The organism is Dapis brunnea BLCC-M229 (assembly GCF_050015995.1).
Classification (GTDB): domain Bacteria; phylum Cyanobacteriota; class Cyanobacteriia; order Cyanobacteriales; family Microcoleaceae; genus Trichodesmium.
In genome coordinates, this window is sequence record NZ_JBNHEP010000209.1 from 1 (window position 1) to 40,620 (window position 40,620).

At 37.9% G+C, this 40,620-nt stretch carries 13 protein-coding genes; all 13 read right to left on the reverse strand.

What is annotated here, in order from left to right:
• Nucleotides 1-508 precede the first annotated feature (508 nt).
• The 13 genes from ACP6PM_RS23540 to ACP6PM_RS23600 all read right to left on the reverse strand — a co-directional run bounded on the left by ACP6PM_RS23540 (nt 509) and on the right by ACP6PM_RS23600 (nt 40,596).
• Nucleotides 509-3,916 (reverse strand): non-ribosomal peptide synthetase, encoded by a 3,408-nt coding sequence (locus tag ACP6PM_RS23540; RefSeq protein ID WP_426588943.1) that lies wholly within the window; start codon nt 3,914-3,916, stop codon nt 509-511.
• Nucleotides 3,917-3,969: 53 nt separating this feature from the next.
• Complete coding sequence (locus tag ACP6PM_RS23545; protein WP_426588945.1) at nt 3,970-8,271, reverse strand: polyketide synthase; 4,302 nt, start codon at nt 8,269-8,271, stop codon at nt 3,970-3,972.
• Nucleotides 8,253-9,041, reverse strand: coding sequence for an enoyl-CoA hydratase/isomerase (locus tag ACP6PM_RS23550; RefSeq protein WP_426588947.1), 789 nt, complete (start codon nt 9,039-9,041; stop codon nt 8,253-8,255). The genes ACP6PM_RS23545 and ACP6PM_RS23550 overlap by 19 nt, the downstream gene beginning before the upstream one ends.
• Nucleotides 9,032-10,291: a hydroxymethylglutaryl-CoA synthase family protein gene (locus ACP6PM_RS23555; protein ID WP_426588948.1), complete on the reverse strand. Its 1,260-nt coding sequence runs from the start codon at nt 10,289-10,291 to the stop codon at nt 9,032-9,034. The genes ACP6PM_RS23550 and ACP6PM_RS23555 overlap by 10 nt, the downstream gene beginning before the upstream one ends.
• Nucleotides 10,292-10,356: 65 nt before the next feature.
• Nucleotides 10,357-11,595 carry a beta-ketoacyl synthase N-terminal-like domain-containing protein gene (locus ACP6PM_RS23560; RefSeq protein ID WP_426588950.1) on the reverse strand — a complete coding sequence of 413 codons (1,239 nt, stop codon included), beginning with the start codon at nt 11,593-11,595 and terminating at the stop codon, nt 10,357-10,359.
• Complete coding sequence (locus tag ACP6PM_RS23565; protein ID WP_426588952.1) at nt 11,585-11,842, reverse strand: acyl carrier protein; 258 nt, start codon at nt 11,840-11,842, stop codon at nt 11,585-11,587. Before ACP6PM_RS23565 ends, ACP6PM_RS23560 begins: the two co-directional genes overlap by 11 nt.
• Nucleotides 11,843-12,273: 431 nt before the next feature.
• On the reverse strand, nt 12,274-16,170 hold the full coding sequence (locus tag ACP6PM_RS23570; RefSeq protein WP_426588954.1) for a beta-ketoacyl synthase N-terminal-like domain-containing protein: 3,897 nt from the start codon (nt 16,168-16,170) through the stop codon (nt 12,274-12,276).
• A gap of 295 nt (nt 16,171-16,465) precedes the next feature.
• Complete coding sequence (locus ACP6PM_RS23575; protein ID WP_426588955.1) at nt 16,466-24,277, reverse strand: SDR family NAD(P)-dependent oxidoreductase; 7,812 nt, start codon at nt 24,275-24,277, stop codon at nt 16,466-16,468.
• 92 nt (nt 24,278-24,369) lie between these two features.
• Nucleotides 24,370-25,629, reverse strand: a complete 1,260-nt coding sequence (locus ACP6PM_RS23580) for a hydroxymethylglutaryl-CoA synthase family protein (RefSeq protein ID WP_426588957.1) — start codon at nt 25,627-25,629, stop codon at nt 24,370-24,372.
• A gap of 4 nt (nt 25,630-25,633) precedes the next feature.
• Nucleotides 25,634-25,804: a hypothetical protein gene (locus ACP6PM_RS23585; RefSeq protein ID WP_426588959.1), complete on the reverse strand. Its 171-nt coding sequence runs from the start codon at nt 25,802-25,804 to the stop codon at nt 25,634-25,636.
• Nucleotides 25,805-25,880: 76 nt separating this feature from the next.
• Nucleotides 25,881-35,417, reverse strand: coding sequence for an SDR family NAD(P)-dependent oxidoreductase (locus tag ACP6PM_RS23590; protein ID WP_426588961.1), 9,537 nt, complete (start codon nt 35,415-35,417; stop codon nt 25,881-25,883).
• Between the two features lie 54 nt (nt 35,418-35,471).
• Entirely contained in the window at nt 35,472-38,939 is a 3,468-nt protein-coding gene (locus tag ACP6PM_RS23595) for an AprA-related methyltransferase (protein ID WP_426588962.1), read from the reverse strand.
• A gap of 625 nt (nt 38,940-39,564) precedes the next feature.
• Nucleotides 39,565-40,596, reverse strand: coding sequence for a 3-isopropylmalate dehydratase large subunit (locus ACP6PM_RS23600; protein WP_426588964.1), 1,032 nt, complete (start codon nt 40,594-40,596; stop codon nt 39,565-39,567).
• Between the last annotated feature and the right edge of the window lie 24 nt (nt 40,597-40,620).

The window sequence follows — 40,620 nt, forward strand, 5'->3', positions numbered from 1 at the left end:
TTTGTTGAAATATTCTTCAGTCCCCGAACGCAAATCCCTTTCTATATATAGCTTTCAACTAGCTTGTCACCCCGTGAGAATTTTTGATTAACAATCAATTAATAAAGGTGAGTTTTTTCATAATATTATTCTCTAGTGTTACTTGAATAATGATTCAACCTAGTTAGGAGGTGTAGTGCGAGCGCAGAGCGCTACTGCTGACGCAACGCTCCGCGAACGCACTACACCCCGTTCATTCTCAATAAGGGTTTTCTTTTAATTGAAGTATTATTCAGTTTCTGAACGCAAATCCCTTTCTATATATAGCTTTCAACTAGCTTGTCACCCCGTGAGCCTTATCCCACAATAGCTTTGAGTTGCTTGTCACCCCGTGAGGTATATAGCTTTCAGCTAGCTTGTCACCCCGTGACCCCGTGAGTCTTTAAACCCTTATCCCACAATAGTTTTGAGATGCTTGTCTCCCCGTGATCCTGAATAGTTTTGAGGTACTTGTCACCCCGTGAGGTTCTCATAGCTTAATTTCCTCTCGTTCATCTAGTTGTCCAGTAGGGACAATTTGTAGTTGTTTGGCTAAAGACAAACTCTTTTCGTTGCTGATAGTCTCTAAGCGATCGCTCAATTCTGCTACAGTTGGTAGTTCAAATATAGTAGTCAAGGGTAGCTCTACTCCCAATTCTTGGGGTATACGATAAATTACTTGATTCGCCAATAGAGAGTGTCCCCCCAACTCAAAAAAGTTGTCATATATACTTACTTCTGAATTTTTCAGAACAGAAGCAAAAATGTTAGCAACAATTTTCTCGGTAGGGGTGCGTGGTGACACAAAACCTATTTTTCGCATGAATTCGCCTTCTGGTGACGGTAGTGCTTTGCGATTAACCTTACCGTTAGGATTCAATGGTATAGTTTCTAAAATCACAAACGCAGATGGAATCATATACTCTGGCAGTTTTTGTTTCAGAAAGTTTCGCAAATCACTATTGCTTATAGACAGACCTTGGCTGCCTATATAAGCTACCAGTATTTTATTACTAGAAGCATCTTCCCGCGCCATCACCACTACTTTTTGGACTTGAGGATGGCTACCCAGAATAACTTCGATTTCACCCAATTCTATACGAAAACCCCGGATTTTAACCTGATGATCGATCCGACCAAGAAATCGGAGATTACCGTCTGGAAGGTAGCAGGCCAAATCCCCTGTTTTATAAAGTTTTGATTTTTGACTTGGGATTTTATTGTCAAAGGGATTAGGAATAAATTTCTCTGCTGTTAATTCAGGTCGATTCAAATACCCTCTAGCTAAACCTGCACCCCCAATGTATAATTCTCCTGGTATTCCAATTGGAAGTGGTTGTTGATAGTGGTCTAGGATATATATTTGAGTGTTAGCGATAGGACAACCAATAGTGGGTTCAGTAGTACTTCCCTTTTTTAACAAAGAAAAAGTAGAATAAGTAGTATCTTCAGATGGCCCATAGAGATTGTATACCGCCTGGATACTTTCTTGCTTGTATAGTTCTTGTACCAATCGATTTGAGAATGTTTCACCTGCCAAGTTAATTATCCTGACATTAGAAGGTAAACCTTTGATTCTTAAAAGTTCAGTAATTGCAGAAGGAACTGTATTAATTAGAGTTACTTCCTCTGATTTATTAACATTAGGTAAATCTAAAGCATTCTTAGCCAGAATTACTTTACCACCACAACTTAATGTCACAAATATTTCAAAAACAGATAAGTCAAAACATATGGAAGTGGAAGCTAACACACCATCCTCTTGTTTGATGGTGAAGACTTCTTTAGCCCAATGGCATAAAGCTAGGGGACTATGATGTTCAATAGCAACTCCCTTCGGCTTTCCTGTAGAACCTGAAGTATAGATTACATAAGCCAAATTATCTGGTTTGACTTCAATCACAGAATTTTCTTGAGTATGTGCAGATATCGCTTCCCAATCCGAATCTAAACAAACTACATGAGTTTGATGTTTTGGCAACCTCTCTACTAACGAATCTTGAGTTACCAACAGAGATACTGCTGCATCAGAGAGCATATAAGCTAATCGTTCTGATGGATAATTAGGGTCTAGTGGCACATAAGCACCACCTGCCTTGAGAATCCCCAAAAGTCCAACCATCATCTCTAACGATCGCTCCATACATATACCCACCAATACTTCTGGTTTGACACCTTTTGTTTGTAAGTAGTGGGCTAATTGATTAGCACGACAATTCAACTGTTGATAAGTTAATTGCTGATCCTCAAATACAACCGCTACTGCCTGTGGATTACATTTCACTTGCTCCTCAAACAACTCATGGATACATTTATCGGTCGGATACTCAGTGAAAGTATTATTCCAGTCTATCACTAACTGCTTTCGCTCAGTTGCTGTTATAATTGGGATTTGCTCTACTGATTGTTCTGGATTTGTCACTATTCCTTCTAACAATGTTTGGAAATGATCCCCTATCCGCACAATAGTTTCTCTCTCAAACAAGTCGGTATTATACTTAAAAAATACAACCAGATGCGAGCTTTTTTCAACAATTTCTAAACTCAGATCGAACACACCTTCTTGACTAGGCATTGCCAGAGTTTCTAATTTTAATCCTCTCCAATCCAATTTACTTTGGGTTGCACCTAGAGACAGGTTTAGTCCCTCTGCTTCAGCTTGTAATTTGATTAAAGTAAACATTACCTGGAAAATAGGAGAACGACTAGGATCGCGAATCGGCTGCAATTTTTCCACCAGTAACGCTAACGGATAATCCTGATGAGCTATTGCTTCTAAGACCGTTTGACGTACTTGGTCAAGAAACTCTTTAAAAGTTTGATTTCCAGACAGATTTGCCCTCAAAACAATAGGATTAACAAAATAGCCCACAATGGAAGCAAACTCAGGTTTACCTCTACCTAGAGTAGGAGAACCCACCAAAATATCTTCCTGACCCGTATAACGATACAGGAGAACTTGAAAGGTTGCCAAAAGAATCATATAAAGAGTTACTCCTTCTATAGAAGCAAGCTCCCTAAGTTCCTGGCTAAGTTGTTCGGGTAAACTGAAAGAGTAGGAAGCACCATTATAAGTTTGTATTGGTGGGCGTTGTCGATCAGTAGGCAAATCTAGTTCTGGTAATTCTCCTACTAATTTTTGTTGCCAATATTTCCATAGCTTTTCTCCTTTTGCACTATCAAGCATTTCTCTCTGCCAGTAGACATAATCTTTATATGAATACTTGAGAGTTGAAAGGGATAGTTTCTCACCAGATATTTTGGCTTGGTAGAGTTTTGATAATTCTGCAACACTCAGTTCCATTGACCAACCATCCCAAGCAATGTGGTGTATAGTTAGCAGTAGGATATGTTCCTCCTCTGAGCGAGTGAACCACCTTACCCGCATTACCGCTTCTTTGTCTAGAGTAAAAGGATGATAGTGAGACTCTAGCAATTTCTCCTGTAGTTCTTCTTCACTCCAACTAGAAGCATTAATTTCTAATAAGTCTAACTCCTGATTTTGATCCACTTGTTGGATAGGTTCTTGATTTAAGTTTGGAAAAGTACTACATAAAATCGGGTGGCGCTCTCTCAACTCTTGGAAAACTTGATGCCAAACTTTAAAATCTACCAAGGAGCGAATGCGAGCAGCAAATGAAATATTGTAACCACCACTATCTGGTGCTAATTGCCACAAAAACCATAGTGCCCTTTGCCCGTAGGATAGCGGATAGACTTGCAGAATATCAGGTTGAGAGTGTAATAACTCTAATATTTCCCTCTTATGTTGCTTTAGTTGGGATAATACCGACTCTGTTGATTCTTCTTGGGGGGCACGGTAGCGTAGTCGTTCTCCCTCACTCCATAACTGCCAACCTTGAATTGTTAGCTCTTGTAAAAACTTTATTAGTTCCATAGTTGTTAATTTTCCCCTCAATTAAATTATATTTAAACTCAATTCAAGAATGATTATAATTCTCCCTCAATCCAAACGCGACCAGCAATCTCTGTTGCACCAGATTGTTCATTATTTTCCAGTCCAAGTTCCTGATTACTTTCAATTTGCTGTAGTTCATCATTTACATAACTTACCAAATGAACAATGCTTACCCCTTCTATAAATTTAACAACAGGGATATCAATTCCCAACTCAGTATGAATCTGATTCCTTAATTGTTCGGCCATCAGGGAGTCAACAGCCATTGTATTTATAGGTTGTTCTACATCTACTTCATAATCTTTCATCCCTAGTAGACGAGCAATTTCACTTTGAAGATAAGCGATTAAAGTATTAGTTTTCTCGCTTGCCGACATCCCCTTTAGTTGTTGTTTCAAAGGTTCATATTGCTGCTGTTTAAGAAGTAGTTCTAGAATTTTGGGTAGTAAATTGACTTCTTCCTGGGAAAGATTTCCAACTGTTTCCAATTGTTGAACTAATTTTTGAGTTTCTCCTTGATGAAGTAACTCCAGAAGCGGAGTTGTTTGATTTTTGATAGTAACAGAATTTATTTTTTGATGTCCGTTTGTAGAAGTTTCTATGGAATATTGTTTTCGTTGGAATGGATAAGTAGGTAAAACAACCTTCTGACGAACATCATCTTGGTCAAACCCTGACCAATCAACCTTCACTCCCTCTACATACAACTTCCCTAAACTCTCCAGCATTTGCACCCTATCTTTTTTCCCTGGACGTAAACTTCCTAACCACTTCTTTTTCTTCCCTACTAAACATTCTCTTCCCATCACTACTAACACTGGTTTCGGTCCTATTTCTAGGAACACTTCATACCCAAGTTCCTCCAATGTCTCCATACTCATCTCAAATTGCACTGGTTCACGCACATGCTCTACCCAATATTTGGCTGTTCTTATCCTCTCGTCTGCCTGTTTCCCTGTCACATTTGATATCAGTTTCACTTGGGGTTGATGATACCTCACTTGATTGGCTACCTTCTCAAATTCTTCTAACATTGGTTCCATCAATGGTGAATGAAAACCATGGGATACTTCTAGTCCTTTGCTCTTGATTTCCTCTGATTCTAGTCTAGTAACTATTGATTCTATGGCTTCGGCTCCACCTGAAATCACTACGGATTCTGGCCCATTGATGGCTGCAATTGTCACTTTTTCTATATATGGCCTAATTAATTCCTCCACTTTTGATTGATTTGCCATTACTGACACCATCTGACCACCGCTCGTTAACTCCTGCATCAATTTCCCTCGTTTGGCTATTAGTTTCAACCCATCTTTGACACTGAAAATTCCCCCTACGGTTGCTGCTACATATTCTCCGATGCTGTGGCCCATGACTGCATCTGGTTTAATGCCCCAGGATTGCCATAATTTGCATAGAGCGTATTCGATGGCAAATAAGGCTGGTTGGGTATAGTTTGTTTGATTGATGATACTACTATCTGAGTTATCTGTTTGAGGATAGATAATTTCTCTTAGAGGATGTTCTAGTTCCTCACGCAAAATTGTGTCACATTCGTCTATGGCATGACGGAAGACTGATTGTGTTTGATATAGCTGTCTGCCCATATTGATATACTGGGAACCTTGGCCTGTGAAGAGGAAGGCGATTTTGGGGGGGTTGCTATGATTAGGTAGTTTACCGGAAAATACTCCTGTTATTTCTGGTTGAGGTTGTTGTAGTTGAAGTAGTTTTTCGGTTAATTGTTGTTGGTTTTGTGCGAGTATGGCGAGGCGATGTTGGAAGTGGGAACGTCCTGTGTTGGCGGTGTGACATACATCTGCTAGTTCTAATTCTGGATGAGTTTGTAGATGTTTTTGATAATGAGTGACTAATTCTGTTAGAGCTGTTTCTGTTTTCGCTGACAGTGTTAATAGCTGATGCGAGTGCTTACTAGAAACTTCTGTTGTTTCTTGTGTGAGTTTGATGGGTGCTTCTTCCAAAACAATATGAGCGTTAGTACCATTGAAACCAAATGAACTAACTGTTGCTCGTTTAGGTTTACCTTCAGGTGTCTTCCAATCTTTAAATTTTGTGTTGATATAAAAGGGGCTATTTTCCAACTCCATTTCGGGGTTAGGCTGGTTGCAGTGTAATGAAGGAACCAATTTTTGATTTTTTAGGCACAAAATTGTCTTAATCAGACCTGCAACTCCAGAAGCACATGATGTATGACCAATATTTGTTTTTACCGATCCAATTCCACAAAATTGCTTTTTATTTGTGTACTCCTCAAATACTTGTTTTAAAGCTTCTACTTCAATTTCATCTCCAAGCTTCGATCCAGCAGCAGCAGTTTCTACATAACTTATAGTTTCTGGATTAATTTCAAATTTCTCATAAACCTTCTTCTCCAACTGTCTTTGAGACTCACTACTAGGAGTAAAAATACCATTAGTATCCCCATCATAATTGATGCCTGAACCTTTTACTATTCCATAAATATAGTCATTATCTCGAACTGCTTGAGCATAATCTTTTAGTAAAATAACACCACAACCCTCACTAAAAATCATACCATCAGCCGAGATATCAAATGCTTTACAAACTCCCGAAGGAGATAACATTTTGAATTGACTGATGGAAATATGTGTCATTGGTGTTTGCATTAAATTAATACCTCCAGCAATTGCTAGTTCGCTTTCTCCTCTGCGAATACTTTCACAGGCTTGATGAATTGCTACTAAGGATGAGGAACAAGCAGTATCAATAGCGATTAAAGGTCCGCGAAGGTCTAGAAAATATCCTATTCTGGCAGCCAGGATCGAAAGCAAATTTCCCGTCAAAGCGTGTCGATTAGTATCTAATCCTGACATTGACAACAACTTTAAATAATCACCATTTGTTGCCCCTACAAACACTCCACAATCTTTACTTTTCAGGGAATTTGCTGCATATCCAGCATCTTCAATAGCATGGTAAGCTTCTTCTATAAAGATTCTGTGTTGAGGGTCTATAAATTGGGCTTCTGATGGCGGAATATTAAAGAATTGAGAATCAAATTTATCAACATCTTCTAAAAAACCACCCCATTTTGAATAGGAGGTATTTGGATGATTTGGATCGGGGTGATACCAATTTTTTTCGTTCCATCTTTCAGGAGGGACTTCTGTTACGCTGTCAACACCATTCTTTAAATTTTCCCAAAACTCCTTCCAGTTATTTGCCCCTGGATATCGACATGATATACCAATAATTGCTACATCTGTGTTCTGAATTAAGGCTGATTTATTAATTTCATCTTGTTCAGTTTCTCGCTCCTGTAACAATAATTTTTCAGCATCTTCTAAAGAAATTTCTCCTGATTCTAATAATGACAGTATCTCATCTTGCTCAGTTTCTTGCTCCTGTAACAATAATTTTTCAGCATCTTCTAAAGAAATTTCTCCTGATTCTAATAATGACAGTATCTCATCTTGCTCAGTTTCTTGCTCCTGTAACAATATTGTTTTTGTAGACGTTCTAGAACTATATAAACTATCTATATATTTATATTCACTTTGATTATTATTGTATTTTTCACTATCACCCTTAATTTCGTCAAAAACTGATTCTATTCTAGTTTTTACTTCTGGTTGCTTAAAAGTGATTTCGTGCATATTAAGCTCTTTTTCTACCAACAATGGTAATTCATTTTTTGTATTCCATGCTAAATGTTCTTTTAATTTGACCAGAGATAATACAGGTTTATCTGCTATTTTATTGGCAAGATTTACTGCATAATTTAGCACTTCTTGTCTTGGTAATACTGGAAAAGGAATACCTCGTTCTGCTAGTTGCTTTCCACTGTAGTTAGAAGCTGTGAACATCATTTCTCTTGCCAACTCATACCCTAACTTTTTAGGTAATATGAGTGTTGCACCCGCTCCTGGTGTAAAACCATATTTCATAAAGTTGCTGGCATAAAAACTCTCTCGACTGAAGACAAGAAAATCTGCATATAAACCTAATGCAAACCCACCACCCAGAGCATGGCCTTCCATAGCTGCAATTACTGGAATTCGACAATTTAATGCCGAAGTTAGAATCTCAAAACCATCAGTAAATTTTGATTCCCCCTTAAAAATCGACATTAACTGTTCTTGATTACCACCTGTGCAAAAATAATTAGGAGTTCCAGCTAAGATCGCTACTTTATAAGTATCATTTTCATCGATCTTTTTAAAACATTTCCACAAATCTTCCCCTAATCTCTGAGAAAGAGAGTTAGAATGTTCCTCATCTTCCATTTTAATTTGGACAACCCCATTGTTCAATTCTGTTAGCTGCACCAAACCTACCTTTTTGTTTGCCATGGAAATACTCCTTCTTCTACATATAATCTAACTTTTGCTTGAATATGAGGATCTGCTAATAGCTTAGAAATAGTATTCACTGCTAAATCTTGAGTTTCTTGTTGAATAATCCATAACTGATTAACGTAATCTTTTAGCTGTTTCACCCCAGATGATGGTAAACACTGTAAACGCCGAATATGTTGTCGTAATACTTTAGTAATATCAGTGCTATATTCATCAACTAATCCCCAATTATAAGCATCAGTTACTGATATAGATTGAGTAGTCAGCGCTAAACGATAGGCTTTTTGAAACCCCACTCGACGAATTAAAAAAGGCAAGACACAAGCTGGTAACAGACCAAATAATAGTTCTGACAAAACAAATGTTGCCGTTTCATCAGCAAGAACTAGATCGCTTGCTGCCACAAAACCAACTCCTCCAGCTTGAACTTTACCGCGCACAAGTGACACAATTACTTTGTTACTTTGGGACATTTGCTTGAGGATATTGTAGTAGTCATTAGCACCAACTTTTGGGTCTATCTCTTCCATGTTTCCAGCAGATACTCCTTGGAAATCTAGTCCTGTACAAAACACATCAGGCAACCCTTCTAATACCACTACTTTTATCTGCTCGTCTTGTTCAGCAGCTTGAAAAGCTGATAATAATTCTTGAGTTAGCTGATAGTTAATACTGTTGTTAGCTTCTGGTCGATAGAATTGAATCCTTTGTACTGCTGATTGATAATTTATTTTCAGTGTTTGATATTCCATAGCTATACCCATTCATACTCCCTGTGAAATTCTTTAATTTCCTTTAGCACTAATAAACCTTTACCTTCAATCTGCTGCCACACAGCAGGGAAAATTTGATAATCTAAAGTTTTATTTCTGGTTCCAAAAGGAACTGTAGTATTTTTGTTGAGTAACAGTTCGTATTCCTCAAAATTTAAGGAATAACGTTGTGCTAACTGTCCTGAAAGAGAGCGTTTAGCTTGAATTTGCTGGGCTTGTGGGGTAACAACACCACTATAAAATTCTGAGCAACAACCAGAACCGTAAGAAAATAGACCAATACGTCGAGGATTACTAAATTCACCGTTATCAATGGTGCTAGCTAGGGAGACAAATACCGTTGCAGCCATAATATTACCCACTTGCTGGCAATAAGTTAAACCTGGCATTACCCGTCTGCGAAAATCTTCTTCAATTTCAGCTAGTTTAGCTTTTTTAAACTTACGCATCATATTCTTGTGGACACTTTTGATCATTCCACCAAAAGGTGTGTGAAAACTCAAATAATCAAAAGTTTTCTGATAGTCTACTCCTTCTACCAGAAGTTCATATTGCATATAGGCATTTTCACAGCAATCTAAATAAGAAAGTAAGGATAAGTCTGGGTCTCCTGCTTCCGAATCTGCGATTGGTCTACAGGTATCCATTACTTCATAGCCGTAGAAACCATTACATCCTACATCCACTTGGAAAATGTAAGGAACATCACTTACCAAAATTGCTACAGCTCCAGAACCACTGGTGGGTTCAGCAAAAGACCAATCTTCAGCTATAGGTCCAGTTCCTTCTGTAACCAAAAACCGAGATATGTCAGTTACTAGAACTAAAACTTTAGCTCCTGGAGATGCTTGAGACAAAATGAAGCTCAATGCCATTTGAAAGCCTGCTGTACCACAGTAGCAAGCTTGCTTAAGTTCAAACATACGGCAATTTCGACTTAGCCCCAAATAATTATGGATATAGTTGCTAATGGATTTGCTAAAATCTATACCTGATTCAGTACAAGTAATTACCATTTTAATCTGTTCTCTGTCTGAATCACTTAAGCTATCCATAATTGGCTTTGCTGCATTAACTGCATGGGATACAGGATCTTCATAAGGCATGGCAATTGCTTTCTCTTTTACCAGTAAATTTTGAAAGCGCTCCATGTCTAATCCACGAGCTTCTGCTAAGATTCGCAAATCTAACTTTGCTGCACCTCCGTATACGTTTAAGGCTTCTATTCCAACTGTTTTCACAAATTACTCCTGTATTTTCAATATTTTTAACTGTTCACTTTCCCACAGTGATACTAGAGTAGTTTCTATTTTCTGATCGCTAAAGCGGTGTTAATTCCTCCAAAAGCAAAACTGTTACTAATGGCATATTGAATTTCGGCTGCAACTGCAGTTTCTTGTACCCAATGTAGTGAAGGATCGATAGGATTCACTAAATTGTGAGTGGGATGACAAACTCCAGCCTTCATTTGTAATAAAGTTGCAATAACCTCTATCACTCCAGCAGCAGTCAAACAGTGACCCGTTAGAGATTTTGTCGCATTGAGTAGACAATGGGATAGCCCTACGGATTTCAATGCTGCTATTTCTGTGTAGTCACCAAGAGGGGAACTGGTACCATGAGTATTCACATAATCAATTTGCTCAGGCTTTAGGTCTGCCATAGCCAGGGCAGAATTCATGGCTCGTTCTTCTCCTTCTTGGCTTGGTGATGGACTGCGGTTTCCATCTAAACCAAGTCCCCAACCCATGAGTTGTCCATAGGAATTTACCCCTCGTTGTTTAGCATGGTCAGCTTTCTCTAGGACTAAAACTCCACAACCCTCTCCGTAAATAAAGCCATCACGATCTTGATCGAATGGCCTACAAGCTAGATGAGGAGTATTGGCAAAACGCTCACTCCCCATAGCACCTAAATTTTTAAGTCCCTGACACTCCCATGCTGAGATATCAAACAAAGCTCCAACCACTATGCTGATATCGACAACTCCCATTAAAATTTGACGAGCTGCATGAATTATGGCTACTGCTCCACTAGCAGAAGCACCACTTACGCTATAACCCTCTCCGTGAATCTGAAAACATTGAGAAAGTAGACCAATTAAATCTGTATCCCAAACTGCCATGCCGTAAGTTGGCCGTAAAAATTCTGGGTTTGATCGATAACGATCCCAGATTTGTTGTTGATAACGTTGTTGGAAATTTGAGCCACCTACCACCAGCCCAATGCGTTTCTGGTTGATTTGACCATTGATTAATTTGGCATCTTTCCAAGCCTCAGAAACAGCTATGGTTGCTATTTGTGCAGTCCAAGTGGCTGTGTTTAATAATCCACCATATTCTGGGAATAGGGATTTGACTGTAATATCTGGGAGTTCTGAGCCAATAAAAGGTTGAGAAGCTTCACGTCCTGGCCGTCTGAGATAATCAAATTGAGTTTTCCCAGATAGTAGTGCTTCTTGAAAAGCTGTAATTCCCTGACCAATAGAAGTGATAATCCCCATACCAGTTATTGCTATTTTGGCTGAATCTGGACTATTTTCCATTATTCGCTTCCAACTTAGCTGCAAATAAATCTGCCAGTTCTTGAATATTCTTGGCCCCAGCTAGTTCAATTCTTGGGATATTCAAGGACAAATCCTCCATAACCATCATAATAATTTCAGCTCGATTTACTGAATCGATTCCTAAGTTTTTGAGGCTATCAGTTGGCTCTATTACTTTTCCTTCTAATTCTGGAGCTATTTCATATGTATATTTCTTGATGGTCTCAAATATCTTATTTTTAGTCATATTTTTCTACTCCATAAAGTTAAACTAAGCGAGTTCATTTCAGTTATCAGTACCTCCGGCTTTAGTCGGAGGCTTGAAATACTAAACTGAATATTTTTTCATCCCCTTAAAAGGGGAGGCTTTGGACCTCATTTTTTGGTAAGTTACCTCACCCGACTCATCTTCAGAACTGTGAGTGATAATTTAGAGCACTTTTTAGGATAATGAGGTACAGTTTTAAGGTTAATCTCTTTTTCCCTACTCCCTAGTCCCTACTCCCTAAAGTCCTAAAATTTTGTACCTCATCAACTCCAAAACTGCTGTAATTTTGTATGTAATGTCCCTACTGCTTCAATTGAGACTGTCGGCAGTTACTCTATTGAGAAGCATCAACTACGGGTATTTACTGATTGTGTTCCTTATTTCGATCTTAACTTATGTTTATTTGAGACCTAGAATTTTGCATTTTGTTTTAATTTTTTAATCATTTTATTAGCTTCTTTACGGGTCAAATTATGATTTGCTAATTGATTAAGTATTGAACGCAATTGTTTCCTGAAATTTTCTTCTGGAATAACTTTTAATTGAGGTATCTCACGAGATTTTTTTATAGAAGAATCATGTAGTTGTGGTAATAACTGTCTACTTGTTTGGGAAATTTCCTGAGCTACATATTCTGTTAAATTTATTAAGGTTGGATAATCATATATTTTTGTGGCCTTGATTTCCAATCCATAGAGGTTATTAATAGTAGTAATCCATTCCACCCCTACTATTGAATCTAAGCCCAAATCAATAAACTTCTGGTCTTCTTCAATTTCGCTAATATCTACATATAGCACATCAGCTAACTTTTGTTTCAGCACTTGCTTTAATTCTGAGAAGTTTACCTTAGCAGAAAATGAATTGGTTAATTTAGATGTTTCTAACTGCGAAGTTTGATTATTTATATTATTATATGTATATATTTGAGAGTCTTTTTGATTATATAATCTCTCATCATTTCCTATTGTTAACAATTCTTGGGCTACATATTCTGACAATTCTAATAAAGTGGGATAATTGTATATTTTCGTTGCCTTAATTCTCAACCCATAAAGGTTATTAATAGTAGTAATCCATTCCACCCCTACTATTGAATCTAAGCCCAAATCAATAAATTTCTTGTCTTCTTCAATTTCACTAATATCTACATATAGAACATCAGCCAATTTTTGTTTTAAAGTTTGTTTAATTTCACTCATATCCACTCTACCCAAGTTTGATTTTGTTGGAGTTTGAGTAGGGCTATTTTCTACAATAGAAACAGTTTTCTGAGGTTCTATAATTTCCTGAGTTAATTTTAGAGATTCCGCCTCAATAGATTTTACTGTCAGTTTAGCTAATTTGATTTTTGGTGTTGACTTCAATAAAGAAACTTCTGGTATTGAAAAAGAACCTGGGTTCGATAATTTTATCTTTTGAATGGATAGATTAGAGGGTGGTTTTTCAATTTGAGCTGCTACTACTGGTGTTTTAACTTGTTGTTCTTCTCCCTGAGAAATTTTCTTTTTGCGATTTTGAATATCTGTTATCCAATAACGTTTTCGTTGGAACGGATAAGTAGGTAAAACCACCTTCTGACCCACATTATCTTCGTCCAACTCCAACCAATCTATCTTCACTCCCTCTACATAGAACTTCCCTACACTTTCCAGCATTTGCAACCTATCTTTTTTCCCTGCACGCAAACTTCCTAACCATTTCTTTTTCTTCCCTACTAAACACTCTCTACCCATCCCTATTAACACTGGCTTCGGTCCTATTTCTAAGAACACTTCATACCCAAGTTCATCTAATGTCTCCATACTATGGGCAAATTGTACTGCTTCTCGCACATGATCTACCCAATATTTGGCTGTTCTTATCCTCTCGTCTGCCTGTTTTCCTGTCACATTTGATATCAGTTTCACCTGCGGTTGATTATACCTCACTCGATTGGCTACTTTTTCAAATTCTCCTAACATTGGTTCCATTAATGGTGAATGAAACCCATGGGATACTTCTAGTCGTTTGCTCTTTATTCCCTCTAGTTCTAGTTGACTTACTATTGCTTCTATGGCTTCCCCTCCACCTGATATTACTACTGATTCTGGTCCGTTTATGGCCGCGATCGCTACTTTCTCTACATATGGCCCTATTAACTCTTTCACTTTCGATTCATTGGCCATTACTGACACCATCTGACCACCACTCGGTAACTCTTGCATCAATTTTCCCCGTTTGGCAATTAGTTTCAATCCATCTTTGAGACTGAAAATTCCCGCTACGGTTGCTGCTACATATTCTCCGATGCTGTGACCCATGACTACATCTGGTTTAATCCCCCAGGATTCCCATAATTTGTATAGAGCGTATTCGATGGCAAATAAAGCTGGTTGGGTATAATTTGTTTGGTTGATGATACCACTATCTAAGTCATCTGTTTGAGGATAGATAATTTCTCGTAGAGGATATTCTAACTCCTCACCCAAAATGGAGTTGCATTCGTCTATGGTTTGACGGAATACGGATTGTGTTTCATAAAGCTGGAGGCCCATGTTGATATATTGGGAACCTTGACCTGTGAAGAGGAAGGCTATTTTGGGGGGAGTGTTATGATTAGGTAGTTTACCGGAAAATACTCCTGTTGTTGTGTTAGGTTGAGGTTGTTGTAGTTGAAGTAGTTTTTCGGTTAATTGTGGTGTGTTTTCTGCGAGTATGGCCAGGCGATGTTGGAAGTGGGAACGTCCTGTGTTAGCTGTGTAACATACATCTGCTAGTTCTAATTCTGGATGAGTTTGTAGATGTTTTTGATAATGAGTTACTAATTCTTTTAGGGCTGTTTCTGTTTTGGCTGACAGTGTTAAAAGCTGATGCGACCGATCTTGTAAATCATTACTTTGGAGTTTAGAGTTTGAAGCTCGGACTTGAATAGGTGGTTCTTCCAAAATAATATGAGAATTAGTACCAGACATTCCAAAGGAACTTACCCCGGCAATCCTTGGTTTCTCAGAACGAGGCCAGGCCATGAGTGAAGTAGGAACAAGTAGAGGATTTTCATCCCATGCTATGTATGGACTAGGCTTAGAAAAGTGCAAATGAGGTGGGATTTCTTCATTATCCAATGATAACACTACTTTCATCAAACCCATTATTCCTGCTGCTGATTCTGAGTGACCAAAGTTACTTTTTACAGAACCAATCACCAAAGGATTTGACTGAGAACGATTAGGACATAAGACTGATGTCAAAGCTCCTACCTCAATAGGGTCTCCCAGAGATGTGCCAGTACCGTGAGCTTCTACATAGTTGACTTGAGTAGGCTCTATCTCGGCATTTTTGATAGCTTGACGAATTACTTCCTCCTGAGCCATTTGATTAGGAACAGTCAAACCATTGCTGATACCATTATGGTTTATTGCTGAACCTTTAATTACAGCCCAAATACGATCTCGATGTGCGATCGCATCCGAAAGTTTCTTCAGGGCAATCATTCCACATCCTTCACTGCGACTCATCCCATTTGCTGAAGAATCAAAACTTTTACAGCGACTATCAGGAGAAAGAACATTACCACTACAAAACATCATTGTTGTTTCTGGAAATAGGTTAAGGTTAACCCCTCCTGCAACAGCCAAATTACATTCATTGAATCTGAGACTCTGACAAGCTAAATGAATTGCGACCAGAGAAGAAGAACAGCCAGTATCAATAGCTATATTAGGACCTTGGAAACCAAGAAGAAAAGAAAGACGCCCCGAGCCAAAACACAAACCACTTCCTGTCGCATCATAGATACTAAGTTCATTTGCCTTTGGGTCTGAGATTTGTAATCTGCCATATTCTGTTTGTGTTATACCCACAAAGATTCCTGTCCGGCTATTCTCTAAATCTTCAGGAGATTGTCCACCGTGTTCTAATGCCTCCCAACTAACTTCTAATAGCAAACGGTGTTGGGGATCGATGCTGAGAGCTTCTCTGGGAGAAATACCAAAGAACTTTGGGTCAAATAGATCTATATCATTTAAAAACCCGCCCCCTCGCGTGTAAACTGTTCCAGGAACACCAGACTCGGAGGTGTAGTATTCATCAATATTCCAGCGTTCTGAAGGCACTTCTGTAATCCCATCTACTCCTTGATGTAGGAGATTCCAGAACGCTTCTGGATTGTTAGCATTTTCTGGAAAACGACAACCCATACCAATAATGGCTATTGGTTCATCTCTGTTCTGACGTTTTAGAGCGTCAAGTTCTGACTCAAGTTTGGCCAACTTTTTTGATGCCTTCTCGATCAGTTTTATATAGCGTAACTCTTCTTGATTATCCATTTATAGTACCTGCTTCATAAAATCGATATAAAACGTTATAATAAGGGACATTTTAATATTTATATCAAATCCGCTTAATTCGGTAGAAAAAATGTTCTATTTTCAACCATTATCAAATCTCCCCACACTTCCCACCCTTCCCACACTCTTTATTCCACCGATACTACCAGATTTGATACTACTTCCTGCTTTGCTGAGGCAACGCTGCGCGTTTCATGTCCCATAGCTAAACAACTGAGGCCGTCGGCGGTTACTCATCTAGAGATATTGACGGTCAAGATGACCGCATTTTCTGCTAATCTATTTCAAGTTGTTCTGCTAGTTTTCTGAGAATCTGATCCTTTTCTTCTTCCTCCATCTGGAAATCAGAAGAGGAATCTAACTGTTCTTCTGAATTATTTAAGTATAAATTACTAACTACCCCATCTGACTTAACTAGCACTTCTTGAACTAAATAATCTGCCAAAGCCTTTAAAGTTGGATATTTAAAAATTAAGGTGGAAGGTAAATTGCACCCCAAACTTTTTTGCAAACGACCTCTCAACTCTACAGCCATTAGAGAATCCATTCCCATATCAAAAAATCCTTGTTTGAAATCAATTTGTTGTGATGAAGTTCCCAATATCTGAGCAACCTGACGACGAACATGGGCTGTTAACAGTTCTTCTCGCTCGGTTGGTGCTGCTGCTTTTAACTGCTGCAAAAAGTCCGGTTGAGATTCCAATGAAACCTGAGTATTTTCCCTCCAATTTTCCAAGAATGGTGATTCAATCTCTTTTAGCAAGCCAGAAGACCACTGGATGGGTAGCACGCCCACTTGGGTTTGAGATTTGTTTAGTAGAAATTTCTCCAATGCTTGGAGTCCCTGCTGCATAGGAATAACACCTATACCAACTCCCTGCAATCGACTTCGATCTTGAGTGGCTAGAAGTTTTGAACTTTGTTCCCAAACTCCCCAGTTGATACTCAGTCCTGGCAATCCTATTTCCTGACGATAGTGAGCTAAACCATCCAGAAAAGCATTAGCAGCGTCATAGTTCCCTTGGCCAGGCGGATAACCTAGTAGAGAAGATGTAGAAGAGAAACATACAAAAAAGTCTAATGCTAGGTCTTTAGTCAATTGATGTAAATTCCAAGAACCTTTGACTTTTGGTGCCATGACTTTTTCAAAGCTTGACCAACTCTGGTTTTGTAGCACTCCATCCTCAAATACTCCTGCTGAATGAATTACTCCTACCAATGATGGTAAAGATTTATCTATGTTAGAGAATACCTGCATTATGGAGTTTAAATCTGACACACTGGCCTGTTCTACAACTACTTGTGCCCCAGCTTGTTCTAACTCGCTCAATTTATTTCGAGTTGTATCGTTGGGAGTACCACGGCCAATCAAGACCAAATGCTTTGCACCTCGTTCTACCATCCAATTGGCTACTAATAATCCCAAGTTTCCCAGACCTCCAGTAATTAGATAAGTACCATCTTCACGGAAACTGAGGTGCTTTTCCGTTTGAGTATAATTACTGCGTACTAGCCGAGCTACATAGCGTTTTTCCTCTCTTATAGCTACCTGATCTTCTCGATCTTCTGAACATATTTCTGACCACAATGTTGCTCCTTTTTTCTCGACACTCTGTTGAGGATCTAAATCAATCCGAACACAGTTTAGTTCGGGATGTTCTAAGGCTATTGCTTTCCCCAATCCCCACACCGAAGATTGTGCTACTCCTGATATTATTGAATGAGTTTGAGGTACTGGTTGCGCTCCTTGCGTGACTAACCATAATCGCGGTGGTTCAGATAAATTTCCTTTTATCAGTGCCTGCAAAATTGATAATGTAGTACCGCATCCTAGTTGAGATAATTTTTCTAGCTCATCACTGCTAATGTTTTTACCAACTTTTGCTTCCAAACTCCAACATTGTACTACTCCATATAACAAATTTGAGGACTGCTCTGCTATTTGAGCCACGATTCGCTCAAACTGTTCTGGGTTGTATGGGTTAATTATAAATTCTTCAGGGGCAATCTGTTGATAGTCTTCCCCAGCAAATACCAAAGTACACACTTCTCCCTGAGAACGTAGTTGAGTTGCTAAATTTTGAGAAACTCCCTCTTCATCTGCAAAAATCAACCAATGTTGTGGTTTTGATGAACTTAGTTCTGGTTGAGTTTCGTCAGCCTTGGCAATAATTACTCCCTGTTGGGATAGCAATCCTGAAAGTTCTTCCATTTCTGGTAAAGCAACCACTTCAGAAAAACCCTTTTCCCCGAGTAGTTGCTTCCACTTAGATGTAGTCAATAGAGGATAATCTGGTCGTAAATCTACATCTTGGAATTTCCACCATCCTTCTAATAGTCCAAATACTAAATCCACCAATCTCTGACGACTCGTTGCTTCCAACAATACCAATATTCCTCCTGGTGCCAACAATTTTCTGACGTGGGATAATGTTTCACTGAGGCTGGTTGTGGCATGAAGGACATTTGCAGCAATAATAATATCGTACTGATGAGATTTAAACCCTTGTGTTGTTGGATCTAGTTCAATATCCATAGTTTTGTATTCCACAAAGGGATATTCCTGAAATTTTTCGATGGCTTGAGTAGTAAATAATGTCCCAATATCGGTGAATACATATTCTGTTTGATTAGGTACTAGATAAGGTAAAATATAGCTGGTTGTACCTCCGGTTCCCGCTCCTATTTCTAATAACCTCAACCCTCGGACTTGTGATAATTGAGCGCTAGCTTTGGTAATTGCTTTTTGCACTATAGTATTCATTACCTTGGCTGTAGGAGACTCTGTATATAGTTTGGTAGCAATGCTTAAATCTCCTTCAGGGAATATCAGTTGTACTGGATCTATTGTTCCTCGCAATACCTCACTTAATTGAGTAGCACAACGTTTCAGAATATTGAGTTCGGCATTTGCATATGGATATTGATTGAGTAGTCTCTGGCTTGTTTCATTTGGGTTTACTTTCTCTAAGGGTTGTTGTACTTGCCACTGATGTTGGTTTTGTTGTATAATTCCTTCTTCTGCCAACATTTGGAGTATCCGATTAAACAGTCGTACTTGGCTAGATACTACTCCTAATCTTTGAACTGCTGATTCTGTAGAAAAGACTTCTCCTGAATTGTATGGCCATTTCATTTCCAGCAATGCTTGCACCACATATTCCAAACTTAACTTTTCTAGGCAATCTGGGATTTCCCTGTAGCTATCTAAATCTTCCTGAGCCACTAATTCTCTAATTGTAGGCTCTAGTTCCTGCTTAATTTGTACTGGTGTTAGTAAGTATTCTAGTGGGATATTTTTACCAAAACGAGCTTTCGTTTTCCATTCCACTTCATACAACCAATTATCTACAGACTCGAATTCATTTCGGAGTAAGGTTTTAGCTGTAATCTGTTTTAATTGTAAACCTTCTATCGTCGCAACAGTTTGTCCATCACTTCTTAACAAAGTGAGCTTACCAGTTAAAGTCTCTCGACTCTCCTTAGAAAACTCATTTATTGAGCCAATAACCCAAAGATTAATTCCCGGATGGTTATATACTGTCAACTTTTCTATCCCAACTAACAGATAGCTAGATTTGGCATTATTTTTCTCTACAGCAGCACCTATGATTTGAAAACAAGCATCTAATAATGCAGGATGGAATTGATAATCTAAAGCTTCTTCAACTAACTCCTGGGGTAACTGAATTTGACCTAAAGCTTGATTCGAGCCACGCCACAATTTTTGAATACCTTGGAAGTTAGGACCAAAGCTAAGTCCTTGTTGTTTGAGTTGTTGGTAGTACTCTTTGACATCTATTTGTTGAGTACATTTTGCCTTATAGGCTTCCAAATCTACAGTAGGAGCACCATGATTAATTTTTAGTTGTTTAATTTTACCCTGGGCATGAAGTATCCAATAAGGTTGAGGTTCATTTGCCTCTGTTTGCTGACTAAAAATTTGGAATTCGTAAGCTTTGTGTTCTAGTGGCTTGAGAATAGTTTGAACTGTTTCTAGTCCTTCATCAGATAAAATTAACGATTGCTCAAAAACTATATCTTCCAGGGCTAATTGATAGGATTTAGATACATTCAAGGCTGCTGCTAGAGACATCTCTAAGTAACCAGCACCAGGCATTATCACTTTTTCAAAAACTTGATGATCCTTTAAATAACGAGGTTGGGAAGTATTTATTTGTGATTCAAAACGATGTTGCTCCTCTAAACCTGCCAAATATAACTTTTTACCTAAGAGGGGATGTAGGTTTTCACTTTCTGATAAATATTGTTGTTTTTGCCCATTAGTGACATTAGTATTGTTTGTCTCTATCCAATATCTTTGTTTTTGGAACGGATATGTCGGTAATACAGTCTTTTGACAATTATCATCCCTACTTATACCTAACCAATCTACTTTGACTCCCTCTACATACAACTGTCCTAAACTGGAGAGCATTTGTTGCCACTCCTGAACTCCCGGACGCATTGAAGGTAACCATAGCCTTCTATTTTCGTTTAAACACTGCCGCCCCATGCCCAACAAAATTGGTTTTGGTCCAACTTCTAAGAACATTTCATATCCAAGTTTATCTAGCGCCTCCATACCTTTTGCAAACTCTACCGGTTGGCATATATGCTCCACCCAGTATTTAGCTGTTGCTATATTCGCTGAAGCTAGGGTTCCTGTAACATTGGATATTAATGGAATTTGAGGCTCATTGTAAGTTACTTGATTGGCTATGGTTTCAAAAGATGGCAAGATTGGTTCCATCAATGGTGAATGAAAGGCATGGGATACTTGGAGAAATTTAGTTTTAAATTTACGAGATTCTAGGGTACTTATGATTTCTTCAATAGCTTCAGTGGCTCCCGAAATTACTACACTTTCCAGTCCATTGATAGCAGCTAGAGAAACTTTGCCTTTATACATATTAACTAGAGGACTTACCTCATCCTTCGATGCCATAACTGCAACCATTTTCCCAGAGGAACTTAACTGTTGCATCAACCTTCCTCTAGTCGCAATTAGTTTCAGACCATCTGTTAAACTGAAAATCCCTGCTACAGTTGCAGCTACATATTCTCCCACACTGTGACCCATCACTACATCGGGTACAATCCCCCACGATTGCCATAACCGTGCTAAAGCATATTCTATGGCAAATATAGCTGGTTGAGCATAAACAGTTCGATCTAGTCGAGATGAATCATAATTATTTGTAGTTTCAGGATATAGAACCTCTAGTAAAGAATGTTCTAACTCATTATGGAGAATGTCGTTGCATTCATCCATAACATTACGGAAAACTGATGAATTTTCATACAGCTCTCGTCCCATGTTCTGATACTGAGAGCCTTGGCCTGTGAATAAGAATGCCACTTTTGAGGAATTACTCTCCTCAGACAGTTGGCTAGAAAACAGTCCTACAACTTTTTCTTTTGCTTGATGCAGATCCAGTTTTTTCCTTAATTCCTTTTTACTAGAGGCAATAACTGCTAGTCTGCGATCGAAGTGAGTCCTTCCCCTATTCGCGGTGTAACATATATCTGCTAAATTGTTATTACTGTCTTCTTGAAGATAATTTTGATACCCAATAATTAATTCATCAAGAGCCGTTTCCGTTTTAGCTGACAGAGTTAATAGATGATTTATATCATTATCTCTTTTAATTTTTGACGTTTCGGCTTGAATTTGGGGTGCTTCTTCTATAACTATATGAGCATTAGTTCCACTCATACCAAAAGAACTAACTGCTGCTCGCCTTGGTTGGCCTTTTATAACTTCCCAATCTTTGAATTCTGTGTTGACATAAAATGGACTATTCTCAAAGTCAATCTGTGGGTTAGGTTGATTAAAATGTAGTGAAGGAACAAGTTTTTGATTTTTTAAACACAAAACTGTTTTAATTACGCTAGCAACTCCAGCAGACCATATTGTATGACCAATATTAGTTTTTACGGAACCAATTGCACAAAACTTTTTCTTGTTTGTCCACTTAGAAAATGTTTCTGTTAAAGCAGAAACTTCTATTGGATCTCCTAATGGTGTTGCAGTACCATGAGCTTCTACATAGCCGATAGTTTCTGGATTAATCCCAAATTTATCATAAATCATCTCTTCTAAGTATATTTGAGATTGGCTACTAGGAGCGCTAATTCCATTAGTATTACCATCATAATTGATTCCTGTTCCTTTAATGACTCCATATATATGATCTTTGTCTTGAATTGCTTGATCGTACCTTTTTAATAACAGAACACCACAACCTTCACTCCACACCGTACCGGATGCCGAAGCATCAAAAGTTTTACAACGCCCTTCAGGAGATATCATTTGAAACTGACTCGACACTATCTGGCCGTATGCTGTAGGCATAATAACAATCCCTCCAGCTAGTGCCATTTCACTCTCTCCCCGTTGAATGCTTTCACAGGCTTGATGAATGGCTACTAATGAAGATGAGCAAGCAGTATCTACTACTACTACAGGACCTTTAAAGTCAAGAAAATATGCTATTCTTGCTGCTATGATTGAGACAAGATTTCCTGTCAGTGCCAGTCTATTAGTATCTAATTTTGAAATCGATAATAACTTAGCATAATCACTGTTTGATGCTCCTACAAATACTCCACACTGCTTACCCTTGAGAGAATCTGGAGCATATCCAGCATCTTCTATGGCATGGTAAGCTTCTTCTAAAAATATTCTTTGTTGAGGATCGATAAACGGAACTTCTCCGGGAGTAATTTGAAAGAATAAAGGGTCAAATTTATCAATTTCATCTAAAAAACCTGCGTACTTTGAATAGGAAGTACCTGAATGTTCTGGATCTGGATGATACCAATTGTTTTCTTCCCATCTTCCAGAGGGAACTTCTGTGATGCTATCTACTCCGTTCTTTAAATTTTCCCAAAAATCTTTCCAGTTTTTTGCACCTGGATATCGACATGATATTCCAACGATCGCTATATCTGCATTCTTGACTGAGGTAAAATCTTCAATCTCTTTTTTATGCTCTGATTCAGGTACTTCTAATAAAATGTTTCTTGCATTTTCTAAAGATATTTTCCCTGAACTTAATTGAGACAATATATCTTCTGAATTATTTGTATTGATGGTGTTGATTTGAGTATAATCTGTTTTTTGATTTTGTTTGTTTTCTTGTCCTTCCTCTCCAATAATTCCTAAAAATAATTTCTTAGCATCATCTAAAGAAACTTCACCCGATTGTAATTCATTTAGTAGATATTCTTGTATATTATCCTGTTCTTGATTTTGTAAATAACTACCTATCTTATCTCGCTGAATACCAATATTTTTTTGGTTATAATTAGCATCTATCTTATTCGCAACTTCTGGTTGATGAAAAGTTATTTCGTGCATTTGTAATTCTTTTGTTTCCACAAAAGGTACTTTTTCTCTAATTTCTGAAGTTAAATGTTTTTTTAATGTTACTAGAGATAATCTGGAGTTTTTGGCTATTTCATTTGCACATTTTTTTGCATATTTTAGTACCTCTTCTCTTGATAAAACTGGAAAAGAAATACCCCTTTTTGCTAATTCTTCCCCACGATAATTTCGGGCATTGTACATCATTTCCTGACCTAATGGAGAGCCTAATTTTTCAGGTATAATTAACGTACATCCCAGACCAGGTGTAAAACCATACTTCATAAAATTAGTTGTATAAATACTTTCAGTACTTAATACAACAAAATCTGCATATAATCCTAAAACAAAACCACCCCCAATACCATGACCTTGCATCGCTGAGATTACTGGTATTTTGCATTCTAGTGGCAGCTTAAAAAAGTCTAAATCATTAAATTTAATTTCTCGTCTATGAATTCTAATTAACTCTTCTTTTGTTCCTCCTGAACAAAAATAATTTCCATAGCCAGTCAAAATTACTACCTTATAGTTATTGTTTTGATTGACTCTACCAAAACATTTCTTGAGACCTTCAATTAATCCAGGGGAAAAGGTGTTACCATGCTCTTCATCTTTCATCACAATTTGGACAATATCATTATCCAATTCTATTAGTTGTACTACCTCTGTGTTGCTCTTAATCGAATCTCGGCCAAAATTTAAGTTTGTCATAAAAATACCCCATCTCTTATAAATTTTATTATCAAATTGTTTAACTTTTTTCCAGTATTAAAAAATAATAACCTTAACAGTATTTTTAATGTTTATACCCATTCATACTCACGATGAAACTCTTTTATTTTTTTCAACACTAATCGATTTTTGTTTTCGATTTGTTTCCATACTCCGGGGAACATTTGATAGTCTAGAGTAACATTTCTAGTTCCAAAACTAACTAAACTACTGTAATCAAGTAAATGTTCATATTCTTCAAAACTTAAAGAATAGCGATCACCTAACTGTGTTGAAATCCCTTGTTGAGCTTGAATCTGCTTTCCTTCTGGAGTAACAATCCCACTATAAAATTCTGAACAACAACCAGATCCATAAGAAAACAGACCAATACGTTGTGGTTGGATGAACTCACCATGATCGATAGTACTAGCCAGGGATAAAAGCACTGTAGCTCCCATAATGTTACCCACTTGTTGACAATACACTAACCCAGGCATTACCCTTCTCTGAAAATCCTCTTCAATCTCTATTGGTTGAGACTTTTTAAATTTACGCATCATATTTCTATGAGCACCCTTCACCATACCACCAAAAGGTGTATGAAAGCTCAAGTAATTAAAAGTTTTCTCATAGTCCACTCCTTCTACTCTATCTTTATATTTCAGGTAAGCATTTTCACAACAATCTAGGTAAGAAAGCAATGATAGTTCTGCATCTCCTGCTTCCGAATCTGGATTTGGTCTACAAGTATCCATTACTTCATAACCATAGTAACCATTGCATCCTATATCTGCTTGGAAAATGTAAGGAGTATCACTAACTAGAAATGCTACTGCGCCAGCGCCACTACTCGGTTCAGCAAAAGACCAATCTTCACTTAGAGCTGCTCCTCCTTCTGCAACTGAAAACCGAGATATGTCAGTTCCTATTACTAAAGCTTTAGCTCCTGGAGATGTTTGGGACAAAATAAAGTTCAATGCCATCTGAAAGCCTGCTGTACCTGAATAGCAAGCTTGCTTCAGTTCAAACATACGACAGTTGCGATTCAGCTCTAAATAATCATGGATATAGGTGCTTATAGATTTACCAAAGTCAATACCAGATTCGCTACAAGTAATCACCATTTCTATGCTTTGTTTGTCAATATCGCTCAAATTATCGATAATTGGCTTGGCTGCATTAACTGCATAAGAAACTGGATCTTCATAAGGCATAGCAACCGTCTTCTCTTTCATCATTAGATTGTCGAAGCGAGTCATGTCTAATTGACGTGCCTCTGCTAACATTCGTACATCTAATTTTGCTGCTCCTCCATATACACTTATTGCTTCAATCCCAACTTGTTCCATGGCTTTACTCCTCTTTAATTAATAAAGCTGTATGATTAACAGCATAAGTATTTTTCAGGGCTTCCGAATAAGCGATCGTCATAGTTGTCGCCGATCGCTTTTTTTTACTTGTTGTGAGTGGACTTAGACATACACAACATCTTGAATCTTCTAAATTACTTCTTGAGTTTGGCATTCAATGTAGCTACCAAAATACTCTCTTTGAAGTAAGGATATAAATCTTTTTTTTCTGACAACGCAGAAAGATTTTTTTATTCAGAGTTTTTAGCTTTTTGTTTTAATTTGTTAATCATTTGATTTGCTATTTTAATAGGTAACTCTTTCTTAGCTACTCGATCTAGTATTGAGTTGAACTCTTCCATCCAGTTTTCTTGTGAATCTACCTGGGATTCCTGGTACACAGATAAAGATGGCAAAACTTTATCCTTTTCCCTTTCTTTTCCTTCTAATAATCTTTCTGGTTGCTCACTAACAAGTCCTAAACTTGTATCAGAAATTTCCTGAGCTATATATTCTGCGAATTCTAATAAAGTTGTATGATTATCCAACTTAGTTGCCTTGATATCTAAACCATAATTTTGATTAATAGTATTAATCCATTCAACTCCCAGGATTGAATCTAAACCCAAGTCTATAAACTTCTTATCTTCTACTATTTTGCTAAGGTCTACATACAAAACATCAGCTAATTGTTGTTTGAGAGTTTCTTTGATTTGTGATAAGTTTAACTGAGTATTTAGTTTTTTTCCAGGAAATGCAGGTGTTTTTTCCTGACTTGACAATACTTGAGCTATATATTCTGCGAATTCTAATAAAGTCGGATAATCATACAACTTAGTTGCCTTAATATCCAAACCATAATTTTGATTAATAGTATTAATCCATTCAACTCCCAAGATTGAATCTAAACCCAAGTCTATAAACTTCTTATCTTCTACTATTTTGCTAAGGTCTACATACAAAACATCAGCTAATTGTTGTTTGAGAGTTTCTTTGATTTGTGATAAGTTTAACTGAGTATTTAGTTTTTTTCCAGGAAATGCAGGTGTTTTTTCCTGACTTGACAATACTTGAGCTATATATTCTGCGAATTCTAATAAAGTCGGATAATCATACAACTTAGTTGCCTTAATATCCAAACCATAATTTTGATTAATAGTATTAATCCATTCAACTCCCAAGATTGAATCTAAACCCAAGTCTATAAACTTCTTATCTTCTGCTATTTTGCTAATATCTACATACAAAGCATCAGCTAATTGTTGTTTGAGAGTATCTTTAATTCGATCAAAATTGACATCTTTTCTAATTGCTGACAATTCAAAATTTGCAGCATCTACTGGTGGTTGAACATTAATTTTTTCTTCTGTAGATTTAACTGTTAATTGCAGCAATTCTCTTTTTGGTCTTTCCTTCCGTAAAAATGCTTTAGGTACAGAAGCCAAATCCAGATTTGACAATCGGATTTTTACTCTTTCTGATCTTTTTCTATTCGTTTGTATTTGTCTTTCTTCTTGTGTTTCTTGTCGAATAGATGCTCTACTTTGTTTGTGCTTTTGAATACCTGTTATCCAATAACGCTCTCGTTGCCAAGGATATGTTGGCAATACTACTTTTTGACGAGGATAATATTTATCAAATCCTAACCAATCTACATTTATTCCTTGCACATATAGCTGTGCCAAACTTTGTAATATTTGTAGCCAGTCTTGTTTTCCTGGACGCAGACTCGGCAACCAGAATTTCTTACCTTTTGTTCCTAGTAAACACTCTCGCCCCATTCCTAGTAAAATAGGTTTAGGTCCTACTTCTAAGAATATTTCATAGCCTAGTTTATTCAACGTATCCATACCTTGAACAAATCTTACAGGTTGACGTACATGATTTACCCAATATTGAGCTGTAGTCATACTATCGTCTGCTTTCATTCCGGTAACATTAGATATTACTGGTATCGTTGGTTGATTGTAGGTGAGTCGATTAGCTACTTCTTCAAAAGAAGCTAACATTGGTTCCATTAACGGTGAATGGAAAGCATGAGATACCTGTAGTTGCTTCGTTTTAATTTCTGCTGATTCTAGGCTACTGACAATAGCCTTTAGCTCTTCTAAGTTTCCTGAAATAACTGTACTTTCCGGCCCATTTATTGCTGCAATAGCTATTTCTTTGTAGGAAGCTAGGAATGTTCTCACTTTCGATTCTGAAGCCATCACAGAAACCATTCCTCCACCAGCAGGTAATTTTTGCATTAACCTACCTCTAGCTGCTATCAGTTTCAAAGCATCCTCAAGACTGAATACTCCTGCAACACAAGCCGCTACATATTCTCCCACGCTATGGCCCATTACAATATCTGGCGTTATGCCCCAAGACTCCCATAACTTGGTTAAAGCATATTCTATAGCAAATAGAGCTGGTTGAGTGTAAGCAGTTTGGTCTAGTAGGGATGAAGTAGAGTCAGATGTATTATAGATAACCCCATTAGGTGTTGATAGCCAAGCTCCTACTAGAAGATATTCTAACTCCTCTCGTAAGAAAGTATCGCATCGATCGATAACTTCTCGGAATACAGGTGCTTGCTCATACAGCGTCCTTGCCATATCCACATACTGGGAACCTTGGCCAGTGAATAAAAATGCAATTTTAGGTGCAGTTATATTGTTAGGAACTTCTCCTGAGAATATTCCAGGTACTTTCTGTCCTTGTTTGTAATTTAGTAATTGTGTAGCTAATTCTTCCTGGTTAGAAGTGACAACTGCTACTCTGTGGTTAAAGTGCGTACGCCCTGTATTAGCTGTATAGCAAATATCTCCTATTGTTAATTCTGGATGAGCTTCAATATGATTTTTATAGCTACTTACTAATTCTGACATAGCTGTTTGCGTTGTAGCCGATAAAGTTAATAGATTAAGCGAACGTTCTAACTCCTCTTCTGAATCCAGATTTTTTACTTGTATTGGTGCTTCTTCTAAAATTACATGAGCATTTGTTCCACTCATTCCAAACCCACTAATTGCAGCCAAACGAGATTTGTCTCTTTTCTCCCAAGGTAATAATTTTGTCAAAACCTTAACTGGCATTTCTTCCCACTCAATTTTGGGATTAGGCTCATTAAAGTGTAGATTTTTGGGAATCTCTTGATTATAAAGTGCCAGCACAGTCTTGATCAATCCGGCTACTCCTGCTGCTGCTTCCAAGTGCCCTATATTACTTTTAACTGCTCCTAATAGCAGTGCATTTTCCTTACTTCTTCCTTGACAATAAACCTGATTGAGGGCTCTTACCTCTAGAGGATCTCCTAAAGATGTCCCTGTACCATGACACTCTACATAGTCAATATCTAATGGATCTACCTTAGCATTGTCTAATGCTTGAAGAATTAGCTTTTTCTGAGCCTGTTGATTGGGAACAGTCAGTCCACTACTTGGTCCATCATGGTTAACTGCTGAACTCTTAACAACTGCTAAAATTCTGTCTCCATCTACTAGAGCATCTTGAAGACGTTTTAGTACAACCATTCCACAACCTTCTCCCCTAGCATAACCATTAGCACTAGCATCAAAGGTTTTACAGAGACTATCCGGTGATAGGGCTCCACCTTGACAAAGTGCATGAGTAGTATTGGGATGAAGCATCAAATTCACCCCTCCTACCAAGGCTAGATTAGATTCTCTAGAACGCAAACTTTGACAAGCTAAATGTAATGTCACTAAAGATGAGGAACAGGATGTGTCTAGACATAAAGTAGGTCCTTGTAACCCCAACAAGTATGCAATCCTACCTGCTGAGATACTTATAACAGTGCCCGTTGTTAAATAAAAATCAGCTAAGTTTTCGGGTAATGACTTTGCAGCGGTTATTCCATAGTCATTATACATCTGACCAACGTATACCCCAGTGTTAGTATTTTTTAAACTCTTGGGTGATATGCCTGCATTTTCCAATGCTTCCCAAGTAACTTCTAAAAGCAGTCGCTGGGAAGGCTCCATTTTAGCAGCTTCGGCCCCTGAAATTCCAAAAAAATCTGGTTCAAATTGATCTATTGGTTGTTCGAGAAAATAACCTTGACGAACATACATTTTACCAGGCACATTAGGGTTGGGATCGTAGTAGAAATCAATATCCCATCGGTCTTGAGGTATTTCTGTCCTAACATCCTTTCCTTGTTTGAGTAATTCCCAGTAAGATTCAACACTATCAACACCCCCTGGAAAACGACAGCCAATTCCAATAATAGCTATTGGCTCACTGCTTTCTGATAACTTTAATTCGACAGAAGGTGGAGATATAGTGGCATCCGGTATCTCAGATTCCACTTTTGTACTGTCTAATGATGGAATTATATTTTCTTCCAGATAATAAGCTAGTGCCTGAATATTCGGGTACTCAAAAGCTAGAGTTGATGGCAGGGAAAAGTCTAAGCTGGTTTGTAACTTATTCCTCAACTCCATAGAAGTTAGAGAATCCATTCCTAAGTCAAAAAAGCCAGTTTCTAATGAAATTGATTCTATATCGTTGATTCCTAAAACAAGAGCTACTTGGCGACGGAGATAAACTACCAATAGGGAGAAACGTTCTTTGGGTGATGTCGCCTGTAATTTCAAGATAAATTCAGACTTAGATGTTTCATAAACTGTGGCAAATTTTTCCTGCCAATCGGCTAAAAATTTCCATTTAGCCACTCTTTCTTGCCACATCGACCAATCAATAGGTACTACCCCTACTGCTGCTACATCCGATCTAGTCTCAGAGCTTACCTTCCCACTCATTAATACTTCTAGAGATTCCAATAGCTGATTCGGAGATATTGAACCCATTCCTTTCTGCTGTAACCTAACATCTATACCTCCTTCAGCAGCCATTCCCACTTGAGAAATAGCACTCCAATGAATACTCAATCCTGGCAACCCTAGAGTACGACGATAATTTGCCAAACCATCTAGAAACCCATTAGCAGCAGCATAATTTATCTGCCCAGGATTACCAAACAAAGATGTTACAGAGGAAAACAGGACAAAAAATTCTAATGGCAAGTTTTTAGTCAGTTCATGCAAATGCCAAGCACCTTGGACTTTCGGAGCCATAACTTTCTCAAAGCTTGACCAACTCTGGTTTTGTATCATTCCATCCGACAATACCCCAGCCAAATGAATCACTCCTGCTAGTGGAAAGGAAGAATTATCGAACTTTGATAGCAACCCTGCCATAGACTGCTTATCTGATACATCAGCTTTTTCTACCATCACTGATGTTCCTTCTGTTTCTAATTCTTTTATTGTCTTCAAAATAGCTTCAGTTGGCGAACTACGTCCTATCAAAACTAAATGTTTTGCTCCTTTAGATACCAGCCAACGGGCTATCAATAAACCTAAACCTCCCATACCTCCAGTAATCAAATATGAAGCGTCTTGACGTAAACTTAGAGACTTTTGAGTGGAAGTATCAGTATCTTGTTTAGGTTGCCAATGATTACTAGCCACCAATCGAGCTACATAACGACTATCTCCTCGCCATGCTACCTGGTCTTCTTTATCATCTAAGCAGACTTCATTAAATAGTGTATTAGCTCGATTCTCTATGGTTTCCTGTGGATCTAAATCAATGCAGGCACAGTTCAGCTCTGGGTGTTCTAAACTAATTACTTTGCCCATTCCCCATACCGAAGATAGGGCGACTCCTGGTATAACAGGATGACTTGCAGGTACGAGTTGAGCACCGGAAGTAACTAACCATAACCGGGGTATTTGAGACAGGGAGCCTTTCAATAATGTTTGTAATAACAATAATGTACTCTCACACCCCAGTCGAGATAACTCTTCTATTTTTTCCTCGTCTCTGACTTCAGTAGTCCAACATTGCACAACTCCATCTATAGATTGCGCTTTTGCTGATATAGTTGTTATCAGTTGCTCAAAGTCTGAAAGCTTCTCGGGGTTAATTGTAAATTCTTCTGGAGAAATTTGCTGATATTTCTCACCCGCAAATATTAATATACAAACATCTCCTACTGATTGAAATTTGCTGACTAACTGTTGAGCAATTCCTGGTTTGTCTGCTAGTATCAACCAATTCTTCGGTGTTGGTTCTTTTGGTGGTAACTCATCTAAAGGACCTTGATTTCTCCATTCCACCTCATACAGCCAGTTGGCGATTGATTTCTCTTGACTTCCTAGTAGAGTTTCTGGACTACCTTGTTTCAATCGAAGACCAAAGATTTCAGCAATGATTTCTCCTGACTCACTGCTTAGGGTAACATTTGCTTTCCAAATGCCGGAATGTTCTTTACTAGACAAGTTTTCTAGGCTTTCGACTGAGGCATATGCCCATAGAGAAAGCCCTGATGTACTGTATGTTTGAAATCTATCTATTCCTACTGGCAAATAAGTTCGATCCCCATTTGTACTTTCTGGAAGTGCATTGAAAATTACCTGTAAAGCTGAATCCAGTAGTGCGGGGTGTATGTTATACTCAGTTATTTCTGCTGCTATTTCTTTGGGCAAGGAAACCTTAGCAATTGTTTCTCCTTCACCCTTCCACAATTGTTGAATTCCTTGAAAACTACTCCCATAGTTAATACCTAGTTGTTGAAATTTTTGATAATATTCTTTGATTTCTATGGTTTGAGTGCATTTCAGTAAGTGTTTTTCTCTGTCAAAATTTGCTATAGTATAATCATTTCCTACAGGCTGTATTTCTGCCGTCGCATGGAGTATCCACTGTCTTTCGTCTAGCTTTTCCTGTTGAGTAGTAGTAAATAATTGAAATTGATAGGTTTGGTTATCTAAGGGTTTCAATATAGTTTGAACTATTTTCCATTCCTCTTCTGGTAACACTAACCCCCGCTCAATGCTCAAATTTTTCACTGCTAAATGAGGTGTATTATATTGGTTCTTCCCTGCTTCCAGAGCTATTTCTAAGTAGGCTGTTGTTGGAAATAAAGCTGTTCCAAATACTTGATGGTGACTGAGGTAAGCTGGATTTTCTGCTTCTATGAAAGATTCAAAAATTTGTTGTTTACCTGCAATATTAATTTTTTTACCTAATAAAGGGTGAATATTTTTGAATTGTTGGCGATCGCCTAACACATCTTTGCTGTCTTGGCTTGTCTCTACCCAATATCGTTGCCTCTCAAACGGATATGTTGGCAATGCTACTTTTTGAGGGTTATGATTATTTTGCAATCCTAGCCAATTTACTTTAGCTCCCTGCACATACAATTTCCCTAAACTCAATAACATTTGTTGCCATTCATTAATACCAGGACGTAATGATGGTAAGCATACCCCTACATCCTCTGGCAAACACCCTCGCCCCATTCCTAATAATATTGGTTTGGGTCCAATTTCTAGGAAGATTTCGTACCCTTTCTCATGTAAAGTCTCCATACTCTGGGCGAACTTCACTGGTTGTCGCACATGATTTACCCAATATTTAGCAGTAGTTATTTCTGCACCTACTTTTTGACCGCTAACATTAGAGATCAGTGGTATCCTTGGTTGATTGTAGGTTACTTGTTTGGCTACTGCTTCAAACTCGGCCAACATTGGTTCCATTAATGGTGAATGGAAAGCATGGGACACTTGTAATTCCTTGGTTTTGATTCCGGCTGATTCGAGGCTAGAGACAACAGCTCTTACCCCTTCTGAGTTTCCCGAAATTACTGTACTTTCTGGTCCATTTATTGCTGCTATTGCTATTTCTTTGTGAGGTTCTAGGAAACTCCTCACTTTTGAATGTGATGCCATTACAGATACCATCTCTCCACCAGCAGGTAATTGCTGCATCAACCTGCCTCTAGCTGCTATCAGTTTCAGACCTTCTTCGAGACTGAAAACTCCGGCCACACAAGCTGCTACATATTCTCCTACGCTGTGACCCATTACTACATTAGGCTTAATTCCCCAAGATTCCCATAATTTACATAGGGCATATTCTATGGCAAATAGAGCTGGTTGAGTATAAGCTGTTTGGTTTAGTAGAGATGAGTCTTGAGCCTCTGTATATAGAACATCTAATAGAGAACATTCTATTTGAGAACTTAGTATCGCGTCACACCTGTCCAACACTTCACGGAATACAGGTTGTGTTTGATACAGTTGTTTTCCCATATTCACATATTGGGAACCTTGACCTGTGAATAGGAATGCTATTTTTGGTTTTCTTATGCGTTCGGGGAGTTTCCCTGTAAAGACTCCCACTGTTGCTTCCCCAGCTTGATATTCCTTAAGTTTTTCTGTTAATTCCTGTTTGTTAGAGGCGATCGCTGCTAGTCGATGGTTAAAATGGACTCGCCCAGAATTAACAGTGTAACAAATATCTGCTAACTCTGATTCTAAATTAGTGTTTAAATATTTTTGATAACGATTGACCAACTCCGAAAGAGCTGTTTCTGTTTTAGCTGAAAGTGTTAATATATGAACTGAAGGTTCCTTATCCTTTCTTCTTTCTTCCTTCTTATTTATTCCTTCCTCAAGAACTACATGAGCATTTGTTCCACCAAAACCAAAGCTACTCAACCCTGCCCTAAGTGGATAAGGTTTTCCTTCCCTATCAATTTTTACTTCCCAAGATTGAAGCTTGTCCACTACAAAAAACGGACCTTCTTGTAATTCAATATCAGGATTAATCTGATGATAATTTAATGAAGATGGAAGAGTTGCATACTTCATGCACAGCAAAACTTTGATTAGTCCAGCCAATCCTGCTGCTCCTTCCAAATGACCAATGTTTGTTTTAACTGAGGCCAAACCACAACTATTAGCAGGCAACTTCCCACTCGAACTCAGCCGTTTAAACGCTTCATTTAAAGCCTCGACTTCAATTGGGTCTCCTAGTGATGTACCCGTACCATGTGCTTCAACATAACCTACTGACTCTATATCAATATTAGCTTCTCTATATGCCTGTTCCAACAATTCTGCCTGAGCTTGGGGATTTGGTGCAGTAAAAGAGCTGGCTTGTCCTCCATGATTCACTGCTACACTACGAACAACCCCATAAATAGAATCACCATCCGTCAATGCTTTTTGATAATCTTTAATTACAACTACTGCCCCTCCTTCTCCCCTGACAAACCCATTCGCACCTGCATCAAACACCCTGCAGACTCCATCGGGAGATAACATACCTGCGGCACTATAAACTTGGCTATTCACAGGAGAGCAAATTAAATTCACACCTCCTACCAACGCTGTTTGACACTGCCCACGACGTATTGCATTTACTGCTTCATACATGGCTACCAAAGAGCTGGAACAAGCCGTATCAACCGTCAAACTAGGGCCATGAAAATCATAAAAATAGGAAAGGCGATTGGCAAAAGTTGCTGGAGCTGTACCAGTAGCAATTTGAGCTATTTCGGCTGTATTTAAACCTTTTTCTAATAAACTTCTGTAGTCGTAGTGACAAACTCCTACATAAACCCCTACTGATTTACCCTTTAATGTATCGCTTGCATATCCTGCATCTTCCATTGCTTCCCAGGACAATTCTAACAACAACCTTTGCTGTGGGTCTATTAACTGCGCTTCCTTGGAAGTAATCCTAAAAAAGGATGGGTCAAACAAATCTATATCTGTTAAAAAACCACCACGTTGAATAGATAAATCTGTTTCCGAGCTCAAAGAGTTAAATAGATTTCCCCAACGCTTTGAAGGAAGATTCTGCATTGAGTCCCGACCTTCCTTAAGTAGCTGCCAAAATTCTTCTTTAGTATCTGCTCCAGGAAAACGGCAAGATACACCTACAATTGCTATTCTTGCTAGTGAACCACCCTGATTAGAATTCATTCAAATTTTACCTCCTGTTGTGAAAACGTTGTTTTTTTTTCAGTCCTAGTCCTACTAACTCAAATTAATATCTTCCCGTTCCGAGAGATACTCTGTTACTGCTATTAAAGTTTTGTAACTAAAAAAGAAGGTAGACTTTAACTTAATTCCAAACTTTCTTTCTAGTAAAGCACGAAACTCTAACAATTCCAGTGAGTCCATTCCTGATTCCATTAGTGGTGTGTCAGCAGACAAGCTCTCCATACGTTCAACACCCAGTAGAGATTTTAATAATTTTCGACATTCCTGTTCAAGAATTTCTAATTTGGATGAACTTTCCGATGCAGTGATACTAGGAGAATCAATTTTTGTTTGACCATGTTTTCCATTTTCTGTCAAGTTTTGTTGAATTTCTTCATAAAATGTTGTTACCTGCACTTGATGTTTTCGAGCAAATATCACAGACTCTCTCGTCTTAGAAAGATGGTGCATCTCACAGGGTAATCCCAATGGTATTATTTCATCAAACCCACAATCATTAAGAACTTTTTGCCACAGTGGTATGCTCAGTAAACAACCAACTTCTAATCGGTTTTCTGGATCTTCAAATAACCAATATCCTTGCAGCAAACCTCCAAAGTATAAAAGAATATCGATTGGTTGAGTAAACTCTAGTAGTGCCAATAACCCCCCAGTATTTAATAGTGAGTTACTGTTATTTAAGGTTTGATGAATTAACTTTGTGTTATGGAGTACATTATTAGCAATTACTACATCAAAACTTTCAGTTTTTATTCCCTGAGCATTAAGAGATTTTTCTATGTCAAAGGTTTGATATTTTACCCAAGGAAACTGCTTGAATTTACTTTCACCATAACGTGTAAAAGTGCTAGATATATCAGTAAACCAGAATTCTATTTGCTCTCCATGAGCAGCTAGCTTTTCTAGTAATATTCCTGTAACACCTCCTGTCCCTGCTCCAATCTCCAAGATCCGAATAGGTTGCGCTCTATTTTCTAACAAACGTTGTTCTACTTCCCAGCAAACCCCATCTGCTAGCAACTCATTGAAGTAGTCAGCAACAGGATGTCCTAGAAATAGTCCAGCAAATAGCTCCATATCCCCATCTCTAAACACAACTTCGTTGACATCAACTTCACCGCGTAGAATCAAAGGATATTGGTCTAGACACCTTTTTACTACTATTAACCAGGGTAAATGAGCAGGATATTTTTCGGAAAAATACTGATAAAAAGCAGCAACTTCAGACGAAACATTTTGTATAGCAAAACTCTTGCATCTTGCTAATGTGGACACTCTACCTTTTTCAATTTTCAGAATACCACGCTTATGCAAAATTTGCCATAAAGCACTTAAAAGTCTATGGTAACGTGATGAGATTTTTAGCTGAGATATCAGCTCAGATTCTATATAAGTTTCACCCTCTCTGAGAAATACACCCATATCTTGAAAAACACGCAAAAGCCAACGTGCTGCAAAAGCTTCTAGCTCATATTCTGGAGCCATTAAATTACATAGCTCTAATGTAGCTAATTGGTGTAGAGCTACTTTTTCTGTGAGCTTTTCTTTTAAAACTGAGGGTTGATGCCACTTTGAGTTTTGAAAGCTTGAGATAGCTTCATGGTATTTTAACAATCCATCTATTTCTCTTATTCCTGGTTTGACTATTCCCCACTGTTCCACAAATTCCAGCAAGTCTTTTGCCAAGGTTTGCCAATTTTCTACAGTAGTCCTTACTAAAAATTCACTAATTTCCAGCACCTCAGTAGAATTTTTAGTTTCTGTTAGGATTGCAGCTACTAAATCACCTTGACATTCTAATACTAAATGTGCTGTTGGAGTTTGTTTCAATAAAACTTGAAACAATGATTCGCTCACAGGTTGATTAATCGTGGCACAATTTAACAGATTAGGTATATCCTTGACAGTTGCATACCGTATGTGATATTCTCGCTTTTCAAAATGATTAAGTGTAATTCTGGTCAATGGTAACATTTTTGGATACTTACGAAAAGCTTTTTTCCGTGAAAATAAACCAACTTCTGCTGCCAAAACTAGAAATACATCTGCATCTATTAATAGTTGACCAGAAAATGCTTGGTAAGCATCAAAGTGAAGGTTCTCAGTTTCGCTGATAAACATTGATACTACTTCTGGAGGCAAAGAATGAACTTCCAACACTATCATTCCTTGAGGAGGAATAATTTCTGCCCAGCGTTTTAAATGTTCTACAAAGCTTTGAAGTAAGGTATGGCTAGGAATTAATGCCCCTGTTCGATCCACATAAACTCCCTGATATAAAAGCTGCCTACGCTCTTCCGCTGCTTTATCATCTTCAGGGGCTATAAATGGACGGTCATGGTCTAAAAATGAACGAATATGGAGTATATTTTCTGGATCATCTATTCCATGAGCTTGTAAGTCCAATATCATCTGTTTGGGATTACCAATGTCACCTTGCTTTACCAAATGAGGAATATTTGCCAAGGTTAATGCTGTTGCTTGCAAAGATTCTAAGTTATAATCCACCCCAATCATGCACAATGGATATTTTTCTAAGACTTTTCCCCTCGCAGATTTCTTACAAATAAATTCGTAAACCTGCTTCAGAAATGTCCCATCCCCACAACCCATATCTACAACATACTTAGGTTGCTCCGAATAGGGCGATTGATTAAAAATACTCAAAATGACTTCTTCTACATCTGCAAAAAACTTTTGGTGTTGAAAACCGCTCCCTACTACATTTAATGTTCTATCAACGTGACCTTCACTTCCATGTTCATCTCGACGAAATACAGCCTGACTATCTCCAAATAAAACATCTGAAATTCTAGACAACATCGGAGTATAAGAGGCTGTTGTCCCAGTTATTAATACTCGTTCTACTAAAAATTTACCTACATCACTCAAGCACAAATTTTTTTCTACAGTGGACAGAGTAGATATTGGAGATACTTCTGGAATGCTTTTGAATTCTTCTGCCCATCCTTTACTAATAAATAGTTCTGATAGTTCTTGGCGTATAGAGGGACTTAAAGTTGAAAATAATGGCTTTTCTTTTGTCTCTACTAATAAATTTTGCTTGTGAAGTGCTAGCAAAATTGGTATAATGAGAACTCCATCTAAGAAGTCTGCTACTATTGTATCGTTGATATTCCATCCCAGTTGAGAGCTTTCTATAAAGCTTTTGAGAAGAGGAATACTTTTTTCTCCTAGTATGTAAGACTCTATAGGTAAGTTATATAATTCTATGATGTCTTCAGGAATTAAAGAGTAAACTTTGGCTTTATCTGTAAGAAAATATTCTTCTTCTTGATTTTTGGCTAGCCAACCTAGAGATTGCATCATTCTTAGTGCTACTTGCAAATGCCCTATGTTGGCATTCAGAATGTCTGCTATTTCCTGAAGAGCCATTGATTTACGATCTTGTAATAATGAAAATAATCCCTTTTTTCTACAAGCTATAGCTATCGGGATAAATACAAAACCATGTGAAAAGTTATTGATTATGTTTAACATTTGTTTGTTGTTACTGAACTAGAGTCTGATGGGGGAAGGAGGCAATGGCTAACTCAAACAACAATTCCTGTTATTTGAAGTATAATTAGGTACATCTCCAAATTTTAGACAGCGAATTAATAACTCAATTGAATATCAGAAAATTTCTCCATGTTTAGAATAACAAAGAGTTTGACAATATGATTTAGCTAAAGAATATCTTAAGGTTGTATTTTAGTCTTCAACATTAGGGCGTTAGGGCGTATCATTAATTAACTAATTACAAAACAGCTATTCTATCTCTCGTATTTGCTTAAGTGATTAGGGGCTAGTAAGCTAAGACGCATTTAAAATGCGCCTTAGCAAGTCAGAAGTTAGAAGTAATAGGAATTGTACTTTATATTAGGTACACAACAAATGAGTGGTTTAAATCCACAACAGCTTATTAGAGGATTCTGCTAGTTTTACTGAATTAATTATTTTGTTCTTCTTTCTTACTTAAGTGGGCGTTGCATATTTGTGGGATGAATTGGTGTGGGGAGTATGGAGGGCTTTGTGTCCTGGAATTATAAGTTTTAGAGCATAGGAAGTAAAAGATGAGATTTACCTTTTCTGCAAATATTCATCCCGCCCCTCAAGAACACTCTTAAGTGAGCCGATCGCTAATTTTTCCCTTCACTGCCGAGATACTAACAACCCGGGGCGAGGCTAAATAGTTTTTTCCAGTTGGATCGCCACTGCGGCCTTTAAAATTACGGTTAGTGGCATAAACACCTATCTCTTCTCGATCCAAAACTCCAATTCCTGCATTGATACAAGCTCCACAGCCGGATTTGAGAACTTTAGCCCCCGACTGTTCAAAGATATCTAAGTAACCCAATTGTAAAGCTTTTTGACGAATTTCAGCAGATGCTGGCACGATAAAAAGACTTACGCTAGGGGCCACTTTACGGCCATTTAAAACTTTTGCTGCCTCAGCTAAATCGTGAAGCTTTCCTCCTGTGCAAGAGCCAATAAAAGCCTTAGTGATAGGAACATCTTCTAACTGTCTAATGCTAACAACTCGATCTGGTTTAGGAGGACGTGCGACTTGAGGTTCTAAATTACTCAGATTAAATTTATAGACCTTTTCATATTCGGCATCTGGATCGGCGGTAATATCATCAAAATTTAACTGAGTACGATCGGATACATACTCACGAGTAACCTCATCTTGTGCAATCAAACCACATATAGCACCGCATTCTACACTCATATTAGCGAGAGTCATACGTTCATCAATGGATAGTTGCTCTAGTATGCTACCCCTAAACTCTATAACTTTACCCGTGGCTCCATTGCAACCTATCTGTCCAAGGAGAAAGAGCATAATATCCTTTGCACTAATATGTAAGGGCAAAGTACCTGATAATTCAAATACTAAAGTCGTTGGAACACGAATCCACATATCTCCCATAGCAAAAATATTGGCCATATCCGTTGTGCCTACCCCCGTAGAAAACGCACCAAAAGCCCCGTAGGTACAACTGTGGGAATCTGTTCCAGCTATCAGCATTCCGGGTCGGATAAATCCCTTTTCTGGTAGTAGAACATGACATATTCCTGCTGATTCTCCCGGAGAAATCACATCAAATAAATGACATTGTTGGTTAAGGTGAGGACAAGCATTGCTGCTCATCCTTCCTCACAGAACTGGACGTGC

What these genes read in the sequence shown, in the direction of transcription:
- ACP6PM_RS23590 (WP_426588961.1), bottom strand. Translation starts at nt 35,417, where the DNA reads ATGAATTCTAATCAGGGTGGTTCACTAGCAAGAATAGCAATTGTAGGT.
- ACP6PM_RS23585 (WP_426588959.1), bottom strand. Translation starts at nt 25,804, where the DNA reads ATGCCAAACTCAAGAAGTAATTTAGAAGATTCAAGATGTTGTGTATGT.
- ACP6PM_RS23600 (WP_426588964.1), bottom strand. Translation starts at nt 40,596, where the DNA reads ATGAGCAGCAATGCTTGTCCTCACCTTAACCAACAATGTCATTTATTT.
- ACP6PM_RS23550 (WP_426588947.1), bottom strand. Translation starts at nt 9,041, where the DNA reads ATGGGTATAGCTATGGAATATCAAACACTGAAAATAAATTATCAATCA.
- ACP6PM_RS23575 (WP_426588955.1), bottom strand. Translation starts at nt 24,277, where the DNA reads ATGACAAACTTAAATTTTGGCCGAGATTCGATTAAGAGCAACACAGAG.
- ACP6PM_RS23595 (WP_426588962.1), bottom strand. Translation starts at nt 38,939, where the DNA reads ATGTTAAACATAATCAATAACTTTTCACATGGTTTTGTATTTATCCCG.
- ACP6PM_RS23560 (WP_426588950.1), bottom strand. Translation starts at nt 11,595, where the DNA reads ATGGAAAATAGTCCAGATTCAGCCAAAATAGCAATAACTGGTATGGGG.
- ACP6PM_RS23570 (WP_426588954.1), bottom strand. Translation starts at nt 16,170, where the DNA reads ATGGATAATCAAGAAGAGTTACGCTATATAAAACTGATCGAGAAGGCA.
- ACP6PM_RS23545 (WP_426588945.1), bottom strand. Translation starts at nt 8,271, where the DNA reads ATGGCAAACAAAAAGGTAGGTTTGGTGCAGCTAACAGAATTGAACAAT.
- ACP6PM_RS23580 (WP_426588957.1), bottom strand. Translation starts at nt 25,629, where the DNA reads ATGGAACAAGTTGGGATTGAAGCAATAAGTGTATATGGAGGAGCAGCA.
- ACP6PM_RS23540 (WP_426588943.1), bottom strand. Translation starts at nt 3,916, where the DNA reads ATGGAACTAATAAAGTTTTTACAAGAGCTAACAATTCAAGGTTGGCAG.
- ACP6PM_RS23565 (WP_426588952.1), bottom strand. Translation starts at nt 11,842, where the DNA reads ATGACTAAAAATAAGATATTTGAGACCATCAAGAAATATACATATGAA.